Below are 44,760 nucleotides of genomic sequence, written 5' to 3' on the forward strand. Positions count from 1 at the left end.
AGAAGAGGAGTTAGATAGACTCGGGGTGTACGCGTCGAGGCAACGAGACGTTGAGCCCGCGAGCACTAACAGTCCAAGCCACATTCATCAGATGTCGCACTGTGACCCGATTTGATTGTCGGGTCCAGGCGCTAGCTGGATCGCACGTACGTACGGTAGAGTTTACCGACACTGGATGGTCGGCGGTTCGATTCCGTCGGTCGGCATGAAGGCGGCCAGAGCGGCGGGGGCACACCCGTACCCATCCCGAACACGGACGTTAAGCCCGCCTGCGTATCGGGCAGTACTGGAGTGGGCGACCCTCTGGGAGTTCTGATTCGCCGCCTCACCACTCATACCTATGCCCGTCGGGTCGCTGTCTGACGGGTGCTTTTCATATCGATTCATCAGTGGCGACATCGCCGCCGAACCGGTTCCGTCCAGCGAATTAAACCGGACTTAATGGAAATAAAATGGGCCGAACCCGGGTTCAGCGCGTTCCCGATTTAACGCGGTGGGTGTCCACGGACCGGACGTGATGAACACGAAACGGCTCGGCACGATACTGCTCGTCGCCGCGATGCTGGTGTCGGCGGTCGCACCGGCCGCGGTGACAGCACAGACGACATCGCTCTCCGTGAACGTAGCACAGGACGACGGGACGGGTGACGTGACGATCACCGTCGCCGACAACGGGACGGCTGTCGAGAACGCGACGGTGAACGTGACCACCGGTGGGAACGACACGTACCCTGGCACGGGCGAGTACACGACCGACGAGAACGGCACGGTCACGCTCGCAAACCCCGATGAGCCGGTCGAACTCACGATCACCGCGATTGACGACGGCGACACCGCGGCGACGACAGTCGCCGTCGAATCGGTCGAGACGCTCGCCGTAGGCGCCGAACAGGCGGATGACGGTTCGGTGACCGTCTCGGTCGGACGACTCGGCGAACCGGTCGCCAACGCCACGGTCGAAGTGACCGCGGAGGGGAACGACTCGTACACGGGCACGGGAACGTACGAGACGGGCGATGGCGGAACGGTTGTCCTCCCCGCGCCGTCCGAGAACACCACGGTGACCGTCGAAGCGCGCGACGACGGCGGGACGGCAACGACGACAGCAGACCTGACGCCACCCGAGCCGACCGGTCCGTTCGGCCGGATCGTTTCGACGTTCGCCGAGACGCTGAAAAACGCCGGCTTCAGCGGCCCACTCGGTCAACAGGTCTCCGAATTCGTGACCAGCAACAACCCGTCGAACGAAAACACCAGCGCGAACGCGTCGGAGCGTGGCCCGCCTGAGGACGCGGGTCCGAGCAACGACGGGAACGAGACCCGTGTCGTCCCGAGTACGCCGCCCACCGAGCAGCCGGGCAACTCCGACGACGCGCCGGGCCAATCCGATGCGGACGGCAACGAATCCGAGGACTCGCCGGGCAACTCCGGTGACGACGATGGCGACTCCGACGACGAGGACGACTCACCGGGTAACTCCGGCGACGCACCGGGCCAGCCCGGCGACTCCGAGGAGGACGAGACGGACGAAGAAGACGAGACGGACGAGGAAGACGAGTCCAGCGACAACGGCGACGACGGAGGCAACGGAGACAACAACGGCGGCGGCAACGGTAGCGCCAACGACAACGGCCGGTAGCTGAGACGCTCTCCCTGTTCTTTTCACCGCCGTTGCCGTTCGACGACGGATTCGAGTGTCGACGGCGAGCAGTCGGCGAGGGCGGCTGCGTGGTCAAGAGATACGTTCCGACGCCGGACGGCGACGGCCGCGCCCGCGAGAACGGCGCCGTCGGTGCGGTCGGTCGGCTGCCACGCCCCGTCGTCGAGTGGGGTGTTTCGGTCTCTCCCGACACAGCCCACGGCGAGCATCGCGGCCGCGAGGGGGCTGTCGGCTCCGCCGTCGGTGTCGGCGGCGTCGGCGACGCCCGCGAGGGCGAGGGCGGTTGTGGGGTCGTCACCGACCAGCGCCCGGTCAAGCGCCGCCGCACGGACGTCGGCGAACGTCACGGCTCCGGCGCGGTGAGCGTGTGTTCGACGACGGTCCCCTCCGGCGTTAGCGTCACCGTCCCGAGTTCGACGCGCTCGCCGGCCGTGGCGGCGGTCCCGACGGCATGGAGCGTCGACTCGCGGTCGAGTCGCTCCCAGACGGCCGCCTCGACGAGTCGCTGGAACGTGTCCCGGTCGCTCCAAGCCGCCTCCAGGTCGGACGGGACGTGGACGAGAAACCGGAACGCGTCGTCGTCGACGCCGATGCTGACGCCGAAGGTGTCCGCGGGCGGCGTCCCCTCGGTATCGGTCATATCTTTGTTCGGCTCGGTGACGGCATAAGCGGGGCGGTCGTCGCGTGCGAGAGCGTGTCATTCACACGCCACCGGGATGGCGGCGTTTTTTCTCCCCGCTCCGGACCGAGGGTATGAGCTACTCCATCGGACTCGTCGGTAAGCCCTCCGTTGGCAAGTCGACGTTTTTCAATGCGGTCGTCGGAGCGGAGCTCTGACGGGCCTGCGACGGCGACGATGAACGAGGCTCCCGAGGGTTCGTCCCCGTTCACGACCACCTCACGTTCGTCCCGACGAGCGCACACGCCGAACGGGCGTCGAAAGCCGGTGACGAGGAGGGCGTTCTCGACAACACACCCGGCAACGACGCGTTCGAAATCGTCGGCGATGTCGGCGGCAGACGGGCGGCCAGGTTGGAACGGATCGGGTCGCTGCTCGACACGTACGGTCGGACGGGCGTCCGGTCGTCGCTGGAGGCGGCATTGTTCGATGTGTTGAAGCTTATCGCGGTGTTCCCGGGCAGCGACAACGAGTCGACCTGTGAAGCGGGACGCTTTCGTGACCAGTTCGTTTTTCCCGAGGGACCGCCGACTCCGGCGACCACATCCACACCGGTCTGGGCGACGGGGTGCTCCACGGCACCGACTGCCGGTCCTCACGCCAGATCGGCGGTGGTCGCGAACTCGACGACCGCGACGTGATCGAACTCGTGACGACGACCTAAATCGCATCGAGCAGAGCCGAGAGGGCCCGCCGCGCGCTTTCGGCTTTGACCGTCCAGCGGTCGCCGTCGAGAACGTGTCGCTTTGCACGGAGAAAAGAGTCGTCGCTCCCCCACGGGGCGGCGTGGGCAACGCCGACGAAGACGAGTCCAACGGGTTTCTCATCGGTGCCACCGGAGGGCCCGGCGACGCCCGTGGTGGAGACGCCCCACGTCGTCCCTGATCGGTCCCGGATACCCTGTGCCATCTCGCGGGCGACGGCGGCCGAGACGGCGCCGTGGGCGTCCAGCGACTCCCGTGAGACGCCGAGATCCGCCAGTTTCGCGTCGTTGGAGTAGGCGATCACCCCGCGGTCGAAGTAGTCGCTCGATCCAGGCACGTCGGTGAGCATCGACCCGACGAGTCCGCCGGTCAGCGATTCGGCGACAGAGACGGTGTCACCCCGGTCGCACAGGCGTCGACCGAGGACGCGTTCGACAGCCCCCTCGTCGCCCGGCCCGGCCGTGAGCGTCCGCGTCTCGTTGTCGGTCATGGCCCGCGGTTGTCCCCCGAGACGTATCAAACGGGTGGCCGCGGAGCTACCCGCATCCGACTCATTTATACTGTGTGAGTGGAGTAGGATGGGTATGACGGACGAAACCATCGCTTTCGTCGGACTCGGCATCATGGGTGGACCGATGGCGGAGAACCTGCTCGATGCGGGCTACACCGTGGTCGGTCACAACCGCTCACAGGGACCGGTTGACGACCACGTCGCCGCCGGCGGTGAGGCGGCCGAGACGCCGAAGGAAGCCGCCGAACGCGCCGACGTGACGATCATGTGCCTCCCCGACCACGAGGTGGTAGCGGAGGTCATGCGAGCGGACGAGGGTGTTCTCGCCGGCCTGAGCGAGGGTGACGTGGTCATCGACAATTCGACGATCTCGCCGATGGTGACCGAGACCCTCGCCGAGGAGGTCCGTGACCGTGGCGCACGGATGCTCGACGCGCCGATCAGCGGCGGCGAGGAGGGCGCCATCGATGGCTCGCTCTCGATAATGGTCGGTGGCGACGAGGACGTTCTGACGGAGTGTCGTCCGATCCTCGAGGTGATGGGCGAGACGATCACGTACTGTGGCGACAACGGTGCCGGCCAGGTCACGAAGGCCTGCAACCAGATCGTCGTCGCGGGGACGATGGAGGCCGTCAGCGAGGCTCTCGTCTTCGCTTACAAGGCTGATGCGGACCTCGAAGCGGTCGTCGACGCCATCAGCGGCGGTGCGGCCGGGTGCTGGACGCTCGACAACCGCGCGCCGAGCATGATCCACGGCGACTTCGAACCCGGGTTCTTCGCCGACTACCAGTACAAGGACCTTCGCATCGCGACCGACGCCGGCGAGGCGTACGGGTCGCCGATGCCACAGACGGAACTCGTCCACGAGATGTACAAGTCTATGGTGGAGACCGGCCGCGGCAAGGACGACAACTCCGGCGTGATGCAGGTGATCGAGGATCTAGCCGGGGTTGAGGCGCGGGTAGAGGACGAGTGAGTTGGCCCCGGACATAATCGCCGCCACGACCGGGGTAACGCTCGTTGTCGATCTCCCTCGGACCGACTCCGTGGCGTCCTGCCCTGCCCCGTCGCTTCGGTGACTCGCGGGCGTTACTCGACGTCGTCGTGGTCCAGAAGCCGCCGCGATCGATCCGCAGGCGCGGGGTCGTACGTGACGACCTCCAGTAGGTTCCCGGAGGGATCGACGAAGTAGAACCCCTCGAACTCCCCCCAGTCGTACGGCCCCTGCTTCGGGAACTGGTCGTCGAGACCGTCCATCACCGACTGGTACGTGGCGCGGTCAGTTTCGAAGGCGACGTGGGCCTTATCGAGCGGGTGGTCCAGTCCCCGTTCGTCCCACCGCTCGCCTCGCCCCGTCTCCACGAGCGTGACGACGGTTCCCCCGTCGGTTTCGAACATCACGTGATCGCCTTGGAAATCCTCCGGCGGGCGCAACAGGGTCAGGTCGAGCACATCGCGATAGAACTCGTGTGCTGCGCTGAGGTCGTCCACGTCGATGTTGATGTGATCGAGAGCGTCCATAGCACCAGTGACAAGCGACGACAGATATAGGTTTTCCCACCCCGGATCCACGGAACTATATGCGTCCCGTCCCGCCATGTGTGTGATGCGACGCGCTCGTGGGTCCCTGCTTTCGATCGACGTGGGCGAGCGAACGTGGCGGACGGAACGCGTCGACGACGCACTCAGGCGGTTCGTCGGCGGTCGGGGCCTCGGGACGCGGCTGGCGTACGAACGCGTTCCGTTCGACGCCGATCCGCTCGGTCCGGCGAACCGGCTGTACTTCGCCGCCGGTCCGCTCCAGACGACGACGACCAGCTTTGCCGGCCGGCTCTCGTGTACAGGCCTCTCCCCGCTGACGGACGGCCTGTTATCGTCGAACGCCGGCGGGTTTTTGCCGGGGAACTTCGTCGCCACCGGCTACCCCGCCGTCGAACTCACGGGCGAGAGCGCCGACCCGCTCGCCGTCCATATCCGGGAGGGCGGCGTCGACTTCGAGCCCGTCCCGCAACTCGCCGGTGCGGAGGTGTCGACGGTGACCGAGTGGGCCCGCAACACTCATGCCCTCGACGGCGACCACGTCGCCTGCACCGGGCCGGCGGGCGACAACGCCGTCCGCTTTGCCGCCATCATGACGACCGACCACCGGGCGTTCGCCCGCGGCGGTCTCGGGGCGGTTTTGGGTTCGAAAGGCGTCAAGGCGATCACGTTCGACGGCGACGCCGACCCGGGACCGGCCCTCGATGGGGCCGCAAGCGAGGTGGCGAGTGAAATCCACCGTGAGGCCGCCGAAACCGAACACGTCATGAAACGACAGGGGACGGCCAGCCTCACGTCGTTCGCGAACGAGGTGGGTGCGTTGCCGACGCGGTACTTTTCCGAACTGTCGTTCGAGGGTGCCGACGCGGTCAGTGGCGAGCGGGTGGCCGAAAAGAAGACCGGTCGCGGCACCTGCTCGCGGTGTGCCTTCGCCTGCAAGCTTCCCACGGCCGACGAGAAGCGGGGTATCGAAACGGAGGGGCCGGAGTTCGAGACGATCATGGCCTTCGGGAGCAACACCGGCGTCGACGACCTGCCGTCGGTGATGCACGCCAACGACCGGTGTGACGAACTCGGCCTCGACACCATCTCGTGTGGCGATGTCGTCTCGGCGTATCTCGCCGCCGAGAACGCCTTTGGCGACGAGAAACTGGTCCATGACTTGATCGAGAAGATCGCTCACCGCGAGGGTGTCGGCGATCTGCTTGCCGAGGGGATCGCCCGTTGTCACGACGACCTCGGCGTTGCCGACTGGACGATGAAGGGGATGGAGTTTGCCGCCCACGACGGCCGGGCGCTCGCCGGACAGGGACTCGCTTTCGCCACCTCGAACCGCGGCGCCGACCACCTCTACGGCAGTATGTACGTCTACGAGTATCCGCTGGTGGATACGGAGGCGGCGCTCCCCGCCGACGGACTCGACGGCAAGGCCGAACGCTTGGTCGCGTCCGAGAACCGAAACGCCGTCTTGGACTCGGCCATCGCCTGCCGGTTCTCCCGTGGGACACTCACCGACGACCGCCTAGCGACGCTTCTTGATGCATCCACAGGGGAACTGAACGCACTGGGCTCGCGGGTGGTGGATCTGGAACGTGGTTTCAACAACCGCCGCGGCCGAGACCGGAACGACGACAACGACCTTCCCTTCGCGCTTGACGGCCTGTCGACGGCGCTTGACTCGTACTACGACCGGCGGGACTGGACCTCCGATGGGACGGTGCCGCAGGCGCGGTGTGACCGACACCTCGGCCGGGAGTGATCACGGCTGTTTCCAGTCGGGATCGGACCGCGGCGGCGAGAGGACACCGATGCCGACCGCCGGCTCCTCGCCCCGGTTCTCGGCACCGTGTAACTCGTTGCTCTCGAACAGGTAGGAGTCGCCGGGACGAAGCGTGATCTCCTCGTCTTCGGTGATCGCCGTCAACGTCCCCTGGATCATGTAGCCGATCTGCTCGTTGTCGTGGCGGTGAACGGGGAGCGTCGCTCCCGGTTCGACCCGCCAGTGCTTCATCGACGCCTGCTCGCCGGCCGCGAGATCAGCGAGATAGACGCCGTTTGCGACCTCGTCGCCGTCCGCTCGCTCGTCGTTGATCCGCCTCATTCGATATATCCTTATGATACGATGGGTAATTCATAAAGGTTCCTGAGGAACTTTTATCTATGAGCGGTTATACGGATGCGGTATGCCAGCGACCGAGACGATCAAGCTGTTCCACCTGCCCTACTCGTTCATGCTTCCCCAGCGTGTCGCTGCGGAGCGTGGGTACTTCGCCGACGAGGGGCTCGACGTCGAACTGGTCGAACGGGACCGGACCTGCGTGACGGACAAGTACATTCCGTCCGAGGAGACGCTGACCAACGACAACGACGTGGACCTCTACCCCATCTGCAAGTGGGAGAGCCTGAAGCGGACGTGGGAGTTCGACGACGGTCGTATCGTTGCCGAGGGGACCTTTGCGGACCAGCCCTACGCGGTGTTCGTCCGTCCCGACTCCGACATCGAGGACCCGGCGGATCTGGCGAACGTTCCGGTCGGTGTCAACCTGCGAACCGGACAGGAGTACACGGCTATCCGGGCGCTCGAGGCGCACATGGACGAAGACGAGGTGACCATCGAAGGACACGGGATGCCGACCGACCGGCTTCGTGCCCTCAGAGACGGCGAGGTGGACGCCGTCACCCTGCTGGACCCGCAGATCACGCTCGCAGAACATCTCGGCTTCGAGAAAATACTGGAGTTCGAGAATCATATGGGTATCGTCGGTGTCGAGGCGTTGGAGGGCGAGACGCTCGACGCCTTTATGCGCGCCTACCGCCGCGCGGTCGAGGCGATCAACGCCGACCCGTCGGCGTACCGCGACCAGTATCTCGACATGCTCTGGAAGGACGAGGAGGTCGCCCCCGAACTCTTCGAGGACGTCGACACCGAGGCCGTCCGCGCCGCCCTCGACGTGCCGGAGTACGAGGTGCCCGAGTTGGCCGACCGCGATGACCTCGATTACCACCTCGACTGGATGAAACAACGACAGTTGATCGACGCCGACGCCGACATCAACGCCATCGTTTCCCCGATCCGGCTACCGTGAGCGGCGTCGCCACGGACGGTGCGTCCCGTTTCGGCCGCTCCGGTCGGTCCGTCGGCCCGGTATGAGTCGACGCCACATCGACGCCCAGCAGGCCGCTCTCGACGAGTACCACGACGACCCGGGGGACCTGCCGGAGATGCGGGCGCGCTTCGAACACAACGGGAGCCCGCGCTACCTGCTCTACACGATCAAGCGGTTCGGCTACGACCACGATCACGGCGTCCATCTGGACGTCCGACTCGTCTCCGACGAACTCGAAAGCGGCATGGAGACGATCAGATCCCGACTGCACGAGGGGGAGACGGATCTCGTCGACACCGACTTCATTTCGGTCGCCCGGGAACGCGCCGAAGGGGCGGCCATCGTCGCCTTTCACCCGTACGGGCGGACGGTCGGGGGGTTGGTCGCGCCGGAGGACACCGACATCTCGGGACTGGAGGATCTGTCGGGCAAGCGCATCGGGGTGACCCGCCGCCTCGACAAAAACTGGATTCTGACACGGGCGGCCTGTCGGGAGTACCACGGCTTCGATCCCGACGAGACGGCGACCCTCGTTGCGGCCGAGTCCCGCGACGACCTCACGCGGCTGATCCGCGACGGCGAGGTCGACGCCGGCTTCCAGTTCTGGCCGCTCGTCCCCGAACTCACCCGGACCGGTCCCTACCGAGAGGTGTTTCCCGTCTCGGATCTGGTCCAGCGACTCTCCGGCACCGACCGGAAACTCCCCGTCGCGACGTTTCTCACCGGCGAGTCCTACATCGAGAAACACCCGGACGCGGTTCGGGGGTTCGCGGACGCCGCCCGGGACGCGGTCGACCGCCTCGCCGAGGACGACGACCTCTGGGTGCGGATCGGCGAGGTGCTCATGCCCGAGGACGACCCGACGGTGACCCGTGCCGTCCGGGATGGCTGGCGCGAGATGGTCGTTCGCGACTGGGACGAGAAGCGGGTTGACGGGATGTATCGGTTGTTCGATCACCTGCGGGCCGTCGCCGGCGCCGACGCGCTCGGCGTCGAGACCATCCCCGATGGGACTCTCGACCCCGACCCGTAATCTCCATCGACTACACAGGCATAAACGTTCCCGAGGAAATTTTATCAGGATACAGTCACACCCTGCGGGTATGCAGACCGACGAGCCGACCGCGTCGCGTCGCCGGGGCGACGGCCCACCCGGTGATTCCGCGGGTACGGGCACCGAATCGACACACAAGCGACCGGCTCCCGACCGGGCGGCCAGATGAACCGAGACCAGATCGACGCCCAGCAGGCCGCTCTCGACGAGTACCACGACGACCCGGGGGACCTGCCGGAGATGCGGGCGCGCTTCGAACACAACGGGAGCCCGCGCTACCTGCTCTACACGATCAAGCGGTTCGGCTACGACCACGACCACGGCTTCCATCTCGATGTCCAACTCGTCTCCGACGCACTGGAGGACGGCATCGAGACCGTCGAGGCACAACTGCAGGAAGGGCACGCCGATCTGATCGATATCGACTACATTTCCATCGTCCGGGAACGTGCCGGCGGGGCGAATATCGTCGCCTTTCACCCGTACGGGCGGACGGTCGGGGGGTTGGTCGCGCCGGAGGACACCGACATCTCGGGACTGGAGGATCTGTCGGGCAAGCGAATCGGGGTGACCCGCCGCCTCGACAAAAACTGGATTCTGACACGGGCGGCCTGCCGGGAGTACCACGGCTTCGATCCCGACGAGACGGCGACACCCGTCGAGGCCGGCTCGAAGGTCGAACTCACGCGGCTGATCCGCGACGGCGAGGTCGACGCCGGCTTCCAGTTCTGGCAGATCATCCCGGAGATCACCGAGACCGGTCCCTACGAGAACGTTCTCCCCGTTTCGGAGCTGGTTCAACGACTCTCGGAGACGGACAACAAACTCCCCATCGCCGCGTTTCTCACCAGCGAGTCCTACCTCAACGAACAACGCGGGACGGTGCGGGGGTTCGCGGACGCCTACCGCGACGCGGTCGACCGCCTCGCCGAGGACGACGACCTCTGGGCGGAGATCAGCGAGCGGTTGATGACCTACGACGACCCCGACGTGATGCGTGCGGTGCGTGATGGCTGGCGAGACATGGTCGTTCGCGACTGGGACGAGGAGAGCGTCGACGGGATGTATCGGTTGTTCGACCACCTGAAATCGGTCGCCGGCGCGGACGCGCTCGGTGTTGAAGAGATTCCCGACGGCACCTTCGAAATCGACCCATGACGGAGACAGAGACAGTTACCTTCCAGTTGAACTGGGAACCGAACGGCTTCCAAGCACCGTACTTTCTCGCGCGTCGCGAGGGCTTCTACGACGAGGCGGGCCTCGACGTTGAGTTCGTCGAGGGCCACGGCTCCCCTTTCGCCGCCGAACAGACGGCGAAAGGGCGGAGCGACCTCGGCTTGGCCGGGGGAAGCGCCGTGCTTTCGGTTCGGAGTCAGGGGCTCAATCCATTGGCCGTCGCCGCGGTCAGCCAGAAGACGCCCGCGACAATTTATAGCCTCCAAGACGTGTTTGGCGAGCCGTTCACCGACCCCGAACAGCTTCGGGGACGGACGGTCGCGCCCTCCGCAACAAAGACCCGTATCCTCGCGTTGCAGTTGCTGGAGGACCGTGGTATCCGCGACGAGGTGGAGGTCCACGATGTCCAGAAACACACCCACCACCGGGTCGAACATCAACTGCTCGACGGTGACGTCGACGCCGCCGTCGGCGTCGTCACCAACGGCAAGGAACTCGAACGCGAGTACGACCGGCTGGCCGACGAACTCCTCATCGGGAACTACCTTGACGTCTACGGGATGACGGTCGTCACGAATCCCGAGTTCGCCGAGTCGAACCCGGAGACCATCCGCTCGTTCCTGCGTGCGACCGCACGCGGATGGGAGGCGGCGACGAACGACCCCGAGCGTGCGGTCGAGACACTCATCGACCGCAACGCTCAGTTGGAACACAACCGCGCGGTCGAGCGGATGAAGTTTCTCGCCTCCGCCGAGGACCTCCAGTTCACCGAATTCGTCCGCGGGGCTGGTTGGGGCCACTTCGATGCCGAGCGCTGGGAGAATCTGGGCGAGATGCTCGCCGAGACGGACCTGCTAGAGTCGCCGGTCGACCCTGCCGAGGCGTGGACCAACGAGTACGTCGACGACTCGGACCCGGTCATCGCGAACTACGCCGAGCGGATCGGCCGTTAGTTCGGTCCGTCGTCACCCTGTTGCCAGAGCGCGCGGTACACCGTCCAGCGGTCACGGTCCACCCGGTCCGCAACCGCTCCGACGGCGTCGAGATACCGCCCGTACGCCGCGGTCGTCACCGGGTCGGGAGAGGGAGCGGACAGTTCGCCGGCCGCGTGGAGTGTGTCCCACTCTCGCGCCCCGACAGCCACGTGTCGAGCCGGCCGTATAAAGGCCAGAAACGCCGACGCGACGGCGACATCGACGCCGGCGAGATCGGTCAGCCGACCACACTGCTCGACGAGGTCGGTCGCCGACGCGGCCCCCTGTATCGACTCGACGACGGCGTCGTAGTCGTTTTTCAAAAACCGCTCCTCGCCGTCGCGTCGTTCGGCGTCGGTGATGGCGCCGATCCGACGACGACGGCGGTAGTACCACTGGACGACCCACTCGGCGTCACGCCGCCCGAACTCGCCGGAGGCGAAAGCCGGGGGAAGCGTCTCGATGTGTTCCCGTTCGACCATGTCGAACGGCTCCTCCCGCCCGTACGCCTCGGCCGAATCGTCGACGACTGCCCGGGTGAGCGCCGCCGTGTCGGCCGTCTCGTCCCCGTCGGTCATACCCTTTCATCCGGGTCCTAACGGGAGAAAGTTCCGTCTCGACGGGCGGTTCACGTCCGGACTGTCCGGTTTTGCCACGACACCGTATGACAACATTGATATTCTCCCACTAGGTCTATACACGTATAATGTCATCCGACTCAAGCACCGAATCGGACGGCCCCGTAAAAACGATCTGCCCGTACTGCGGTGTAGGCTGTGGTATCAAAATCGCACAGGACGACGAGGGCGAGGTCACCTTCCGGCCGTGGGGTGACGCCCCGGTCAACGACGGAAGCATCTGTATCAAGGGTGGTGCGGCGACGCAGTCGGTCAACCACGAGGACCGTCTGACCGATCCGCTGATCCGTGACGACGACGGTGACCTCCGCGAGGCGTCCTGGGACGAAGCCTACGACGTGATCGTCGAGAACATGGAGCGCATCCGCGAGAACCACTCCGCTCAGGGGATGGGGTTCTACGGGTGTTCGAAGGCGATGAACGAGGAGAACTACCTCATCCAGAAACTGGCCCGACGCTACGGCACCAACAGCGTCGACACCTGCACCCGGATGTGCCACTCCTCGACGGTGTACGCCCTCAAAAACAGCCTCGGCGAGGGTGCGATGACAAACAGTATGGCCGATCTCGAGGAGGCGGCGGACGTGTTCTGGATTCAAGGGGCCAACCCCGGCGAACAACACCCAATCGCCAACAGCCAGTACTTCCGGCAGGCGGTACTGGAGGGGGCGACCGTCATCCAGATCGACCCCCACGCCAACAAGACGACGCGGTCGTTCGAAATCGACGAGACCGACCGCCATATGCACCTCCAACCCGAGCCTGGGACCGACATCCCTCTTCTCAACGTCGTTCTCAAAACGGTTCTCGAGAACGACTGGATCGACGAGGAGTTTATCGCCGAGCGCACGGAGGGGTTCGAGGATCTGAAAGACACCCTCGACGGCTTCGACACGGAAGCGGCGGCCGAGGAGTGTGGCGTTCCACTCGAAGATATCGAACGCGCCGCAGAAAAGTACGCCATGGCGAACAACGCGGCCATCTTCACCGGGATGGGGATGAGCCAGCACACCTGTGGCGTCGACAACGTCCAAAACGAGATCAACCTCGCCTTGATCACGGGCAACCTCGGCCGACCGGGGACGGGTGTCAACCCGTTGCGCGGCCAGAACAACGTCCAAGGAGCGTCGGACGTCGGTACGATGCCGAACGTGCTTCCGGGCTATCGTGACGTCTCCGACCCCGAGGTTCGAGCGGATGTCGAGGCGGTGTGGGACTTCGAGATTCCGTCCGAACCCGGCCTGACGAACGTCGAGGTGTCCCACGAGATCGGCGACACCGTCCACGGGCTCTACATCATGGGGGAGAACCCCGTGATGAGCGAACCCGACACCAATCAGGTCGAGAAGCGCCTCGACGAACTCGACTTCATGGTGGTCCAAGACATCTACAAGACCGAGACCGCCGAGTACGCCGACGTGATTCTCCCCGCGACGTCGTGGGCCGAACGCGACGGGACGGTCGTCAACACCGACCGCCGGACCCAACGGATGCGCGGCGTCGACAAGGTCCACCCGAACACCAAAGACGACCTCGAAATCCTGTGTGACGTGGGCAACCGACTGTTTGGCGACGGTTCTTTCGACTTCGACGGGCCCGAGGAGGTCTTCGAGGAACTCCGGCAGGTCGCACCCATCTTCCACGGCATGACCTACGACCGTCTCGGCGAGGAGGGCATCCACTGGCCCTGTTATGAACCCGGCGATCAGGGTGATGACTACCTTTACGCCGACGGCTTTACGACCGAGAGTGGCCTCGGCCAGATCGAGGGTGTCAGCCACCAGCCGCCGAAGGAGACTCCCGACGAGGAGTATCCGCTCATCCTCACGACGGGCCGCATCATCGAACACTACAACACGGGAACGATGAGTCGACGCTCCGAGACGCTCAACCGCGTCGAACCGGAGAACTTCGTCGACGTGCATCCGAACGACGCCGAGCGCTACGGCATTGAGGACGGCGACTACGTAACGCTCAAATCCCGGCGCGGCGAGATCGAGGTCGAAGCGCGGGTCACGGCGGACACGAAGGAGGGCACCGTGTGGACGACACCCCACTTTGCCGACTCCGCGGGCAACCGCCTCACCAACGACGTGCTCGACGAACGGGCGAAGATCCCGGAGTACAAGGCCGCCGCCGCGGAGATTGAGGTCACGGTCGAGTCCGACGCCGACACCGCGGACACCCCGGCCGACGACTGACGACTAGCGGTCGTCCAAGTCCTCGATCAACCGGACGCCGCAGTCGGCACACGTCGCCATCAACACGCGTTCGGACTCGGTACAACAGGTCTCGACGGTTTCGGTTTCCTCGTTGTCGAGTGCACCGTCACAGCGCGGGCAGTAGGTCAGGTATTTTCGGAGGTCGCGAAGCGTCGCCACACGCGAGTCCGGGTCAAGCGACGCCCACGCCGCGCCGCCATCCGTTTCGAGCACCGCCGCGGCCGCGGCGTCGGCGAGCAACGCCGATTCCGAGAGCCACCGTCTGAGACCGCCGTCGACGACGTACGCCACGTCGCCGGGGACACTTGACGTCTCGGGGACGCCGAGGAGTCGCGCCACGTCATCCTCCGTGACGCCCGCCTCACGCATCCGCTCGATCCGGTTGTCCCACGCGGTCTCGAACGAGTCGACGAGTCGGCCGCCCTCCGGGGTCGCCCGAACGGCCGTTCCCTCGACCGGTTCCAACGTCTTCCGGAGGTCGACCTCCTTGCCGAACAGTTCGAGAAGCCACGGCGGAAAGTAGCGCACGGTGAGCATCGGCGTCCCCGGGACGAGATACCCACGGAAGTAGATGGCTCCGACCGCGCCCACGAGAACGACGACGCCCCCGACCGGGCCGAGACCGACCGAGACGACCGCCGCGGCGGCGACGGCGAGACACAGGTTCACGACCGTACACGGCATACACCGATTCTCACCGGTGTACTCCGGCCGCCGCAGGCGATCCCCGATGCCGCTGAGTTGGGTACGCATCGCTCCTTGATACGGATCGGCCCTCGAAAAAAGCTGTGTGCCGTGTCGACTACTCGTCGCTGCTGCCACGACGGAGCGCGCCGTACGCACCCGCACCGATCGCGGTCAGAGCCGCACCGATGCCGAAGCCGGGTCCGTTGCCGGACGTTTCCTCGCCGCCGTCGCCGCCGTCGCCGCCGTCACCGCCGTCGCCGCCGTCGCCGCCGTCGCCACCGCTCATTGGCGTGTCGGTCGCGTCGCCGTTGTCCATATCGCCGCCGTCGCCACCGTCGCCGCTGTCCATGTCGCCGCCGGAGACGTCGAACTGACCCCCCTCGGCCGGGTAGTCTTCAAACGACGCCTCGATTTCGCCCTCGAACACGTAGGAGTGTTCCTCACAGCCCCACGTGGTGAGGTTGCTCGTCGCCTCGAAACTGACACTCTGGGAGTTCCCTTCATCGAAGACGTAGTTGCTCCGGGTGAGGGTTCCGTCCTCTGTCCGGAGCGTCATGTTGTGTCGTCCCGGCAGCCCCTGGAGTTCCGGTACGTAACTCACCGTGTAATCGATGGTGTACTGGCTGCCAGCCTCGACCGCCAAGGTCGGGTTGGTCGTGCCTTCGATGCCGGAGGGCGCTTGACCGACGAACCCTTGATCGGTCAATTCGAGTTCGAACGTCTGTGCTTGGGCGCTCGCGGATCCGGTCGTTGCGGCCAGACCGGTCGTCGCCGCGGCGGCACCGATCAGGAACTTTCTTCGTGTCGCCATACCCTCACGGTGAACCCCATGTTAGATAAAATTACGGGATACACCCGTGAGTCCTATACTCATGGTAACGGCCGCGACGCTGCCGGCGGTGAAAAAACGAGGAAGGCGGGTGGGGTCGCTACTCGCTGAGGCCGAAGACGGCGACGGTGGAGCCACGACGGCCGCCGTGGAGCCAACCGGAGCCACCGACCTGGACCGCGACGTACTGCTTGCCCTCGCCGGGGTCGTACCAACTGGACAACGAGGAACAGATCGGCGCGCCGAGCTGGAACTGCCAGAGGCGGTCGCCGTTCTCGCCGTCGTAGGCGACGATGTTCCCGTTCTGTGTGCCGGTGAACATCAGGCCGGTCGAGGTCGTGATGGAGCCGCCCCAGAGGTAATTGCTCGTCGTCTCTTGGGAGATCCAGTCACGCCAGACACGCTCGCCGGTGGACGGATCGACCGCGACGATGGCGCTGAGGTTGCCGTTCCAGCCCTCCGGCGCGTCGACGTCGGGCCAGTCGTTGAGCCCGCCGCCCCAGTAGGTCTGGCCGGCCTCGTACTGCGCCTCTTCCCAGAAGATTTCGTGTGGCGCGTTGTTCTGGTTCATGTACATCAGGCCGGTTTCCTGGCTGTACGACGGCGGCTGCCAGTCGTTGCCACCGTGTGCGCCCGGCACGAAGGCGACCCGACGGTCCTCGTCCGTGTGCGGGACCATCTTCCACATGTTGATGTGCTGGGTCGTCTCCTCGGACCGCTCGAGAAGCTGACCGTTCTCGGCGTCCATGGTGTACTCCCAGGCCGTCTTGCCCGGGCTGAGAACGACGTCGCGCGTCTCGCCGTCCATCTCCATGTCGTTGACACGGATCTTGGTCGCCGAGGAGTCGTAGTCCCACACGTCGTGGGGGCTCTCGCCGTAGTGCCAGTTGATGGAGCCGTCGTTGGCGTCGAGGGTCAGCGTGCCGATGGTGAATCGGTTCGGACCGGGACGGACCGTGCCGTCGAAGTCCGGACCGGGGTTACCGACCGGCGCGTGGATCTTCCCGCTGTCGGGATCGAGCGTCGGCGTCATCCAGACGGTGCCGGCGCCGTGTTCTTGCGAGTCACCGGCCCACTCCTCTGCGGGCGTGGTGTTCGTCTTCCACATCTCGTCACCGCTCTCGGGGTCGAGCGCGGCGACGAAGCCACTGACACCGTACTCGCCACCGGCGGAGCCGGTGATGACCTGCCCGTCGTAGACGATGGGCGCCCAGGTCGCGGAGTACCCGATCTCGTGGTCGCCGGTCGAGGCGTACCACTCCTCTTCGCCGGTGTAGCGGTCGAGCGCCACGATACCGGAGTCGAGGGTGGTCATGTACACCTTGTCACCGTGGACGGCGGCACCACGGTTGTTCGCGTCACAACAGAGAAGGAGTCCCTGCGGGTTCGCGTACGTGTAACTCCACAGGGTCTCACCGGTCCGGGCGTTGATCGCCTTCATGTGGTTCGGACCGTTCGTCTGGTACATGACCGGCGGATCGCCGGACACAACGATCGGCACACCCTCCATGCTGGAGGACACACCGCTCTGGACCAGATACTCCAGTTCGAGACCGTCGACGTTGTCCGGCGTGATGACGTCGGCGGACGTGTATCGCTGCTGCTGATAGCCGCCACCGTACATCAGCCAGTTCGTCGGATCCTCCTTTGCGGAGGCGGTCAGATCCTCCTGGGTAACGTCACGCTCGGGGATCTGATCGATGTCGAACTGCTGGGTGATGGATTCGTCGGGCAGGTTCGTCAGCGTATACCCGTCCTCAACCTCCACCATCTCGATGTTCTGTGCCGCTTTTACCGCTTCGTCGCGTTCGTGAATACTAGCCATACGTTATCACCTCAGAGCAGATGGAGCGCGCATTTCGTCCGTGATGCGCATCACGTCGTTCGTCAGGTCTTCCTGTCCAACGATCATCATCGCCGCACCCGCAGAGAGGGCGGCGGTGAGCTGTGCGTCGGAGAGTTCCTGAGCGCCGGCGAGGTCCTCGGCAGCGCTGGCCAACAGGTGCAGGCCGGCGTACATCTGCTTGAGGTCGCCGTAGTTGTTGTCGAGAATCGTCTCGGTCAGAAGCACCTCGTTCTGCCAGAGGTACGTGTCGAGGTAGTCCGTCCACAGGAGCACACCGGCGGCCGCTCGTTGTTGGAGCGGGGCGATGTTTCCTGGGTCGAACCCTTCGACGCCGGCCGGGATCTCCGTGGTGGGAACCCACATGGCCAGCCGTTCTTTGTTGTTGACGACGTTGACGACCGTCGAGGTCAGTTCCGCCTCGCTGTACCCGAGTTCGCTGAGCGCGCCGGCGAGCACGCCCGTGTTGATGAACTCACGCGCCGTAGCCCCGATATGCTCGGGGGTGAACTCCGGTAGGTGTTCCTCGGCGCTCTCGAAGAAGCCAACCTCGATGAGATGCTCGTGGATAGCCAAACCGGGCTCGGCGAGTTGCTGGTACTCTGTGCTGTCCTCGGCAGGGACACCCATCGCCCGAAGTTCGGGCAGGCGCTCGATCTGTCCCTCGAGGGCGGCGAGTTCGTTCCCGAGGAGACCGGCGCTGAGTTCGCCGGCAAGGTCCTCACGAATGGCCTCGCCCATCGCGGCGAGTTCCCCCGCCGCTTCGCCTTCTACTTCGCCCCTGAGATCGCTCAGGGTGAACTCACTACCTGCTGCCACTGCGCCGGTCAACCCGACGACCTTGAGGAACTGCCGTCGATCCTCTTGATCGATCTCGGGCATTCCGTCATTTACATATTGCGACATGCCATACCACTCCATCAGTATCAAGGGGGTTGTCTATATTTAACTTGTCGCTATGTTTCACGAATTAAGACGTTGATTAAATATGAGTGTATAAGATACAACGCGGCTGGGTCCGAAAACGGCGTTCACACGCCGCTTGCGAACGTCGCCTTTACCTGACGGTTATCGTTCCGACCATCCCGGACGCGGCGTGTGGAACACAGACGTACGTGTACTCACCGGTCGTCTCGAAGGTGTGTTGGTAGGTCGTTCCGGCTTCGTTGAGCGAAACGTGGTTGATGTCGTCACCGGAGATGTCGTAGCTTGCGAACGGCTCCGCACCGTCCGGGATCGACACATCGCTCGCCGCGTCGGGGTGGCCCGCGACGTTGTGACCGCCGGATTCGAAAACGAACTCGACGGTGTCTCCCTGTGAGACCGCGGTCGTTGCCGGTTCGAACTGGAGGCTGCCGCCCGGCCCCACGGCGATCGACGCGTCCGCCTCGCTTGTTTCCATCGCCGTCGGCTCCTCGGTCGCCGTCTCCGTTGCGGTCGGTTCGTCGGTTGCCGTCTCCGTCGGATCGTCGCCGCCGTCGCCGCCGTCGCCACCACCGCCGCCACCGGAACAGCCCGCAAGGCCGGTGACCGCGACGCCGCCGAGTGCCGCTGCGAATTTCCGCCGGGACAGGACTTCTTTCGGCTCTTTTGAAACCATCAACATGATCTTTGACCTGAATCGGTTAAAGCTGATGCATTCAAGTCAGTGACTTCCACGCACGGACCGCGTGCGCGAAAGGGCACCGACGGGTCACCGCCACGCGTAGTTTATATACTCCGGACGACAATCTGTTGCCGTGCAGGTGAGAGAGTTCCCGGTTCTCGGCGACGAGGACGAACGAACCGTCGAGGCGTTCGCCATGGGATTCGACCGCGAGGCAGCACGCGTACTCGCCTACCTGGTCGGGCGCGAGGGCTCCGACCGCTTCTCGGGTGAGGTCGCCTCCCGTCTCGCCGTCCGCGTCGGCGTCGACTCGGGCCGGGGACGGGTTTCCGACGTGTTGTCGACGCTCACCGACCTCGGTCTCGTCGAGGAGACGACCGTCGACAGCGAGGCCCCCGGTCGGCCGCCCAAGGGCTGGCGTGCCAGCGCCGACTGCGACCAAACGCTCGCTCGGGTCAGACGTCTCCACGCAGAGGCCTTGCTCGAACAGGCGGCAACCGTCGCCGCCACGCTCGGCGACAACATCGACATCGATGTCGACGTCGACCCCACCGAGTCGACCGAACACACCCACCCGATCGAGGTGGGGCTCAACTGGAACCCCAACGGCCTCCACGCACCCTTGTTTGCGTCGACGTACGCCGACCACGGGGTCGACGTGACCTTCACCGGCTGTCGGGGCTCCCGTGCGGCCCTGTCGGCCGTGGCTGACGGGGACGTGGACATCGGTCTCACCGGCGCGGCCACGCTCCTCCGGGGACACGCCGCCGGTCACGAGCTGGTGCCGCTGGCGCTGTACTACCAGCGTGCGATGGTCGTGCTGTACACCACACGGTCGGCCTTCGACGGGCCGCTCCGTAGCATTGAGGACGTCCGTGGCCGTCGGGTCATCATGCCCGACGGCTCGGAAACCGGCACGCTCGGTCGACTCTTTCTCTCACAGGCCGGCGTTGTCGACGATGTGACCGTCGTCCCGGCGAAAGGCGAGGAACGGACGGCGCTGCTCAACGGCGGCGCTGACGTGGCGACCGGCGTGTTCACCGACCCGCTGGAACTCGAAGCGGAGGGCCACGACGTGGACTCGGTGCTGGTGGCCGACCAGTTCCCGGTTCCCGGCCCCGCGCTGGTCGTTCGCCGAGAAACGCTCCGTGACCGTCCGGCCGCGCTCCGAGGGTTTCTGCAGGGAACGATGGGCGGGTGGACCGACGCGACGGTTGACCCCGAGGCCGCCGTCAAGGCACTCGACGGGCGCGCCGACGACTCGCCGGCCGCGGAGCAGTACAAACTGGAGCAGGCGCTTGACCGCTTCACCGGTGGCGACGCCGTCGAGAAACACGGCTGGGGATGGCACTCCCAGGAAACGTGGCAACGGTTCCGGGTCGCACTCGGTCAGGCGGGCGTGTTGGAACCATGACCATGATCAGCGTCGAGAACCTGTCGGTCACCTACGGCGACCTGGTCGCTCTCGACGACGTCTCGCTCGACATCGACGACGGCGAGTTCGTCACGGTCGTCGGCCCGTCCGGTTGTGGCAAAACCACGCTGTTGCGGGCCATCGGCGGTCTCGAATCGCCGACGACCGGGCGTGTCAGTGTCGACGGCGACACCCCGGAGGCCGCACAGTCGGCCGCCCGCCTCGGCTTCGTGTTTCAGGATCACACCCTTCTACCGTGGAAGACGGCGCTCGAGAACATCACGTTTCTCCGGAAGATGGCGGGGAAAGACCCCGATCCGGAGGGCGCACGCGACCTGCTGGCGACGACCGGACTCGACGGCTTCGAGGACGCCCGCCCGTCGGAGCTCTCCGGCGGGATGAAACAACGGGTCGCCATCGCCCGTGCCATCCACCTCGGTGCCGACGTGTTGCTCATGGACGAACCGTTCGGCGAACTCGACGAGATCACCCGCGACGAGATGGGCGTCGAGATTCTGCGTCTGTGGCGTGAGAACCGCAAGACCGTGGTGTTCGTCACCCACAGCGTGCCCGAGGCGGTCTTTCTCGCCGACCGTTGCCTCGTCGTGTCGGGCACGACCCCGACCGCCGGCGCGACCACCGACGACGGGGTGGGCCGGATCGTCGGCGAGTTCGATATCGACCTGCCCCGTCCTCGGGACGAATCGGTGTTTGGCTCCGAAGCCTTCGGAACACAGGTGGCACGGGTGCGTCAAGCGCTCCACGGTGACGAATGAGCGTCGCCAGCCGGGTTCCCTTTCCCGATGTCGTTCTCCCCGTGTCGGGACTCGTTGCCGCCGTTGCCTGCTGGTGGGGACTGACCGCCGTTCTCGCGCTCCCGCCGTACGTTCTTCCCTCACCCGTCGCGGTGGGGACTCGCCTCGCCGAGAACCCCGGGCTGTACCTCTCCAACGCCGTCGAGACCCTGCGGAAGATCACCATCGGCGGGGCCACCGGTATCGCGACCGGTTTCGTTCTCGCCCTCGTCATCAGCGAGGTGTCGCTGCTCAGGCGGGCGATCTACCCGTACCTCGTCGCCGCTCGCGTTCTCCCGAAGATAGCAATCGCCCCCATCCTCCTCATCTATCTCGGCGTCGGCTTCGGCACGGCGGTCCTGTTTGTCGCGTTGATCGTCTTTTTCCCCGTCGTTGTCGGCACCGCGGCGGGGTTGAACCGAGCGCCCGACTCGCATCTCGATCTGCTCCGGTCGGTCGACGCCGACCCCATCCGGACCTTTCTTTCGGTCCGCCTCCCCCACGCCCTCCCGGACGTGTTCGCGGGCGTGAAACAGTCGGTCACGCTCGCCGTCGTCGGCGCCGTCGTCGCCGAGTGGATCCTCTCGAACGACGGCCTCGGCTCGCTCATCCTCGTGGCCTCCGAGAACGTTCAGGTGGACGTGATGCTGGCGTCGCTCGCCGTTCTCCTCCCGATGGGGCTTCTGTTGTACGGCGGTGTCTCGTTGTGTTATCGCGCCGTCGCGTGGCGGTAGTCAGCCCCAGTCGAACCGCCGCTCGACCGCCGCGGGGACGAGATAGAAGGTGAGACCGAGACCGACAAGCGTCGCGAGCGCCGCGAAGGTGGTGCTCGTATCGAGGTACTCCGCGCTGTCGAACAGTTGGTAACCGATCCCGGACTGGAGAGTGAGAAACTCCGCGACGACGGTGCCGACGACGGCGAGCGCCGCCGCGAGTTTCACGCCAGCGAACACGCTCGGTGCGGCCGCGGGGATCCGGATCCTGAGAAAGGTTCGGATCGGCGGTGCGTCGACCGACCGGGCCAGATCGGTGTACTCCCGGGGGACCGCCCGGAGACCGTCGACAGACGCCACGGCGACGGGAAACACCGTCATCGTCGACACGAGAAGCGCCCGCGAGAGAAGGCCGTCGCCGATCCAGAGAAAGACAAGCGGTGCGATGGCGATCAGTGGCGCGATGCGGAGCGCGACCAGATAGGGGTGGAACACGGCGCTTGCGGTCCGTGACCCGACCATCGCGAACGCGAGCCCGAGGCCGACGACGACCCCGCCGCCGAGTCCGAGTCCGGCCGTTAGCGCCGTGGTCGCCGCGGCCGAGAACAACGTCGCCCGGCCCGCGATACCCGCCGCCACCACGTCGGCGGGCGATGGCAGGATCACCGACGGAACGCCGCTCACCGCCACGTACCACTGCCAGCAGGCGAGGATAACGCCGAGAACGAGAACGGGCGGCCAGACCCGCGTCAGGAGCCGCCGGAGACGGCCGCCGCTCACCGCCGGTGTCTCGACGCCCGGAAGCTGCTCATCGGAGGTCGCCATCAGACTGTGTCGGTGTACGACCCGATGTATTCGTACCCCGTGTCCAGATACTCGTTGGTCCAGACCGAGGCCGGGTCGACCTCGCCGTCGAGGGCGGCGGTGTCGGCGAGCGCGTCGTGGACCACCTGCCACGGTTCGTTCTCGCTCCATCCCCAGCCGTGTTCGGCCACCACGTCGCCGGTCATGAACTCCGTGGCCATGGTCTCCCACTTCTGTCGTTGCTGGCCCCGCGACTCCTCGAGAACACCGTTGGCGTCGATCAGCGCGTCGGTCGCATCGCCCGGGTTCGACTGCGCCCACGCGGCCCCGCGAGCGGTCGCCCGGAGAAACGCCCGGACCGCCTCGGCGTTCCCGGCCGCCCAGTCACGCTCGGCCGCCACCACGTGACCGTAGGAGGGGACGGTGTCGCCGACGGCGATGCTGTCGACCGTGTACCCCTGTGCTTCCGCGCTGATCGCGTCGCCGAAGACGCCGCCGGCGGCGTCGATTTCCCCCGAGAGCAGTTGCTGGACTGTGTCGTAGCCGGTATCGACCATCTCCACCTCGCCGCGGATCCCCGCGTCCTCCAACAGCAGGGTCGTGAGCACCCTGACCATCCCCGGTCCGGTGCCGACGGTCTTGCCCGCGAGTTGGTCCACGCTCGTCAGTTCGCCGCCGAACGTCTCTCGGGTCGAGAACACCACCGCCGGGCTCTTTTGCATCACGACGCCCACGGACTGTGGCGAGAGGCCGCGGCTGTTGATGTTGACCACCTGATCGCTGCTACTGATCGCAAACTCGACGTTGCTCAGTCCCGCCTGCTTTGCCGAAAACGTCGACCCCTCACCGGTCTCGATCGCGGCCAGCGACAAGCCCTCCTCGTCGTAGAACCCGTTTGCCTTCGCGGCGAAGTAGGGGGCGTGGAGACCGCTCGGCTTCCAGTTGAGGAGCAGCGAGTAGTCGCCCGGGATGGGCGTTCCCGTCGTCGTTCCGGTCGGCTCTCCCGTCCCGGCCTCGGTGTCGGTGTCGGTGTCGGTGCCGCCGGCATCGGCACCGGTCCCGCCGCCCCCGAGACAGCCGGCAAGCCCCGCCGCCCCGGTCGCACCGGCCGCCACGAGGAACCGTCGTCTCGTCGCTGTCCGTCTCATGAGCAGACGTGGGGACACGACCGGAATAAGAATTCCGGTAAAACGTTTATTAACTAATGTCGATCTTGTCCTCCGGCGGCGACCACTCGAACTCGAGTTCGAGTTCCAGTTGGCGGTGGGTCTCGCCGACGAACTCGACCTCGACCTCGATCGGTTCGTCGAACTCGAAGGGGATCTCCCACTCGTCGGTGGAGATGGTGAGTCGCGGTTCGTTCTCTATTTGGTCGGCCAGGTCGCGGAGAAACGCCGCGGTCGACGTTCTGGAGAGGCGCACCTCTCGCTCGAAGTAGCCGTCGGTAACGGTTCTGGTGCCGTTGTTTGCGTCCGGCAGGTCGGCCATGGAGTGTGTAATGTGGTACGGAGTATAAGAGTGTGCGTCTCGAACGGACCCGTAATCGATGTCTTTGTTCGACGTTCTCGGGAGTAAGGCACGACTGCAGATCATCCGCGAACTGGCGACCGAACCCCGGTATGTCTCCGAACTCGCCGACCGCGTCGGTATGGACGGTAAAACGGCCGTCCACCACCTCTCGACGCTCGAGGAGGCGGGTATCGTCGAGAGCTACCGGACCAGCCGACGGAAGTACTACCGGCTGACGAAACGGATCGAACTCCGGGCATCGCCCGAACCCGATCCCATGTTTCTGCTCCACGCGGACGACGTCGACGGGGCCGAATCGTCCTCAGACTGACGACCGGCACGTCGAACCCGTCTGCGTGTATAATAATTCAACGTACACCGATACCCGCGTACAAACCTACATAATAGTCCACTCCTTTCGCCGTTCTATGGTTCGAATGCTGATGGTTGTCGGTATCGTGTTGTTACTGTCGCTTGCCGTCGCTTCTCCGGCGGTGTCCGCCGTTGGGGACGACCTCGGTGTGAGCGGTCCGGTTGATCTCGTCGGCGCTCAAGAGGGTGGCGGTGAAGAAGGCGAAGCGGGTGAAGAAGGCGAAGCGGGTGAAGAAGGCGAAGCGGGTGAAGAAGGCGAAGCGGGTGAAGAAGACGAAGAGGAGGAAGGCGGTATCGAGGGCGCGATCGAGGGATTCATCGAGGCACAGGGGACGATCGGTGCCGTCTTCGTGTTGCTCGGCGGCATCGCGTTACTGACCGTCTCGACGGAGAAACTCATCAGCTACCTCGCCCGCGCGTCGATCAACATGAAGCTGTCGTTGTTTGCACTCGCCATCGTGTTCACCGGCTTCGAGTTCGACGACACGATTCTCGCACTCGTGCTCTCGGGCGGTGGACTGGAGGAGGCGGCCCTCGGGACGGCGCTCGGGACCGGACTGGCGATCATCGGCATCACGCTCGCCGTGGCCGCCATCGTCAAGCCGTTCCCGGTCGATCTCCCGACCGACTACGTTGTCATCTTCGCGCTCGCGCCGTTGATTCTCGTTCCGTTCGTGTTGCTCGGAACGCTCACGTTCATCCACGGAATCATTCTGACCACCTTCTTCGTGCTCGCCTTCGGCTACTTTGTCGTCCGGGAGCGCCAACGGGAGGTGCCGGTGTTCCGTGACACGGAACTCGGGAAGGAACTGCAACCGGACGGCGGTATGGCCAGACCGGAGTCGATGGAGGACATCCCGGAGGACCGCATCCTCGGCGATCTCGCCGACTCCGGGATCGTGTGGGTCGTCCTTTCTATCGTCGCACTCGTCGGCATCGTCTTCGCCGCCATGCTGCTTGAAGGTGGCTCCGAGGTCGTTATCGAGGGCTTTGGCATCTCAGGGACGGTCTTTGGCGCGACCTTTCTCACCCTGTTGCTGACCGGTGAGGACCTCCTGCTCACCATCGAACCGGTCCGCCGTGGCTTCCCCGAGATCGGCGTGGGTAACGTTATCGGAAGCGTGCTGTTCTCGGTCACGGGCAACATCGGCGTCATCATGTTTCTCAGCGAGGTGAGCATCTCGCCGTCCGTGCTGACATTCCACCTCCCGGCGATGATTCTCGTCACCACGCTGGCAGCCTACTTTTTCTGGGAGGGCGAGGTGAAGCGCTGGCACGGCTACCTCCTCGGGGGTTGTTACGTCGCCTACTGGGTCATCGCGCTCGTCATGTTCAGCGGCGTGCCGATCGGGGAGTAACCGCCGCCGCAGTTCGGCGGGTCGACCCTTTCACAACAAAAAGTTTCCACCCCAGTACGCGACGTACGCGCCGAGGAGAACGACCCCCGTCGGCCGACCGACCTTTCCACGGAGAAAGGCGACGGTCACGACACCGAGCGCCAGGAAAAAGAACGGCCAGTGGACGGTCAGCACCGTCCCCGTCGTGTCGAGGGGGCGGACCATCGCGATCAGCCCGACGTTCGCGCTGACGAAAAAGAGCATACTCCCGACGACGTTGCCGACGCCGATCTCGGGTCGCCCCCGCCGGACGGGTTCGACGGTCAGAAACAGTTCCTCCAGCGACGCGATGAAACTCATCACCGTCGCGCCGAAGGCGAGTCCGGTCACGCCAAGCAACGCCAGCAGATCCTCCGCGCCCGAGACGGCGAGTTCGGAGCCGACCGTCATACCGACGGCCGCGACGACGGCGATTCCGACAAAGGCCGGCCCCTCGTACCGCTCCGGAACCCGTTCCTCCACGAAATCATCCACGTCCAGATCCATGTCGAACTCGAACCACTCGTCCTCCTCCTCGACGCCTCGCTCCCCCCGTTCTCGCTCCCCCCGTTCTCGCTCCCGTTCCCTGATTTCGACGTCCTCGGCCGAGAGATACTGTGTCTCGCTCGACCGTTCCAGCAGGTAGACGATCACGAGGTACGGAACGAACGTCGCGGTGAGAACGACCCCGTCGAAACGCGAAAGGGTTCCATCGAGCGCGAGACCGAAAAAAAGGAACGGGGCGAGGGTCATCAGCCCGAGATAGTTTCGGGGTACCGTTGTCTCGAAGGGGACGAGAACGCCGGCGATGCCGACGGCGGCCCCGAGAATAAACAACGCCTCCCCGAAGACGGTGCCGAGTGCGAGGTCCGGCAGGTCGTCGGCCGCCGCCACGATACCGAGCACCACGTTTTCGAGGTCGGTTCCCGCGAGAACGACGGTGAGAAAAAAGCCCGACACCCCGAGTGCCAGCGCTCCCTCGGCGACGGCTTCGATAAACGCCTCGACGCTCACGACGACGATGGCGACGCCGACGAGAAACAACACGACCGACACCAGTTCGCCCGACAGTCCTAATATCATGCCGTCTCCGGTGGGAAACCACCACCGCAACATAAAGTTCCCGTCCCCGGTTCAGAGATTCGAGGCGTGGGCGCCGCCATCGACCGGGATGGCGGCCCCGTTGACGTAACTCGCCCGGTCCGAACACAGAAAGGCGACCACGTCGCCGAACTCTTCGGGTTGGCCGATCCGTCCCATCGGGGTGCCGGCGCTCCACTCCGCGATTCCGGCCTCGTAGTCGGGGTAGTCGCCGCGGTCGACCCCTTGTTCGACGAGTTCCTCGATCCGGGGGGTCTCGTGGCTCCCCGGCAACACCGTGTTGGCCCGTACCTCGGGGGCGAGTTCCGCCGAGAGCGTCTTCTCCAGTCCGACGACGCTCATCCGGACCGAGTTCGACAACACGAGCGAGTCGATAGCCTCCTTGACGCTTCCGGAGGTGACGGTGGTGACCGTCCCTCCGCCGTCGCGCAGGTGTGGCGTCGCCTCCCGGACCAACCGCACGACGCTCATCACCAGCAGGTCGAAGGCGTCGTACCAGTCCTCGTCGTCGGTGTCGAGAAAGGGACCGCTCGGCGGGCCGCCGGCGCTTGTCACGAGGTGGTCGAGGCCGCCGAACTCCTCGACGGCCCGGTCGACAAGCCGCGTCGTGTCGTCGGGGTCGGTGATGTCTCCCGGGACGCCGACCACCTCGCCGGTCGCTGCCTCGCGGATGTCCGCGAGAGCGGCGTTGAGCCGATCCGGGTCGCGACCGTTGATGACCACGTCCGCGCCCTCGGCCGCGAGCGCAGTCGCCGATGCTTTCCCCAGTCCACTGCTTGACGCCGACACCAGTGCCGCGTCGCCGTCGAGTCCGAGATCCATACCCCGACGTGTCGTTGCACCCCCAAAAGAGCCACCGGAGGCGGAAAAGCCGTCGTCCGCACCTCCAGAACGGTTAAGGGCGGTCCGTTCTCCCATCATGGACATGGACGAGGACGTCACGGTCGTGGAACGCTCGGTCGGTCTTTCGACCGCGTGCCGTCCCCAACGGAGGGCTCGATGAGCCTTATCGCCGCGCTGGAGATCGACCACCCCGACCTCGCGTTGACGCCGTCGATCCGGTCGACCGACGCGTCCGTACAGGTCGTCTCCCACACCGCGACCGACCCCGAGACGGGGATGTTCTTTTTTCTCGTCGAGACCGACGACTTTCCCGCGTTCGAAGCGGCGCTAGAACGGGATCACACCGTCGAGGCCTCACTGCTCGTCGCCGAGGCGGCCACGACGCGGATCTACCGCCTCCGGCACGCCCCGGACACGAAGTTGATTTCACCGATCACCACCGAGATGGGTGGACTCATGCTCGAAGCCGAGGGCACCGACACGGGGTGGTCGGTTCGGGTGCAACTCCCCGACCGCGAGGCGCTCGGCGACCTCTGGGAGTACTGCGACCGGGTGGGCATCGAGTTCCACATCGACCATATCTACAGCCTCGATGATGTCTCCGTCGACGGCGTTGGCCTGACCGACGCCCAGCGTGACGCGCTCCTCGCCGCCTACGAGGCGGGTTACTTCGAGGAGCCGCGGGGCACATCGCTTGAGGAACTGGCTTCGGAACTCGACATCTCGCCTACTGCCGTCGGTGGCCGCATCCGACGGGGCACGTCGCGGCTCGTCGAGCGCACACTCATCGAGGAGTCGTGACCGTCACGGGTGAGACCCGCGTCGACGGTGGCGCCCCCCGATACACCGGGCCCTCACCGATTTCGCCCCCCTCGCCCGGTGTTCCACGTTCATGATCGCGACCGAACTCCCACCCGACAGCGGTTCGTGACGATCCGCTTTCGATCAAACGACGCCGACGTGATCGTCCCGCGGCTCCCAGAGTTCGCCGGCCAGTCGATGGTCGTGGACCGCCGAGAGCGTCTCACCCACGGTCCAACCGCGTCGGCTCATGGCGGCGCTGACAGCGCACAAGGGCGCGCCGCCCGTGTCGGTGGCGAGTCGGTCGGTGGTGTCCGTGAGTTCTGCCGTCGCCGGAACGTCGGCGGTGTCGGGGGACCGCTCCCACGCCACGTCGTGGCCCGTGACCGCGTGGTGGCATCGGTAAAACGCCACGACATCGTTGGGAGCGTTCGTAACGACCTGTTCGGCACAGTCCGGACACCCGGCGACGGACGCGTTCTCGGGAGTCGTCATGCGTTGTATGCCTCCTGTGCCAGCCGGTGGAACCGGTGGAGTATATGTTCGTTGGAGCCCAGTTGGCCCTGTGCGAGCGCACCGGACCGCAGTGCTTCGTACTGACGCTCGACCAGTTCGAACTCCTCCTCCTGGAGTCGCCGGCTGGTGCGGATGAACTCCGCGTCGGTCTCGCTGAGGTCCGGGTCCGCGAAGTGGTAGTCGGCGATCAACTGGAACCGACTCTCGTCGATCGGGTCGATGATGTACGTGCCGTAGCCGTCGGCCGTCCCGTACGTGTTGAGGGTGGAGTGCCAGAAGTACTGGAACTGTGCCTCGTGTTCGTCGTGGATTCGGAGTTCGTCCTCAACGTCCGCCTCGTCGGTGTAGTGGAGTACCCGGTGGTAGTCGTTGACCTCCAGTTCCGACTCGTCGAGTTGAATCCCCGTGATCCACTCCCGGTGGGCCGCCTCGAAGTGGTCACACTTGGAGTAGTTTCCCCCGAACGTCTTCGAGTTGCACTCGACCTCCGAGACGTACCGTCGCGCGTGTTCGTACTCCGCGGACGGGAGCGACTCCAGCCTGGATTGCAGCGTCCCGGCCCGTTCGGCGAGTGACAACGGCGGGTCGTCGGCGAAGTTGAGAAAGGTCAGCGGCCCGATGGTGTCGGTGGTGACCTCCATCAGTCCGTTCTCGTCGGGATCGACCCCCGAGACGCTCGAATCGTCGAGGTTCGGGTTGAGGTTTGTCTCCTCGAAGCTCCGCGGCGTGCTCTGCAGGTCGCCGTTGAGGTTGCACGTCCAGAGGTGGGACGGACACCGGATCCGCCCCATGTTGCCCGGATCGGTCACCGGCGTGTCGTCGACCATCCTCGACCCGCGGTGGGCACAGACGTCGTAGAACGCGCGAACCGCACCATCCTCGTCCCGTGCGACGATCACCTGCTTGTCCCCGACGGCCCGGGTGAAGTAGTCCCCGGGGTCGGGAACGCAGTTCGCGTGACCCGCGTACACCCAGTACCGCGAAAAGATCTTTTCCTTTTCCATCTTCACGTCCGGGTCGGTGAGGTATCTCGCCGGGAGGGCGTTTGTCTCGTCCGTGATGTCGGGGCTCACGGTGGGTACGCGATCAGTGCCGTTGTTCCACCGGGTCATGTACGGTCACGTCGGTAATCGGGGCTCAAAATCTCTGACCTGTCTCACGTGTGGGGGTTAATCTGTCGTTATCATCCGTTCGGTTATACGGACTGAAGACGACGAAAACATCCGGCTGTCGACAAACGCCGGCAGTTCGGTCGGCTTCGAGGCTTGAAGCCGGCTATCCGTCCAGACGGGACCGACGCCACGACTCGGTGTCGGCCGCCTGGTTGAACGTGTAGACGTGGAGCCCCCGGATCGCGTACTCGGGGTCATCCGCGTAGGGAGCCAGTCCGTCGACGAGGTCGTCGGGTGTGTACTTCCCACGCGACCCGACCAGTTGTCGAACGAACCCGAGGATCCCGCTCGTTTTCCGCAGGAATCGAACCGAGTCACCAACACCCACCTTTTGTGAGATGTTCAGTAACTTTTGATACTTCATGACGCCCGGAACCCCAACCTCGACGGGGAGGTCGATCCCGCGGTCGCGGAGCCGCTTGATCCACTCACGGATCGCCGCTGGATCGTAACAGAGCTGTGTCGTGATGTAGGTCGCGTATGGTGCTTTTTTTTCCATCGCGTCGGCGAGTTCCCGGTCGTCGAGAAAGGCGTGGCCCTCGGGATAGCCGGTGATGCCCACCTCGTCGAACGCGTAGCCGAGGTCGTCGAGCGCAACGAGCAGGTCGTGGGCCGACTCGAACTCACCGATGGGATCCTCGCGGTCGCCGCCCGGAACGAAGATGTCGGTGACTCCCGCGTCGACGAGTCGGCCGGCGACCTCGTCGAGATGGTCGTTGTCCCGGACGTACCGCGCGGCGACGTGTGGGACCGGCGTGTACCCGCGATCGGCGGCCCGCTCCGACCACTCGACGGTCGCATCGAGGCCGAGCTGTGGGGAGGCCGTGATGGCGATTTCGGCTCCCTCGGGGAGCCGTTCCATCTGCCCGTCGAAGCTGTCGAAGGGCATCAGTTCGTACCGGGGGTCGCTGAGTAGAGTCGATGCGCCATCGGCTGGTTTCGGTGTAGTGAGAGACATATCGGTGATCCGGAATTGTTGGTGGTTAGGTCGCGCGACCGTTATGACTGTCGGGGAGTCACTCTCCCGCGTCCGGTCGCGCGTTCAGTTTCGCCTGTTCGCGGGCGCTCGGGTTTACCGACTCCTTGAACGGCACCTCTGCGACCGTCGCGAAGGCCGGTTCGTTCGACTCCTCCGCGTACTCGTCGGGGAGATGGACCGCAAACTCCAGATCCAGATCCTCCTCGTAGACCTCGTCGTTCAGGTCCGCGTCCGTCTCGGCTTGCAGTTTCTCCGCCGGCACGAAGCCGAGACCGATGTTTGTCTCGAGGTCCGGGTTCCACCACGGCGAGGTCATGTAGCCACACTCCTCGCCGGTGTCCGGGTCCGAGACGATCCAGAAGTCCGGCGCGTAGTCCCGGATCGGCTCCCCGGCGATCTTCAGCCCGACCAGTTTGAGGTTGAATGGGTACTCCCCGTTCTCGATCAGCTCCTGCTGGCGTTCGAGTTCCTTCTTGCCGATGTAGTCGGCCTCCTTGTCGTCGGGCACCTGGTACCCAAGGTTCACCTGGAACGGCGAGGTCTCGTGGTCCATATCTTGGCCCCACGAGAGGATCCCGGCCGCGATCCGGCGGTGGTGCCCCGGCGCGATCTGTCGGCCGCCGTGGTCTTTGACCGTCTCCATAACCGGGTCCCAGACCTGCTCCGCGTTTTCGGTCGCGTCCTCGACGTAGATCTCGAACCCCTTCTCGCCGGAGAAGCCGGTCTGGCTCACCAACACCGGGCAGCCGTTGATCTCGGCCTCCATCAGGCCATAATACGGGATGTCGCTCACTTCCTCGCCCACGACCTCGACCATCACGTCCTCCGAGAGCGGCCCTTGGATCTGCATCGGTGCGACGTCGATCTCGTCGATCTCGACGTCGAAGTCCATACCCACGTTGACGCCCTGGAGCCACTGCATGAGCGTCGAATCCGAGATGGAAAACCAGAACTCGTCGTCGTCGACCCGAAGAAGGATCGGGTCGTTCAGGATGCCGCCGTCCTCGTTACACAGGATGACGTACTTTCCGTGCATGGGTTCGATCCCGGTCGCGTCCCGCGTGATGACGTGGTTCGTGAGCGCCTCTGCGTCCGGGCCTTTTACGCGGATCTGGCGCTCGACCGCCACGTCCCACAGCGTCACGCTCTCGGTGAGCGCCTCGTACTCGGCCATCGCTCCGCCATCCTCCGGTTCGACCAACCCGCGCGGGTGGTAGATTCGGTTGTAGACGGTGCATCGCCACGCCCCCTCCTCGTTGAACGACTTGTCGAAAAACGGTGATTTGCGAACGCGCGTGGACACGAGCATTTCGATGCCCGGGTCCCCCGTCTGGCGCAGGTTCCGCGGGAGTGTCCGGTCGGACTGGTCGATCTCCGGGTGGTTCGGATGGGTGTCGTCTGTCATCGTATGTACACACGACGCTCCGTCCGCATAAGCGTAGACCTCAGCTATCTCGGACGTATAAATACCCCCGCCGGATCGGGTCCCAGCGAACCCGGCCGGGAGCCACACCGATGATCCCTCATCGGCCGCTCATCCCACCAGTATATAAATGGGTGTCGTCGCTGAGGTGTGGATATAAGACGCCGTGGCCGGTGTGTTTCGGTATGAGTAGCGCAAGCACGGTTCCGAGCGACGCCGGCACCGTCGTCGTCGGTGCCGGAATCGTCGGCTGCAACGTCGCGTACCAACTGACCGAACTGGGACGGGAAGACGTCGTCGTCGTCGATCAGGGACCGATGCCGACGACGGGTGGGTCGTCGACGCACGCGCCGGGCATTATGTTCCAGACGGCCGAACCGAAGGTACTCTCGAAGTTCGCGGACTACAGCCGACAACTGTACTCCGCACTCGAAGGCCGGGACGGCCAGCAGGCGTACAAGGAGGTCGGAGGCATCGAGGTGGCCCGGACAGAAGAACGGATGGATTTTCTGCAGCGGCGGGTCGAACACGCGACCGCATGGGGCATAGAGAACCCGCAGTTGCTCTCGCCCGCGGAGGTGACCGACCACCTGCCGCTTGTCGACGAGGACGCCATCCTCGGTGGCTACTACTCCCCGACGGACGGGCAGGCCTCAGGGGTCGTCGCCTGCGACGCGCTTGCTCGGGCGGCGATGGACGGCGGCGCGAGCTTCGTCCCGCATACGCGGACCGAGGACATCGAACTCGACGATAACGGTGACGTACAGGCGGTCGTCACGGAGCGTGGCTCAGTCTCGTGTGACGAGGTGGTGGTCGCGACGAACATCTGGGCCCGGCAACTGGGCGAGAAACTGGACGTCCACCTGCCGGTGGCACCCGTCGAACACCAGTATACGATGACCGAATCCCTCGACGAACTCGCCGACAACGATGGGGACGTCACCGACCACCCGTTGTACGACGGCTACGAGAACGTCTCCGGCGAGAAGGCACGACGTCTGCTCGCGAACCCCGACCGTCCGATCCTGCGCGACCAGGACAACGCGATGTACTACCGGACCCATGGCGACTCCTACGGCATCGGGTCGTACAACCACGACCCCGTCGTGCCGGACCCGGACGACCTCGGCGGGAACGACCCCGACGGAAACCAGGCCTCGGTCCATGACTTCACCGAGCGGTTCATGAACGAGGCGACGCACCCGGATCGGCCGAACAAGGCGCCCCGCACCGCCAGCGACGAACTCATCCCCGCGACAAAAGACACCGAACTGGAGTTCAAATACAACGGGATGTTCGCCGAGTCGCCCAACGGCCTGCCGATCATGGGGCCGGTCCAAGGTCACGACGGATTGTGGGTCGCCTCGGCGATCTGGATCACCCACGCGGGCGGCGCGGGCAAGGCGCTCGCGGAGTGGATGGAGACGGGCATCCCCCGCCTCCCCGACGGACCGATCGACCTCGCACACTGCGACGTGAACCGGTTCGACGCCCACGAAGGGTCGTGGGACTTCACCCGCGACATCGGCGGCGAGGAGTACCGAATCGTCTACAACATCATGCATCCCAAGTGGGTGTGGGAGAACGAACAACGGGACATCCGGCGCACGCCGATGTACCACGCACATGAGCGACGCGACGCGGAACTGTGGGCCTCCGCCGGATGGGAGGAGCCACAGTGGTTCGAGTCGAACGCCGACCTCGTCGACCGCTACGGCGACCGCATTCCCGACCGCGAGGGGTGGGAGGCGAACTACTGGTCGCCGATAGAAGGGGCCGAACACATCCACGTCCGCGAACACGTCGGTCTCCACGACATGACCGCGTTCAACAAGATGGAGGCCGTCGGCTCCGAGGCCGGCGCGTTCGTCCAGCGGCTTTGTACAAACGACATGGACCTCGACGTGGGACAGATCCGCTACACCCTGATGTGCAACGAGGCGGGCGGCGTCCGCGCCGATATCACGGTGACGCGAACGGACGACGACCGGTACCTCCTGCTCACGACGGGCCGCGAGGTGGGAAACAACCACGTCGCGTGGGTCCGTGAACAATCGCCCGACGATGTGGTGGTCAACGACGTTACCTCCAGCCTAGCGGCGATGGTCTGTACCGGACCGGATGCACGGAACGTTCTCTCGACGGTCGCCGACGCCGACCTCTCGGACGACGCCTTCCCCTTCTTTACGAGCCAGCAGTTCTACGTGAAGAACGTCCCCGTCACGGCGTTGCGGGTCTCCTACGCGGGCGAACTCGGGTGGGAACTGTACACCCCCTCCGAGTACGGCGAGACGCTCTGGGAGCACATCATGGACGCCGGCGAGGCGTACGATATCCGACCGTACGGCAACGGTGCGCTCGATTCCCTGCGCATCGAGAAGGGGTTCCGGCTGTGGGGCGAGGATCTCCACACGGAACACAATCCCTACGAGGCCGGCCTCGGCTTCGCGGTCGATCTCGAGACCGAGTTCATCGGGAAAGGGCCCGTCGCCTCGGCGGCAAACGGCGACAACATCCGCCACGAGGTAGCGGTCCTGACCCTCGATGATCCCGAGGCGGCGATCCTCGCAGACCGTCCGGTGCTCAACCCCGACACCGGCGAGGCGCTCGGCTATGTCCACTCAGCGGAGTACGGCTACTCCGTCGGTGCCTGCGTCGCGTACACCTACCTCCCGCCGTCGTACGCGGAGCCGGGAACCGACGTGGAGATCCTCTACGAGGGGCGAAAGTACGCTGCGACCGTCCGCGAGGAGCCGCTGATTTAGATGAGCGGAGAACTTCCCTCGTCGGCCCGGACCGTCGTCATCGGTGCCGGTGCGGTCGGTTGTAGCGTCGCGTACCACCTCTCGGAGCTCGGTGCCGAGAACGTCGTTGTCGTCGATCAGGGGCCACTCCCCGTCACCGGCGGCTCCTCCACCCACGCACCGGGGATCATGTTCCAGACGTCGCCGTCGAAGCTGATGACGAAGACGGCCCACTACACGAGCCGGCTCCTTGACGACGCCGGGGTGTACGACGAGGTGGGCGGGATCGAAGTCGCCCGGTCCAAGGAACGGATGGACTTTCTCCAGCGGCGGGTCGAACACGCGACGGCCTACGGCCTCCCCGATCCCCAACTGTTGACGCCCGCGGAGGTCACCGACCATCTGCCGCTCGTCGACGAGGACGCCATCCTCGGTGGCTACTACTCCCCGACGGACGGTCGTGTCGACGGCGTCGCCGCCCTCCAGTGGTATATCGAGGAGTCGGCGGCCGACTTCCACGGCCACACCTCGGTGACGGACCTCGATGTGACGGGCGGGACGGTGACCGCCGTCGAGACCGACCGCGGCCGGATCGACTGTGACCGGTGTGTGATCGCGACGAACAACTGGGGCTACCGGACCGGGAAGATGGCCGGCCTTGACCTCCCCATCGCGCCCGTCGAACACCAGTACACCGTCACCGAACCGCTGTCGGAGTTGGCCGGCGTCGACTCGGGGACCCGCGTGGACACCGACGGGATGGACGTTCCGGGCGACCGGGACATCGCCGACGCCATGGGGAGGGCCCCGTCCCGTCCCGTAGGCCGTGATCAGGACCACTCGCTGTACTTCCGCACTCACGGCGACGCCTTGGGTCTTGGCTCGTACAACCACGAGACGCTCTCGGTCGACCCCGACGCGATGGGGTCGAACACCGAGCGGCGGCAGGCGTCGGTTCGCGATTTCACCGACCGCCACTGGGAGCGAGCGACCCACCCCGACCGCGACACCTCGGCGAAGCGGGCCTTCGAGGAACTGCTCCCGGTCACCGAGACCCTCGAGTTCGAGACGACCGAAAACGGGATCTTCGTGTTCACCCCCGACGGGATGCCGTTGATCGGCGAGACGGCGGCTGTCGACGGTCTCTGGACCGCTCTCGCCATCTGGTGGACCCACTCCGGCGGCTACGGGAAACTCCTCGCGGAGTGGATGGAAACCGGCGTCCCACGCCTCCCGTCCGGCCCTGTCCCCACCGGCGGTATCCACGTCGAACGGTTCGAACCGCACGCCGGCAGTAAGCCGTACTTCGTCGACCGCGGCGCGACGCAGTACCGGCAGGTGTACAGCATCGTCGACCCCGGCTGGCAGCCCGACGACCACCGCGGCCTGCGACGGAGCCCCTTCCACAGCCACCAACGCGACCTGGGCGCCGAGTTCGTCCAGTCGGGCGGCTGGGAGTCGCCGAAGTGGTACGACTCAAACGCCGACCTCGTGGAGCGGTACGCCGACCGCATCCCCGACCAGGACGGCTGGGCGGCGATCAATCGCTCGCCCATCGAGGGAGCCGAACACCTCCACACACGCGAACACGTCTCCATGTTCGATATGACGTCCTTTACCTCGATCAGCGTCGAGGGGAGCGATGCCGCCGGCTTTCTCCAACGGGTGTGTAGCAACGATGTCGATATGAACGTGGGACGGGTCCGCTACTCCCTCCTGTTGAACCAGGGGGGAAATATCCTCGCCGACGTGACCGTCGTCCGCCTTGATGACAACGAGTTCATGGTGACGACCGGCGGCGGCAACTCGCCGGGCATCCATGGCTCGTGGCTGCGGTCCCACGCTCCCGATACCGTCTCTGTCACCGTCGAGGAGGGCGCGAAGTCGACCGTCGGCCTGTGGGGACCGAAATCACGGCTCCTGCTCCAGCGGGTGACGGAGGCCGACGTCTCCGCCGAGTCGTTCCCGTACTTCAGCGCCAAGCGCCTCTACGTCGGCGACGTGCCCGCCATCGCGCTCCGGGTGTCGTACGTCGGCGAACTGGGCTGGGAACTGTGGACACCCGTCGAGTACGGCGCACGCCTGTGGGAAACGCTGTGGGAGGCGGGCCAAGATCTCGACGTACGGCCGATGGGGGGCGGCGCACTCGAATCCATGCGCTTGGAAAAGGGGTACCGGCTTTGGGGGACCGACATCGACACCGACACCAACCCCGTCGCCGCGGCCCTTTCTTTCGCGGTCGATACGGACACCGACTTTATCGGACGCGACGCCCTCGAACGGACCCGTGAGGCGGGCGTCGACGGCCGGATCACGCCCGTGACACTCGACAACGCGGCCGACCGTGTCCTCGCCGGGCGACCGGTCCGCAAGGACAACGAAACTCTCGGCTACGTCCAAGCTGGCGACTACGGCTACAGCGTGGGTGAATCCATCGCCTACACGTACCTGCCCACCGAATACGCCGATGCCGGAACCGCCGTCGAACTCCTGTGTGAGGGCGAAACGTACGACGCCACTGTGCGCGACGAACCGTTGTTCGACCCCGGCAGAGAGAAACTGCTCCGGTAGCCCGGCGCGTTCCCTTCGTCGGGCACACGCTCGAACAAACACGAATCTTTATCCGATAGAACGAGTAGAAGCCAATGTAGATTTGCATCATGGGTGGGGATACCTATGACCACCACAGTCGTCGGCGGTCCCGCACGGACACCCGGCCGGCCGATGATCGCACGCACGGTCACGGCGAGTACACCGACACACAACACATGAGTAACTCACAACCGACGACCCGAGTACACCGACACACAACACATGAGTAACTCACAACCGACGACCGGCATCTGCCGGATGGAGGAGCGATATGGCTGAATCGGACGACACGACCGGCGAGATGTCCGACGGGCTTCAGGTCGAACTGTTTCACCCCGACTCGGACCGTGAACCCGGCGACACGAACATCCAAGCGCTGGGGTTCGACATCCACCCGGTGGTCTTTCCGGTCGCACTGGTTCTGATCGGACTCTTTATCGCCATGACGATCCTGCTTGGCGATCAGGCCTCGGATGCGTACACGGCGCTGTTCAACTTCATCGGTACCAACTTCGGCTGGTTCTACCTGCTGGTGGTGAACGTCTTTATCGTCGTTCTCCTCTTTTTCGCGTTCAGTAAGTACGGCAACATCAAAATCGGTGGCGTCGAGGCCGAAAAGGAGTTCAGCGACTTCTCGTGGATGGCGATGCTGTTCAGCGCCGGTATGGGAATCGGCCTCATGTTCTTCAGTGTCACCGAACCGATGTTCTACCTCAACAGCCCGCCGTCGTACTTCGGTGCCGAGGCCGGGACGGGCGCGGCCGCGGCCGGCGCGATGGCTCAGACGTTTTTCCATTGGGGCCTTCATCCGTGGGCCGTCTACGGGCTCGTCGGCCTCGGTCTCGCCTTTTTTTCGTTCAACCGTGGTCTCCCGCTCACGTTCCGTTCGATCTTCTGGCCGCTGCTCGGTGACCGCATCTACGGGTGGCCCGGCCACGTTATCGACCTCGTGACCGTGTTCGCGACGCTGTTCGGTCTCTCGACGTCGCTCGGCCTCGGCGTCGCACAGGTCAACAGCGGGCTCTCCTACGTCTTCGGGAGCGAGATGCTCGGGGTAGCGAACATTCCGACCGGGACGACCGTTCAGGTGCTGCTCATCGCCGGCATCACGGCCATCGCCACCGTCTCGGTCGCGGCAGGTCTCGACGGCGGTGTCAAGCGCCTGAGCACGGTGAACCTCTATCTGATGTTCGCCCTGCTTGGCTTTCTTCTGATCGTCGGCCCGACGGTGTTCATCCTGAGCACGTGGGTCGAGGGACTCGGGACGTACCTCCAGAACATCCTCGGTCTTGGCTTTTTCACCGGGACGCTCACCCCCGCGGCCAACGGCACCCCGACCGGGTGGACCGTCTTCTACTGGGGCTGGTGGATCGCGTGGTCGCCGTTCGTCGGGATGTTCATCGCCCGGATCTCGAAGGGGCGGACGATCCGGCAGTTCGTTCTCGGCGTGCTCTTTCTCCCCGCCATCTTCTCGACGATCTGGCTGTCGACCTTCGGCGGGGCCGCGCTGAACCTCGCCATCGGCGGCGGTCCGGTCCAGACGCAGTACGCCGAACTTGGGTACGGGTCGTTCGAGACGCTCGGTATGTTCGTCACACTGAATCAGTACCCCATCGGTGTTCTGTCCGGGTTGCTGGCGACGCTTCTGGTGATCACCTTCTTTGTCACGTCGTCCGACTCCGGGTCGCTGGTCATCGACCATCTGACCTCGGGCGGCAAGCACGACGTGCCGAAAACCCAGCGCATCTTCTGGGCGGTCACGGAGGGTGGCGTCGCGTCGGTTCTGCTGATCGGCGGCGGCCTGACCGCCCTGCAGACGGCCGCGATCACCACCGGTCTCCCCTTCGCTGTCATCCTTTGTCTGATGTGTTATACCGTCTATCTCGGCCTCAGCAACGAGTACGAGATTCTCGAATCCGAGGAGTTCGCCGAAACCATCGAGGAGTTGAGCGACCGCGAGAACGTCGATGTCGTGACCAGTGGCGACGAGATGGTCACCGACGTCAGGGAAGGCGACGACGCCCCGAGCGGCGACTGACAGCCACGATACGGCCCGGCTATGGGTGTGTCGTCACCCGCTTCGCCGGCTGTTTCTGCCGGCCGGCCGCCGAAACGTTCTCGACAAGTCATTTATGATCACGCGCTCGTAACACACGTGTGACCGACGACACCGGCGGCCTGTTGACGACGGTCCGCCGGGTGCTCGCCCAGGGTGTCGACCTCGTCGTGTGGGTCGGCGCACGGCTGGTGGCGCCGCTCAGAACCGACGACGACCCGAACGCCTTCCGACTGTCGAGTGTCGAAACCCACACCACAACCATTGAGGGCGACACCGGTTGGGGACACCGACCCCCTGCAACCGTTCGGTGTCCGGAGTGTGGGGCCGAAATCCTCCAAGCCGACGCGAACGATCCGATCGACTGCCCGGAGTGTGCGGCCACGTTCCAGCCGGATCGGTTCACCGATCTGGAGCTTCTCACCATGACCTGTCCGGTCTGTCGCGCCCCGATGCAACACGGGCAACGGCATCCACACACCTTCGACGTTCCGGAGTGGGCGACGTGTGGGAACTGCCAGTACCACTGGGAGTTCAAGCATTTCTACTGACCGGCGACAGATCCTTGCGCCCGCGGGCCGTTGTGGCCGCCGTGGGTGAGTTCGTTCCGACGGCGCTTGCGGCGCTTGTCGCCGTTCTCTTTGCCGTCGCGTTGGTGACGATGGCGGCGGACCGACTGACCGTCGCGGGGCTGTGTTTCCTGAGCGCCAGTCTCCTCATCTACCTCCGCGAGCGGTGGCTACGGGACTCGAACGTGGACGCCTAACCGTCACCCGTCCATCGTCTGTCGCACCGTTATCACCGGCACCTCCGAGGTACGGACGACCCTCTCGGCGGTGCTTCCCAGCAACGCCCGGAACTTCCCCCGGTACGCGCTTCCCAGAACGATGGCGTCGATCCCTTCCGACTCGGCGTAGTCGGTTATCTCTTTGGCCGGCGACCCGGTTTTGATGATCGACTCGCAGTCGAGTCCCATCTCGGTCGCGCGATCACAGAGCTCTCCGGTCACCTTCTCTCCGTACTCGTGGTACTCTCGTCGCATCTCTTCCTCGTCGTCCCGGATGTACACCGTCCGGGGCGCACCCGGGAGGTCGATGACGTACAACCCGTGGACCGTCGACCCACACCCAAACGCGAGGTCGAGTCCGTGGTCGACACCCTCTCGTGCCTCCTCGCTCCCGTCGAACGGGAGCAAAATACTGTCGTACATCTCGTTGAACGCAGTTCTCATGTCGGGGCGAAATAACTTGGGGCAGGCCGGCGTCGGGGATCACCGCGCCGTCATCCTCGCCGCCACCGACTCCGCCGAGCGACCCCGACCGCTCACCCAGCACCGACCGAGGAGGCGGCTGTCGATGACCGCCAACGCGTCCCGGGCGTCGTCATCCGTCGCGACGACGACACCCCGCGCCGAGTCGATCCGGGCATCGCGAAGCGCCGTCTCGTCGGTGGGGTCGGCCGTCAACACGTTCACCTCCGTTGCCGTCGCGAGTTCGCACATGAGCGGTTCCGTCGGGTCGCCGTGGCCGAGGACAAGAACGTGGTCCTCAATGAGTGTGAGTTCCGAGGCGGTTATGATTCCGAACGCGTTGGAGATCCGCGATTCGAGAACAGGAACGAGCAGCGACCCCGTCGCGACGGTGAACATGCCCGTCCCGAGAACGATCACCGACGGGCTAAACAGTTCTGTGACCTGTGTCGTCGGTGTCGCGCCGCCGTGGCCGACGGTCGTCCCGGTGACGATGATGTAGTAGAAGGCGTCGGTCACGGTGTCGACACCGACGAAATTCTCCCGCATAGCGTATGCGCCGACGGTACCGTACATCTGCACGGCCACGGACGCGGCCACGCGACGGCCGTCTGGTGGACACGCCGTCGAACGACCGACGGTGGCGACACATCGGACGACTGACTGCTGACTGCTGACTGCTGACTGCCACGACCGGACGGTGCCGAACACCCCAGCCGCCACACACCTGTCCGGTCTTCCGGCCGACCGATCGACGTGACACACCCTACACCCGCCGCCGGCGTAACACTCCCGTCGAGCCAAGGCTTAAGACACGCCTCCACCATGCTCCACCGAATGTCGTCCCTCCCAGACCGCGCCCGCCGGCCGCCGGGCCCGGAGGTTGCGGTGTTCGTCTCCGGTGTCGCCAGCATGGGACTCGAAATTCTAGCCGGACGGATAATCGCCCCGCAGTTTGGGAGCAGTATCTACACCTGGGGGAGCATCATCGCCGTCTTTCTCGCGGCGCTCTCGCTCGGCTACCACCGTGGCGGACAGTGGGCCGAACGCCGGGCGAGCGACGGCCGACTCGCGTGGCTGTTGCTCGGAACCGCCGCCTACGTCGCGCTCGTCGTGTTTGCGTCCGACCTGTTGTTGTCGGCCGCCTCGGCGCTTCCCCTGCCCGGCCGCTTTGCTTCGCTGCCCGCGGTGACGCTTCTCTTTGGCCCGCCAACCTACCTTCTCGGGTTCGTCAGCCCCTACGCCGCCGAACTCTCGAACACGGAAGGTGTCGGCGCCGCCTCGGGGCGTGTCTACGCACTGGGCACCGTCGGTAGCATCGTCGGCGCGTTCGGGACGACCTTCTTTCTGATCCCGGCACTCGGCGTCGAGACCATCGGCGTTGGCTTTGGTCTCCTACTCGTCGTGACGGGCCTGTGGCTCGCCCGCCGGACCGAGAGCCGTCGACCGACGCTCACCGGGGTCGCCGTCGCGCTCCTGATCGTCGGCGCGGGCGTGGGCGGGTCGGTCGGTGTCTCGACCGGCGGTCCGGTGCTCTACCAAACCCAGACGCCGTACCAGGAACTCCAGGTCACGCAGCTGGGCGACGAACGGACGTTGTATCTCGACGGCCAGCCACACAGCGCGATGGACACCTCCGACCCCGACCGCCACGTCTTTGGCTACACGCGCTATTTCCACCTGCCGTTGCTCATGACCGAGGACGTGGATCGGGTGCTGTTCGTCGGCGGCGGCGGGTTCACCGGACCGAAACACTTCGCCGACGAGTACGACGTGACCGTCGACGTGGCCGAAATCGACCCCGAGGTGATCGACACGGCGAAACGGTACTTCGAACTCGAGGAGTCGGACAGCCTGCGGGTCCACAACACCGGCGGGAGGCAGTTCCTCCGCGAGACAAACCGGACGTACGACCTGATAATCCTCGACGCGTACAAGAAAGACAAGGTCCCCTTTCAGTTGACCACCGTCGAGTTCATGCGACTCGCCAACGACCGACTCGACGACGACGGCGTTCTTTTCGCCAACCTGATATCGGCGCCCAGCGGTCCCGCCTCGAAGTTCTACCGCGCCGAATACAAGACGATGAATCAGGTGTACTCACAGGTGTACACGTTCCCGACCGCCGGGACCGGCGCCATCCAGAACGTCGAGGTCGTCGCCACCAAAGACGACGACCGCCTCTCGACGGCCGATCTGCAGGAACGAAACACCGAACGGGACATCGGGATCAGCCTCCGCCGTGAGATCGACACCTACCAGCCGCCGCCACGGACCGACGACGTGCCCGTTCTCCGCGATGGTCGTGCCCCTGTCGACTCCCTGCTCGACCCGATGGTCGGCCAGCGATACGTCGTCCAGCGGACCGACGGGAGCGGAACCGCCGCCAACACGACGGCGGCCCGTGCGGGTTCCCCCTCGCGCTCCCGACTGACCGAACCCGCCGTACCGCGCTGATTTTCCCGATCCAACGGCCGCCGTGGTTGGCGTTCGGTCCCGTGAGTTGCCGACCCGCATACACGGCCCCGACCTCAGGATCCTCGTTCGGCCGAACCGACCGTCCGGAGCCGCCGCTTCCCGGACGAGTTCACAAAAAACCGTCGTCGTACCGGCCGCCGCAGGGCGACGGTCCGATATTACAGGCGAACGACGTTCGCCGCACGCGGGCCCTTGGGGGCCTGTTCGATGTCAAATTCGATCTCGGTCCCTTCGGTCAGATCCTCACCGCCAACGTCTTCCATGTGGAAGAACACGTCGTCGTCAGCATCCTCAGTCTCGATGAAACCGTAGCCGCCAGTGTCGTTGAAGAAGTCGACCTTACCGTTTGCCATTGCAAATGGACGAATGTCAACTGTACGTATAACAGTTCCGCATTCGTGTTCCGTCTCGGCGAACCACCGGACGAATATCCGCATACGACGCTTCGGACGGTCGGTTCGACGCCGCGCCGGTGACCGGTCGGTCGGTGTCGACGGGGAGAGAGCGCGGATACCGACATCCTCGGCCGCCGCCACCGATCAGAGGTCGGGTGCGGGCGCGAGTGTCGTCTCCTCCTCGAGCGAGAGCGTCTCGT

44 protein-coding genes, 2 rRNA genes and 1 pseudogene are annotated in these 44,760 nt (G+C 65.1%); 24 read left to right on the plus strand and 23 right to left on the minus strand.

What is annotated here, in order from left to right; translation table 11 throughout:
- The 3 genes from Q0925_RS05785 to Q0925_RS05795 all read left to right on the plus strand — a co-directional run.
- Positions 1 to 89, plus strand: a 23S ribosomal RNA gene (locus Q0925_RS05785); the annotation flags it as partial.
- 118 nt (positions 90 to 207) lie between these two features.
- Positions 208 to 329 (plus strand): 5S ribosomal RNA (rrf, locus tag Q0925_RS05790).
- A gap of 188 nt (positions 330 to 517) precedes the next feature.
- Positions 518 to 1,639 carry a hypothetical protein gene (locus Q0925_RS05795; RefSeq protein ID WP_299332723.1) on the plus strand — a complete coding sequence of 374 codons (1,122 nt, stop codon included), beginning with the start codon at positions 518 to 520 and terminating at the stop codon, positions 1,637 to 1,639.
- Positions 1,640 to 1,662: 23 nt separating this feature from the next.
- On the opposite strand, the gene Q0925_RS05800 is transcribed toward Q0925_RS05795, so the two are convergent.
- Together Q0925_RS05800 and Q0925_RS05805 are read right to left on the minus strand one after the other, a co-directional pair.
- Positions 1,663 to 2,007: a hypothetical protein gene (locus tag Q0925_RS05800; protein WP_299332726.1), complete on the minus strand. Its 345-nt coding sequence runs from the start codon at positions 2,005 to 2,007 to the stop codon at positions 1,663 to 1,665.
- Positions 2,004 to 2,300: a hypothetical protein gene (locus Q0925_RS05805; protein ID WP_299332729.1), complete on the minus strand. Its 297-nt coding sequence runs from the start codon at positions 2,298 to 2,300 to the stop codon at positions 2,004 to 2,006. The genes Q0925_RS05800 and Q0925_RS05805 overlap by 4 nt, the downstream gene beginning before the upstream one ends.
- 44 nt (positions 2,301 to 2,344) lie before the next feature.
- Between Q0925_RS05805 and Q0925_RS05810 the strand changes: the two genes are divergently transcribed.
- Together Q0925_RS05810 and Q0925_RS05815 are read left to right on the plus strand one after the other, a co-directional pair.
- Positions 2,345 to 2,497: a GTPase gene (locus Q0925_RS05810; protein ID WP_299332731.1), complete on the plus strand. Its 153-nt coding sequence runs from the start codon at positions 2,345 to 2,347 to the stop codon at positions 2,495 to 2,497.
- Positions 2,498 to 2,620: 123 nt separating this feature from the next.
- Positions 2,621 to 2,740, plus strand: a pseudogene (locus Q0925_RS05815) (GTPase); the annotation flags it as partial.
- A 259-nt stretch (positions 2,741 to 2,999) separates the two neighbouring features.
- Here the strand turns inward: Q0925_RS05815 and Q0925_RS05820 are convergent.
- On the minus strand, positions 3,000 to 3,533 hold the full coding sequence (locus tag Q0925_RS05820) for a CinA family protein (protein WP_299332735.1): 534 nt from the start codon (positions 3,531 to 3,533) through the stop codon (positions 3,000 to 3,002).
- Positions 3,534 to 3,627: 94 nt separating this feature from the next.
- Here Q0925_RS05820 and Q0925_RS05825 point away from each other — a divergent pair, with 94 nt between their 5' ends.
- Complete coding sequence (locus Q0925_RS05825; RefSeq protein ID WP_299332737.1) at positions 3,628 to 4,530, plus strand: NAD(P)-dependent oxidoreductase; 903 nt, start codon at positions 3,628 to 3,630, stop codon at positions 4,528 to 4,530.
- Positions 4,531 to 4,643: 113 nt separating this feature from the next.
- On the opposite strand, the gene Q0925_RS05830 is transcribed toward Q0925_RS05825, so the two are convergent.
- Entirely contained in the window at positions 4,644 to 5,075 is a 432-nt protein-coding gene (locus tag Q0925_RS05830) for a VOC family protein (protein WP_299332740.1), read from the minus strand.
- A gap of 85 nt (positions 5,076 to 5,160) precedes the next feature.
- Between Q0925_RS05830 and Q0925_RS05835 the strand changes: the two genes are divergently transcribed.
- Positions 5,161 to 6,852, plus strand: coding sequence for an aldehyde ferredoxin oxidoreductase family protein (locus Q0925_RS05835; protein ID WP_299332742.1), 1,692 nt, complete (start codon positions 5,161 to 5,163; stop codon positions 6,850 to 6,852).
- Here Q0925_RS05835 and Q0925_RS05840 read toward each other — a convergent pair whose 3' ends face one another.
- Positions 6,853 to 7,194 carry a cupin domain-containing protein gene (locus Q0925_RS05840; RefSeq protein WP_299332744.1) on the minus strand — a complete coding sequence of 114 codons (342 nt, stop codon included), beginning with the start codon at positions 7,192 to 7,194 and terminating at the stop codon, positions 6,853 to 6,855.
- Positions 7,195 to 7,276: 82 nt separating this feature from the next.
- On the opposite strand from Q0925_RS05840, the gene Q0925_RS05845 reads away from it, so the two are divergent.
- The 4 genes from Q0925_RS05845 (at position 7,277) to Q0925_RS05860 (ending at position 11,383) form a co-directional block, all read left to right on the plus strand.
- Entirely contained in the window at positions 7,277 to 8,179 is a 903-nt protein-coding gene (locus tag Q0925_RS05845) for an ABC transporter substrate-binding protein (RefSeq protein WP_299332747.1), read from the plus strand.
- 61 nt (positions 8,180 to 8,240) lie between these two features.
- A complete protein-coding gene (locus tag Q0925_RS05850; RefSeq protein ID WP_299332749.1) occupies positions 8,241 to 9,233 on the plus strand; it encodes an ABC transporter substrate-binding protein in 993 nt (330 codons plus the stop codon).
- Between the two features lie 186 nt (positions 9,234 to 9,419).
- A complete protein-coding gene (locus tag Q0925_RS05855; protein WP_299332752.1) occupies positions 9,420 to 10,412 on the plus strand; it encodes an ABC transporter substrate-binding protein in 993 nt (330 codons plus the stop codon).
- On the plus strand, positions 10,409 to 11,383 hold the full coding sequence (locus tag Q0925_RS05860) for an ABC transporter substrate-binding protein (RefSeq protein WP_299332755.1): 975 nt from the start codon (positions 10,409 to 10,411) through the stop codon (positions 11,381 to 11,383). The genes Q0925_RS05855 and Q0925_RS05860 overlap by 4 nt, the downstream gene beginning before the upstream one ends.
- On the opposite strand, the gene Q0925_RS05865 is transcribed toward Q0925_RS05860, so the two are convergent.
- Positions 11,380 to 11,982 carry a hypothetical protein gene (locus Q0925_RS05865; protein ID WP_299332758.1) on the minus strand — a complete coding sequence of 201 codons (603 nt, stop codon included), beginning with the start codon at positions 11,980 to 11,982 and terminating at the stop codon, positions 11,380 to 11,382. The genes Q0925_RS05860 and Q0925_RS05865 overlap by 4 nt on opposite strands.
- A 128-nt stretch (positions 11,983 to 12,110) precedes the next feature.
- On the opposite strand from Q0925_RS05865, the gene fdhF reads away from it, so the two are divergent.
- Positions 12,111 to 14,243 (plus strand): formate dehydrogenase subunit alpha, encoded by a 2,133-nt coding sequence (gene fdhF / locus Q0925_RS05870; RefSeq protein ID WP_299332761.1) that lies wholly within the window; start codon positions 12,111 to 12,113, stop codon positions 14,241 to 14,243.
- Positions 14,244 to 14,246: 3 nt separating this feature from the next.
- Here fdhF and Q0925_RS05875 read toward each other — a convergent pair whose 3' ends face one another.
- The 5 genes from Q0925_RS05875 to Q0925_RS05895 form a co-directional block, all read right to left on the minus strand.
- Complete coding sequence (locus tag Q0925_RS05875; protein WP_299332764.1) at positions 14,247 to 15,017, minus strand: hypothetical protein; 771 nt, start codon at positions 15,015 to 15,017, stop codon at positions 14,247 to 14,249.
- A gap of 49 nt (positions 15,018 to 15,066) precedes the next feature.
- On the minus strand, positions 15,067 to 15,762 hold the full coding sequence (locus Q0925_RS05880) for a PGF-CTERM sorting domain-containing protein (protein WP_299332767.1): 696 nt from the start codon (positions 15,760 to 15,762) through the stop codon (positions 15,067 to 15,069).
- Between the two features lie 118 nt (positions 15,763 to 15,880).
- On the minus strand, positions 15,881 to 17,605 hold the full coding sequence (locus tag Q0925_RS05885; RefSeq protein WP_299332770.1) for a pyrroloquinoline quinone-dependent dehydrogenase: 1,725 nt from the start codon (positions 17,603 to 17,605) through the stop codon (positions 15,881 to 15,883).
- Between the two features lie 6 nt (positions 17,606 to 17,611).
- Positions 17,612 to 18,505: a hypothetical protein gene (locus Q0925_RS05890; protein WP_299332774.1), complete on the minus strand. Its 894-nt coding sequence runs from the start codon at positions 18,503 to 18,505 to the stop codon at positions 17,612 to 17,614.
- A 175-nt stretch (positions 18,506 to 18,680) separates the two neighbouring features.
- Positions 18,681 to 19,223 (minus strand): plastocyanin/azurin family copper-binding protein, encoded by a 543-nt coding sequence (locus tag Q0925_RS05895; protein ID WP_299332777.1) that lies wholly within the window; start codon positions 19,221 to 19,223, stop codon positions 18,681 to 18,683.
- A 139-nt stretch (positions 19,224 to 19,362) separates the two neighbouring features.
- Between Q0925_RS05895 and Q0925_RS05900 the strand changes: the two genes are divergently transcribed.
- Genes Q0925_RS05900 through Q0925_RS05910 form a run of 3 tightly spaced genes read left to right on the plus strand, consistent with a single transcriptional unit; the run spans position 19,363 to position 22,171 of the window.
- Complete coding sequence (locus Q0925_RS05900; protein ID WP_299332782.1) at positions 19,363 to 20,643, plus strand: ABC transporter substrate-binding protein; 1,281 nt, start codon at positions 19,363 to 19,365, stop codon at positions 20,641 to 20,643.
- 2 nt (positions 20,644 to 20,645) lie between these two features.
- Positions 20,646 to 21,419, plus strand: a complete 774-nt coding sequence (locus Q0925_RS05905) for an ABC transporter ATP-binding protein (protein ID WP_349254393.1) — start codon at positions 20,646 to 20,648, stop codon at positions 21,417 to 21,419.
- The gene (locus Q0925_RS05910; RefSeq protein ID WP_299332791.1) at positions 21,416 to 22,171 is read left to right on the plus strand and encodes an ABC transporter permease; all 756 of its coding nucleotides are present in this window, start codon (positions 21,416 to 21,418) and stop codon (positions 22,169 to 22,171) included. The genes Q0925_RS05905 and Q0925_RS05910 overlap by 4 nt, the downstream gene beginning before the upstream one ends.
- Here Q0925_RS05910 and Q0925_RS05915 read toward each other — a convergent pair whose 3' ends face one another.
- Genes Q0925_RS05915 through Q0925_RS05925 form a run of 3 tightly spaced genes read right to left on the minus strand, consistent with a single transcriptional unit; the run spans position 22,172 to position 24,442 of the window.
- Positions 22,172 to 22,975, minus strand: a complete 804-nt coding sequence (locus Q0925_RS05915) for an ABC transporter permease (protein WP_299332794.1) — start codon at positions 22,973 to 22,975, stop codon at positions 22,172 to 22,174.
- Complete coding sequence (locus Q0925_RS05920) at positions 22,975 to 24,102, minus strand: ABC transporter substrate-binding protein (RefSeq protein ID WP_299332798.1); 1,128 nt, start codon at positions 24,100 to 24,102, stop codon at positions 22,975 to 22,977. Before Q0925_RS05920 ends, Q0925_RS05915 begins: the two co-directional genes overlap by 1 nt.
- A 49-nt stretch (positions 24,103 to 24,151) precedes the next feature.
- Entirely contained in the window at positions 24,152 to 24,442 is a 291-nt protein-coding gene (locus tag Q0925_RS05925; protein WP_299332801.1) for an amphi-Trp domain-containing protein, read from the minus strand.
- Between the two features lie 58 nt (positions 24,443 to 24,500).
- Between Q0925_RS05925 and Q0925_RS05930 the strand changes: the two genes are divergently transcribed.
- Both Q0925_RS05930 and Q0925_RS05935 read left to right on the plus strand, forming a co-directional pair.
- Entirely contained in the window at positions 24,501 to 24,794 is a 294-nt protein-coding gene (locus Q0925_RS05930) for an ArsR/SmtB family transcription factor (protein ID WP_299332803.1), read from the plus strand.
- A 97-nt stretch (positions 24,795 to 24,891) separates the two neighbouring features.
- Positions 24,892 to 26,193 (plus strand): sodium:calcium antiporter, encoded by a 1,302-nt coding sequence (locus tag Q0925_RS05935; RefSeq protein WP_299332806.1) that lies wholly within the window; start codon positions 24,892 to 24,894, stop codon positions 26,191 to 26,193.
- Positions 26,194 to 26,223: 30 nt separating this feature from the next.
- Here the strand turns inward: Q0925_RS05935 and Q0925_RS05940 are convergent, their stop codons facing one another.
- Entirely contained in the window at positions 26,224 to 27,294 is a 1,071-nt protein-coding gene (locus Q0925_RS05940) for a sodium:calcium antiporter (RefSeq protein WP_299332809.1), read from the minus strand.
- A 51-nt stretch (positions 27,295 to 27,345) separates the two neighbouring features.
- Positions 27,346 to 28,134, minus strand: coding sequence for an SDR family oxidoreductase (locus Q0925_RS05945; RefSeq protein ID WP_299332812.1), 789 nt, complete (start codon positions 28,132 to 28,134; stop codon positions 27,346 to 27,348).
- A gap of 177 nt (positions 28,135 to 28,311) precedes the next feature.
- Between Q0925_RS05945 and Q0925_RS05950 the strand changes: the two genes are divergently transcribed.
- On the plus strand, positions 28,312 to 28,956 hold the full coding sequence (locus Q0925_RS05950; RefSeq protein WP_299332815.1) for a helix-turn-helix domain-containing protein: 645 nt from the start codon (positions 28,312 to 28,314) through the stop codon (positions 28,954 to 28,956).
- Positions 28,957 to 29,100: 144 nt separating this feature from the next.
- Here Q0925_RS05950 and Q0925_RS05955 read toward each other — a convergent pair whose 3' ends face one another.
- From Q0925_RS05955 to Q0925_RS05970, 4 genes are all read right to left on the minus strand, one after another.
- A complete protein-coding gene (locus Q0925_RS05955) occupies positions 29,101 to 29,451 on the minus strand; it encodes a hypothetical protein (RefSeq protein WP_299332818.1) in 351 nt (116 codons plus the stop codon).
- Positions 29,448 to 30,584: an aromatic ring-hydroxylating dioxygenase subunit alpha gene (locus tag Q0925_RS05960; RefSeq protein WP_349254391.1), complete on the minus strand. Its 1,137-nt coding sequence runs from the start codon at positions 30,582 to 30,584 to the stop codon at positions 29,448 to 29,450. The genes Q0925_RS05955 and Q0925_RS05960 overlap by 4 nt, the downstream gene beginning before the upstream one ends.
- Positions 30,585 to 30,747: 163 nt before the next feature.
- Positions 30,748 to 31,602, minus strand: coding sequence for a methylenetetrahydrofolate reductase (locus tag Q0925_RS05965; RefSeq protein ID WP_349254392.1), 855 nt, complete (start codon positions 31,600 to 31,602; stop codon positions 30,748 to 30,750).
- 58 nt (positions 31,603 to 31,660) lie between these two features.
- On the minus strand, positions 31,661 to 33,028 hold the full coding sequence (locus tag Q0925_RS05970; protein ID WP_299332827.1) for an aminomethyl transferase family protein: 1,368 nt from the start codon (positions 33,026 to 33,028) through the stop codon (positions 31,661 to 31,663).
- Between the two features lie 203 nt (positions 33,029 to 33,231).
- Between Q0925_RS05970 and Q0925_RS05975 the strand changes: the two genes are divergently transcribed.
- The 5 genes from Q0925_RS05975 (at position 33,232) to Q0925_RS05995 (ending at position 41,204) form a co-directional block, all read left to right on the plus strand.
- The gene (locus Q0925_RS05975) at positions 33,232 to 35,811 is read left to right on the plus strand and encodes a GcvT family protein (protein WP_299332830.1); all 2,580 of its coding nucleotides are present in this window, start codon (positions 33,232 to 33,234) and stop codon (positions 35,809 to 35,811) included.
- On the plus strand, positions 35,812 to 38,361 hold the full coding sequence (locus Q0925_RS05980) for a GcvT family protein (protein ID WP_299332833.1): 2,550 nt from the start codon (positions 35,812 to 35,814) through the stop codon (positions 38,359 to 38,361).
- A gap of 292 nt (positions 38,362 to 38,653) precedes the next feature.
- The gene (locus Q0925_RS05985; protein WP_299332836.1) at positions 38,654 to 40,420 is read left to right on the plus strand and encodes a BCCT family transporter; all 1,767 of its coding nucleotides are present in this window, start codon (positions 38,654 to 38,656) and stop codon (positions 40,418 to 40,420) included.
- A 119-nt stretch (positions 40,421 to 40,539) separates the two neighbouring features.
- Entirely contained in the window at positions 40,540 to 40,989 is a 450-nt protein-coding gene (locus tag Q0925_RS05990; RefSeq protein WP_299332839.1) for a zinc ribbon domain-containing protein, read from the plus strand.
- Positions 40,990 to 41,030: 41 nt separating this feature from the next.
- Entirely contained in the window at positions 41,031 to 41,204 is a 174-nt protein-coding gene (locus Q0925_RS05995) for a hypothetical protein (protein ID WP_299332842.1), read from the plus strand.
- A 3-nt stretch (positions 41,205 to 41,207) separates the two neighbouring features.
- Here Q0925_RS05995 and Q0925_RS06000 read toward each other — a convergent pair whose 3' ends face one another.
- Positions 41,208 to 41,648 carry a universal stress protein gene (locus tag Q0925_RS06000; RefSeq protein WP_299332845.1) on the minus strand — a complete coding sequence of 147 codons (441 nt, stop codon included), beginning with the start codon at positions 41,646 to 41,648 and terminating at the stop codon, positions 41,208 to 41,210.
- A gap of 60 nt (positions 41,649 to 41,708) precedes the next feature.
- The gene (locus Q0925_RS06005) at positions 41,709 to 42,263 is read right to left on the minus strand and encodes an NAD-binding protein (protein ID WP_299332848.1); all 555 of its coding nucleotides are present in this window, start codon (positions 42,261 to 42,263) and stop codon (positions 41,709 to 41,711) included.
- Positions 42,264 to 42,524: 261 nt separating this feature from the next.
- Here Q0925_RS06005 and Q0925_RS06010 point away from each other — a divergent pair, with 261 nt between their 5' ends.
- Complete coding sequence (locus Q0925_RS06010) at positions 42,525 to 44,144, plus strand: spermidine synthase (RefSeq protein WP_299332851.1); 1,620 nt, start codon at positions 42,525 to 42,527, stop codon at positions 44,142 to 44,144.
- Between the two features lie 179 nt (positions 44,145 to 44,323).
- On the opposite strand, the gene Q0925_RS06015 is transcribed toward Q0925_RS06010, so the two are convergent.
- Positions 44,324 to 44,518 (minus strand): cold-shock protein, encoded by a 195-nt coding sequence (locus Q0925_RS06015; RefSeq protein ID WP_299332854.1) that lies wholly within the window; start codon positions 44,516 to 44,518, stop codon positions 44,324 to 44,326.
- Positions 44,519 to 44,760: the final 242 nt, after the last annotated feature.

Origin of the sequence: Haloplanus sp., from assembly GCF_028275055.1 — an archaeon.
In the GTDB taxonomy this organism is placed as follows: Archaea; Halobacteriota; Halobacteria; order Halobacteriales; family Haloferacaceae; genus Haloplanus.

Coding starts and splice junctions, on each gene's coding strand:
- Q0925_RS05805 (WP_299332729.1), bottom strand. CDS start 2,300: ATGACCGATACCGAGGGGACGCCGCCCGCGGACACCTTCGGCGTCAGC.
- Q0925_RS05845 (WP_299332747.1), top strand. CDS start 7,277: ATGCCAGCGACCGAGACGATCAAGCTGTTCCACCTGCCCTACTCGTTC.
- Q0925_RS05960 (WP_349254391.1), bottom strand. CDS start 30,584: ATGACCCGGTGGAACAACGGCACTGATCGCGTACCCACCGTGAGCCCC.
- Q0925_RS05865 (WP_299332758.1), bottom strand. CDS start 11,982: ATGACCGACGGGGACGAGACGGCCGACACGGCGGCGCTCACCCGGGCA.
- Q0925_RS05835 (WP_299332742.1), top strand. CDS start 5,161: ATGCGACGCGCTCGTGGGTCCCTGCTTTCGATCGACGTGGGCGAGCGA.
- Q0925_RS05935 (WP_299332806.1), top strand. CDS start 24,892: ATGGTTCGAATGCTGATGGTTGTCGGTATCGTGTTGTTACTGTCGCTT.
- Q0925_RS05830 (WP_299332740.1), bottom strand. CDS start 5,075: ATGGACGCTCTCGATCACATCAACATCGACGTGGACGACCTCAGCGCA.
- Q0925_RS05875 (WP_299332764.1), bottom strand. CDS start 15,017: ATGCGTACCCAACTCAGCGGCATCGGGGATCGCCTGCGGCGGCCGGAG.
- Q0925_RS05945 (WP_299332812.1), bottom strand. CDS start 28,134: ATGGATCTCGGACTCGACGGCGACGCGGCACTGGTGTCGGCGTCAAGC.
- Q0925_RS05890 (WP_299332774.1), bottom strand. CDS start 18,505: ATGCCCGAGATCGATCAAGAGGATCGACGGCAGTTCCTCAAGGTCGTC.
- fdhF (WP_299332761.1), top strand. CDS start 12,111: ATGTCATCCGACTCAAGCACCGAATCGGACGGCCCCGTAAAAACGATC.
- Q0925_RS06015 (WP_299332854.1), bottom strand. CDS start 44,518: ATGGCAAACGGTAAGGTCGACTTCTTCAACGACACTGGCGGCTACGGT.
- Q0925_RS05955 (WP_299332818.1), bottom strand. CDS start 29,451: ATGACGACTCCCGAGAACGCGTCCGTCGCCGGGTGTCCGGACTGTGCC.
- Q0925_RS05915 (WP_299332794.1), bottom strand. CDS start 22,975: ATGGCGACCTCCGATGAGCAGCTTCCGGGCGTCGAGACACCGGCGGTG.
- Q0925_RS05980 (WP_299332833.1), top strand. CDS start 35,812: ATGAGCGGAGAACTTCCCTCGTCGGCCCGGACCGTCGTCATCGGTGCC.
- Q0925_RS05930 (WP_299332803.1), top strand. CDS start 24,501: ATGTCTTTGTTCGACGTTCTCGGGAGTAAGGCACGACTGCAGATCATC.
- Q0925_RS05880 (WP_299332767.1), bottom strand. CDS start 15,762: ATGGCGACACGAAGAAAGTTCCTGATCGGTGCCGCCGCGGCGACGACC.
- Q0925_RS05950 (WP_299332815.1), top strand. CDS start 28,312: ATGAGCCTTATCGCCGCGCTGGAGATCGACCACCCCGACCTCGCGTTG.
- Q0925_RS05925 (WP_299332801.1), bottom strand. CDS start 24,442: ATGGCCGACCTGCCGGACGCAAACAACGGCACCAGAACCGTTACCGAC.
- Q0925_RS05910 (WP_299332791.1), top strand. CDS start 21,416: ATGAGCGTCGCCAGCCGGGTTCCCTTTCCCGATGTCGTTCTCCCCGTG.
- Q0925_RS05940 (WP_299332809.1), bottom strand. CDS start 27,294: ATGATATTAGGACTGTCGGGCGAACTGGTGTCGGTCGTGTTGTTTCTC.
- Q0925_RS05970 (WP_299332827.1), bottom strand. CDS start 33,028: ATGACAGACGACACCCATCCGAACCACCCGGAGATCGACCAGTCCGAC.
- Q0925_RS05825 (WP_299332737.1), top strand. CDS start 3,628: ATGACGGACGAAACCATCGCTTTCGTCGGACTCGGCATCATGGGTGGA.
- Q0925_RS05895 (WP_299332777.1), bottom strand. CDS start 19,223: ATGGTTTCAAAAGAGCCGAAAGAAGTCCTGTCCCGGCGGAAATTCGCA.
- Q0925_RS06005 (WP_299332848.1), bottom strand. CDS start 42,263: ATGTACGGTACCGTCGGCGCATACGCTATGCGGGAGAATTTCGTCGGT.
- Q0925_RS05840 (WP_299332744.1), bottom strand. CDS start 7,194: ATGAGGCGGATCAACGACGAGCGAGCGGACGGCGACGAGGTCGCAAAC.
- Q0925_RS05965 (WP_349254392.1), bottom strand. CDS start 31,602: ATGTCTCTCACTACACCGAAACCAGCCGATGGCGCATCGACTCTACTC.
- Q0925_RS05885 (WP_299332770.1), bottom strand. CDS start 17,605: ATGGCTAGTATTCACGAACGCGACGAAGCGGTAAAAGCGGCACAGAAC.
- Q0925_RS05985 (WP_299332836.1), top strand. CDS start 38,654: ATGGCTGAATCGGACGACACGACCGGCGAGATGTCCGACGGGCTTCAG.
- Q0925_RS05905 (WP_349254393.1), top strand. CDS start 20,646: ATGATCAGCGTCGAGAACCTGTCGGTCACCTACGGCGACCTGGTCGCT.
- Q0925_RS06000 (WP_299332845.1), bottom strand. CDS start 41,648: ATGTACGACAGTATTTTGCTCCCGTTCGACGGGAGCGAGGAGGCACGA.
- Q0925_RS05975 (WP_299332830.1), top strand. CDS start 33,232: ATGAGTAGCGCAAGCACGGTTCCGAGCGACGCCGGCACCGTCGTCGTC.
- Q0925_RS05860 (WP_299332755.1), top strand. CDS start 10,409: ATGACGGAGACAGAGACAGTTACCTTCCAGTTGAACTGGGAACCGAAC.
- Q0925_RS05920 (WP_299332798.1), bottom strand. CDS start 24,102: ATGAGACGGACAGCGACGAGACGACGGTTCCTCGTGGCGGCCGGTGCG.
- Q0925_RS06010 (WP_299332851.1), top strand. CDS start 42,525: ATGTCGTCCCTCCCAGACCGCGCCCGCCGGCCGCCGGGCCCGGAGGTT.
- Q0925_RS05855 (WP_299332752.1), top strand. CDS start 9,420: ATGAACCGAGACCAGATCGACGCCCAGCAGGCCGCTCTCGACGAGTAC.
- Q0925_RS05820 (WP_299332735.1), bottom strand. CDS start 3,533: ATGACCGACAACGAGACGCGGACGCTCACGGCCGGGCCGGGCGACGAG.
- Q0925_RS05850 (WP_299332749.1), top strand. CDS start 8,241: ATGAGTCGACGCCACATCGACGCCCAGCAGGCCGCTCTCGACGAGTAC.
- Q0925_RS05795 (WP_299332723.1), top strand. CDS start 518: ATGAACACGAAACGGCTCGGCACGATACTGCTCGTCGCCGCGATGCTG.